We start from the raw sequence: 57671 nt of genomic DNA on the forward strand, positions 1-57671 counted from the left end.
AAAGATGTTACTGACATCTCTTATCCCTTTTACTGTTTAAAGGTCAGTTCCTTAAATAAAACTTTTCAGAACTTTCAAGGTTGTTTCACTGTTCAGTTATCAAGGTACTCATATCACCGGTCAGGCTTACTTGTTTAATGAAGTCTGCCTTTTCATCGGCGACTTGGCTATAATAACACCGGAGAATAGGGATGTCAACACCTTTTCTTATTTTTTTATGGTTTTTATGTTTTGCTGTCACTTCTGAGTGCATCCAGGAAGCGGGAAGGCTTCTGTACCTTGTTGAATCGCTCCCTGACGTACAGGATATGGAGTTTTTTTCTGGCACGCGTCATCCCTACATAAAATAGCCTTCGCTCCTCTTCAATCTCCGCCTCCAGAGATGCCTTCTTATAAGGAATCATCCCTTCATTGACATCCAGCAGGTAGACCTCCTGAAACTCCAGCCCCTTGGCAGAGTGAAAGGTTGACAACGTCACGGCATCCTGCCGTATGTCATTCATCTGGTTTCCCTGGTCCTGCAGTTCCTGCATCTGCCTCCTGTAAGCTTCAATATGCGCTTCCCAGGCTTCTCCGGTTGAAAAGGGCTTTGAATTCTCCTGTATTTCATTCTCAGTCTCCGTCAGTTCCTCCAGGTTCAGCTTCCGCTTCTCCGCATATTCTTTCAGAAAGCGATCATAGCCGATTCCAAGGCGAATATAGTTGAGGGCTGCATAGACCTTCATACCTGAAATTCTTGCCAGATCCCGTTCCAATGCATCAAGCCGGTCTGTCATCCATGGCTTATCTGAATAATACGCCCTCAGCGCATCAAATGACAGGAGGGCCCTTCCGTTCGTCCGTCTGGACGCGGCCTCTGCTGCCTCACGGCTGATATATCGGTTGGGACGGTTGCAGACTCTCAGAAATGTGCCAAGCTCCCTGTCTCCTCCTGCAAGCCGAAGATAGGCGAGGAAATCAAAGGCTGTAAAATGATCATACAGCAGCGGCATGTGGTCGCGAAGGTTAACCGGTATCGTAAATTCCATCAGCTTCTCTGCCGGTCCTCTTGCCTGAAGATTTGTACGGGTCAGGACCGCGATCTCTCCGGGACGGATTCCCTCTTTCATGTCCGCTCTGATCGCCGAGACCAGATAAAGATACTCCTCTCCCGGATCTCTGCATTCCAGCACTTCCACAGGGGCTCCCTTTTCCGATACACTCCTGAGATCCTTTTGAAATCGATGCCTGTTCTGCCTGATCACCGAGAGCGATGCATCTACAATGCATTGGGTCGACCTGTAATTTTCCTGGAGTGTGATGATCCGGGCATCCGGATAATCCTTCGGAAAATGCAGCATGATCTCCGGTTTCGATCCCCTGAATCTGTAGATCGACTGATCATCATCCCCGACAATGAACAGATTGTTCTCCGGCGCTGCCAGCTCCCGCACAATTTCGTACTGCAGTCCATTGATGTCCTGAAACTCATCCACGAGAATATAGGCAAACCGCTTCTGCCAGTTTGCCAGAATATCAGGCCGTGCATGGAATAAATCTGCTGTATAACAGCACATATCATCAAAATCGATCTTCCGGAGAACCTGCTTCTGCTTTTCATAATTCCTGCAAATTGTCCGAAAAACCTCTTCCGGGCAGGTTGCCGAGTAATAATAATCCAGATTGATGCGTTCTGTTTTCACCTGGGAAATCTCGGCAGACACATCCTGTACCCAGGTTTTGAGATCTTCCATGTCAAGATGAAGGCTTTCTGCCATTCCTGACAGGAGACGGAACCGTTCCTCCTCACGAAGAATGTTTTCTGATGTATAGTGGTAGGCATATTTCAGAATCTGAAAGAATACAGAATGGAAGGTACCGAATGTAACATGCCGGCCCCTTTCCGGTGAGAGCTGTTCGAACCGCGTCCGCATCTGCTGCGCGGCAGCTCTCGTAAATGTGATGACTAGAATCTGTTCCGGCCGTACTCCGGTCTCGATCAGCTGTCTGATCCGGTGGGTAATCACCATGGTTTTCCCCGCCCCCGGCCCTGCGAGAATCATCGCAGGGCCGTCCTTCAGATGAACAGCTTTTTTCTGTGACAGACTTAAAGACATATCGTGTTAGAAATCTGACAGATATCTGTCAAGTGCCACATGGATTCTGAGAAGAGATTCGTCCTTCCCGAGAACCTCCATGATCTCCGTTGCTCCTGCAGGCGTCACCTGCTTTCCGGAAACCGCAATCCGGACCGGCCAGATTGTAAAGCCCGGCTTCACTTCCTCACGCTGAGAATAGGCTTTCAATACCTCATAGAGCGCATCGTTTGACCAGTCCTGCTGCGTTTCAAGAAGCGGAAGAAGGTCTGAGAGAACTTTCTTCGCTTTCTCAGGCGTCACCTTCCATTTTTTATTCTGAAACAGAGAGACATCGTACTCCGGCAGAGATTCAAAAAATCCGACCATATCGTCTATATCCGGAAAAACTTCAATTCTGGTCTTAACCATGTCCGCGATCTTCTTCAGATCCAGGTCCTTTTTGACGACCTTGCGGATTTCCGGAAGTGCGCGCTTATAGAAGGGTTCCGGATCCATCGCCTTGATGTACTCGCCGTTCATCCACCTCATCTTCTTCATGTCGAAGACCGCCGGCGACTTGCTGATTCTGTGATAGTCAAAGTTCTCAACCAGTTCCTGCAGGGAGAAAATTTCCCGGTCATCTTCCGGAGACCATCCCAGGAGCGCCACATAATTGACAATCGCCTCACTGACGAAGCCCGCGTCAAGCAGATCCTCAAAGGATGAATGGCCGCTTCTCTTGGAAAGCTTGTGATGTTCCTCATCGGTAATCAGCGGGCAGTGGACGTACGTCGGCACCTCCCAGCCAAATGCCTTGTAAAGCCTGTTGTATTTGGGTGCGGAGGAGAGGTACTCGTTGCCTCTGACAACATGTGTAATCCCCATCAGATGATCATCCACAACATTGGCAAAGTTATAAGTCGGGTACCCGTCAGACTTGATCAGAACCATGTCATCAAGTTCCTCATTCGGGACCTCAATGGTTCCGTATATTTCGTCCTCAAATTTCGTAGTACCCTCATTGGGTACATTTTGTCTGATGACATATGGCTTTCCCGCTTTCAGATTGGCTTCAATCTCCTCTTTTGACAGATGCAGGCAGTGTTTGTCATACATCATGATTTCCTTGCCGTCCACTTCCCTGCGAAGAGAATCCAGACGTTCCTGCGTACAGAAGCAGTAATATGCCTCCCCTTTCTCAATCAGCATCTTCGCATATTTCATGTAGATGCCTGCCTTGACGCGCTCGCTCTGAACATACGGGCCGACGGTGCCGGGATTATCCGGTCCTTCATCCGGGATGAGTCCCGTCTCCAGCATCGTCCGTTTGATGATGTCAACTGCGCCTTCCATTTCTCTGTTCTGATCCGTGTCCTCGATCCGGAGCATGAATGTTCCTCCGGCGTGTTTTGCGATCAGGTAGGAATAAAGCGCCGTTCTCAGGTTGCCAACATGCATCCTTCCGGTCGGGCTGGGTGCGAATCTTGTCTTCACGTTACTCATGATTGCTGCCTTTCTTCAATAGTTTACGATTTTTTCCGTTCGATAATCTGGCCGGATATATTCAGGGCAATCCCCATTTCCGCTATCAGGAACCAGAGCGAAGTACCGCCCGCGCTGACGAAGGGGAGGGTGATGCCGGTTGTCGGGATGATACTCAGCACGACCGCAATATTCAGCACAACCTGAATCGCCACGTGTGAAAAAATACCGACCACGATCAGAGCGCCCAGACGGTCCGGTGCGTTCAGCGCGATGAAAAACAACCTGTAAAGCAGGTAAATAAACAGCCCTGTCAGGATGAATGCCCCGACAAGCCCGAGTTCCTCACAGACAATTGCAAAGATCATGTCATTCTCCGCTTCCGGGAGAACGCCAAGCTTCTGCGCACTGTTTCCAAGACCCTTTCCGAAAAGTCCGCCGGAACCGATCGCATACAGTCCCTGCATCACCTGATAGCCGCCTTCCTTCTGATATTTCTCAGGATTGAGCCATGTCAGAATACGCCTGTATCGGAAACTTGTCGACGAGGCCGTCTGAAAAACACGTTTCAGAACCAGATAGACCGGGTACACGGCTGCAAGAGCTGCAAAGAACAATGCCACAAGTCCCCTTGGATGCGGATGCGCGACAATCACCATCACGAAACAGATTCCAAAGATAATGATGGCTGTGGACAAATTATCCGTAAATTTGTAGACAAGGAATGCGGTCAGAAGTCCGATTCCAAGTATTCTTGCCGGCGCCCGCTTGTACTTTCCAAAGTTTACTCCCATCATGGTAATCAGCAAAGGGATATACAAGATTACTGCCAGCTTCGCCACCTCAGATGGCTGAAACTGAATAAAGCCAAGGTCAATCCATCTGGTCGCACCATTCACGTTCTTTCCGATGAATCTTGTCGCTATGACAAGCAGGATCGATCCGGCAAACAATATGCCAGATCCTTTTGCAAGTCCATGATAATCAATCCTGCTGGCTGCAATCAGAATCACCATACCGCCGGCACAAATCAGGATCTGCTTCATAAAGGGGTGCCCCTTGACCTGCAGCATGCTGTACGCGGTCACAGAATACTGCATGACAAGGCCGAAGGCTGTCAGAAGAATGACAACAGCCAGCAGGTTGTAGTCAAAATAATCCGCTCCTGCCGCCTCATCTTTCCGGCTGCCTCCCAGCAGGCGAAACCGCCCCCGGACTGCCCTCACACCTTCTTGTCTATATGTCATTCTTCCTCCCGGGCAGCTGAATCTGCCGCACGCATTCGCTCATGGTGCTTCCTCAGTTTTCCCGCTCTTTCAGTCCCTGGCATTCATGTACGGGATCAGTCCGCCTGCTTCGATGATTTTCTGCATGAAAGGAGGAAACGCCTCTCCCTTCCAGGTCTCGTTTTTCGTATGATCCGTAATGGTGCCTTTGTCAAAGTCGACCGTCACATCATCTCCTGCCTCGATCGCCTTTGCCGCTTCCGGGCATTCCATGATCGGAAGGCCGATGTTGATCGCATTGCGGTAGAATATTCTTGCAAATGTCTCGGCAATGACACAGGAAACCCCTGCTGCCTTGATCGCGATCGGCGCATGCTCCCTTGAGGATCCGCAGCCAAAGTTCTTGTTTGCAACGATGATGTCCCCCGGCCTGACGCGGCTGACAAATGTTTTGTCAATATCCTCCATGCAATGTGCCGCAAGTTCCTTTGGATCCGACGAATTCAGGTACCGAGCCGGAATGATGACATCGGTATCGACATTATCTCCATATTTAAATACTCTGCCTTCTGCCTTCATCCTTCCACCTCCTCAGGAGAACTGATCTTCCCTGTCAGTGCACTCGCTGCCGCTACCGCAGGGCTCGCCAGATAGATTTCCGAATCCACAGCTCCCATCCTGCCGACAAAGTTCCGGTTTGTCGTCGATATGCAGCGCTCCCTTGCGGCCAGTATCCCCATATAGCCTCCGAGGCACGGTCCGCAGGTCGGTGTCGACACAACTGCCCCTGCCTCAATAAAGGTCTCGATCAGCCCTTCTCTCAGCGCATCCAGGTAAATCTGCTGCGTAGCAGGAATCACGATGCACCGCACATGGTCAGCAACCTTTTTCCCCTTCATGATCGATGCCGCAGCCCTCAAATCTGACAGCCTGCCATTTGTACATGAGCCGATGACAGACTGGTCGATCCGGACCTCCCCGACCTCGTCGATGGTCTTTGTGTTGGATGGCAGATGCGGGAAAGACACCGTCGGCCGGAGTGATGACAGATCAATCGTGTATTCCTCGTCATACACTGCATCCGGATCCGCCTCGTACACCTTCCAGGGCTTTCTGGAATGTTCTTTGATATATGCAAGCGTCTTGTCATCAACCGGGAAGATACCGTTCTTTCCGCCTGCCTCGATGGCCATGTTGCAGATCGTAAAGCGGTCATCCATCGTGAGGTTTGCAACACCGTCTCCGACAAACTCCATCGACTTGTAGCGTGCTCCGTCGACACCGATCATTCCGATAATGTGCAGAATGACATCTTTCCCGGACACATACTTCGGAAGCTTCCCAGTCAGATTGAACCGAAGCGCAGACGGAACCTTGAACCAGGCCTTTCCGGATGCCATGCCGGCTGCCATGTCTGTCGACCCTACGCCTGTCGAAAATGCGCCAAGCGCGCCGTACGTGCAGGTATGGGAATCCGCTCCGATCACAACATCTCCTGCTGTGACAAGTCCCTGCTCCGGCAGGAGCGCATGCTCGATTCCCATCTTACCAACATCATAATAATGACTGATCTCATGTCTGATGGCAAACTCCCGGACACACTTGCAGTGCTCTGCAGATTTTATATCCTTGTTGGGAATAAAGTGGTCCATGACAAGCGCAATTTTGTCCTTGTCAAATACGCGGTCATCCTTCAGACGGTCCATCTCTCCGATCGCAACCGGAGACGTAATATCATTGCCAAGTACAAGATCGAGCTTTGCCTCGATCAGCTGTCCCGCGTGGACTTCCGGAAGACCGGCTGCCTGCGCAAGTATCTTCTGAGTCATTGTCATTCCCATATTGATCCTCCATATGGCTGCTATACGAATTGCCCGAAGAACATTCCCATTTTAATCAAATCGTGGCAAGAATACAAGCCGCTCCATGCCCGCAGCATCTTCATAAAAAAACGGGGATCTCCCGTCCGGATACCCGGACAGGAAAATCTCCGTTTTCATCATCCTCATGCTGTCAGTGAACTGGTCCCGGCTTCTGATCAGTTGTTGATCAGCTTGTCCTCGTCCTTCCAGCTGTAAAGCTTGCGGATCTCCTCACCGACCTTTTCGCACTCCAGCTCCTGGTGATGTTTGCGGAGCGCCTTGAAGTGTACCTGACTGCCGGCTTCACTCATATCAAGCAGGAAGTCCTTCGCAAAGGAACCATCCTGGATACTCTTCAGAACATCCTTCATGGCCTTCTTCGTCTCGTCCGTCACGATCTTCGGGCCAACCATGTACCCGCCGTACTCAGCCGTATTGGAGACTGAATACCACATGCCGCCGAATCCGGACTGATAGATCAGATCGACGATGAGCTTCATCTCATGGATGCACTCAAAGTATGCGTTCCTCGGGTCATACCCTGCTTCCACAAGTGTTTCGAATCCTGCCTGCATCAGGGCCGTGACACCGCCGCACAGGACAGCCTGCTCGCCGAACAGGTCGGTTTCTGTCTCCGTCTTGAAGGTTGTCTCAAGAAGACCGGCTCTTGCTCCGCCGATTGCAAGACCATAGGCAAGTGCCAGATCCTGTGCCTTTCCGGTATAATCCTGCTGGACAGCGATCAGGCAGGGGGTTCCTCTTCCGGCCTGATATTCAGACCGGACCGTGTGTCCGGGAGCCTTCGGTGCGATCATCGTCACATCGACGTTCGCCGGCGGAACGATACAGCCATAGTGAATATTGAACCCGTGAGCAAACATCAGCATGTCGCCTTCCTTCAGGTTCGGTGCGATGTCCTTCTTGTACATAGCCGCCTGTTTCTCATCATTGATCAGGATCATGATGATATCTGCCCGCTTTGCTGCCTCAGCAGTCGTGTAGACCTCAAATCCCTGCTCCTCTGCCTTCTTCCAGGACTTGGAACCCTCATAAAGCCCGATGATGACCTTGCATCCGGAATCTCTCAGGTTCAATGCATGTGCATGTCCCTGGCTTCCATAACCGATAATTGCAATTGTCTTCCCGTCAAGCAGGGACAGATTGCAGTCTTCCTGATAGAAAATCTTCGCTCTTTCTGCCATGATAATTGCTCCTTTTTTCCTCGTTAGATACCTTCCGGTTTGCCCGGAAGATGGATATATATTTCAAGACAGCTGCCTGTCATGAAACCGCATGAAATGGCCGGTCAGAAAAACCTGACATCATCCGACCCTCTGGAAAGGCCGGTAAATCCGGTCCTTGCCAGCTCCAGAATCTCATATCCGCTCAGAAGCCGCAGAAACGCTTCCAGCTTGTCATGATTCCCTGTCAGCTCGACAATCAGAGAGTCCTGTCCGACATCGACAATCTTCCCCCTGAATACGTCAGACAGTGTAACAACACTCTGGCGCTGCTCCGGGCTGACCCGAATCTTCACAAGTACAAGTTCCCGTGTTACAGAATTGTCCGGATCCAGCACCTTCAGGTCAACGACATCGACCAGTTTTCTGAGCTGCTTGGTAATCTGCTCCAGGACATCATCGTCCCCCTCGGCCACGACTGTAATTCTTGAATACCTTGGATCTGCCGTCTCTCCGCCTGTGATGCTCTCTATGTTGTAGCCTCTCCTTGAAAATAGCCCTGAGACGCGCTGCGTGACGCCAGCTGTGTTGTCCACAAGAAGGGAAATGACCCTTTTCTTCACTTCTGTCATCCTCCTGAATTCTGACAATTTTCTGCATGATAACAAGTTCCATCCAGGTTGTCAATGCAGAAGCGGCGGATAAAAGAAGAAACTTCACAAAAAATCTGCAGATTCGCAGATTCTTTGTGAAGTTCCGTAATGACTCGAAATTATTTTCGGTGTCAGCCGAGCTGACTGACAATCGCCTGACTCACGGCCTGCGCCATATCATCACAGCGCCGGCTATAGAATGCCATGTCATCCTTGTCATCGATGAAGCAGGTCTCAAGCAGCCCGTAACTGATGCCCATCTCCTGAAACACCCTTGCATTCAGAAGGCCGGACGACCGCCAGACTGCCGGTCCGCAGACCGGAAGGCCAAGACCGTTCAGGGCTCCGATGATGCTGGAATCAATGGAAGTTGCGCTCTTCCTCGAATTGACGTACATGAAGGTGCCCTTCATATTTCCGTCTCCGTTGTAATCCTTTCCGGATGCTGCCGAAGCGTCAAAATGGACTTCCAGTACATAGTCATACTGCAGAAGGTCCGGCAGCCTTCCGTTGCTGCGGAGCGCATTGTACGCCTGGGCTCCATAGGTTCCCTTTCCTTCGATCCGGGACTGAAGAGTCTTCCCGCCTACTATCACTGCATTGAGAGTGTTCTTGACCTGCGTATAGCCGTCCAGGCTGGTATCCAGTATATCTACCTTCACTCTGCCGCTTGCCGACAGTGCTCTGTGGATTCTCGATCCGAAGTCTCGCGTAAAGGCCTGCTCCTGAATCCAGCTGCCTCCCCACTTTCCAAGCGCGCCGGAATCTCCCTGCCCATGACCGCAGATGATCAGAACGCTCGCTCTGCCTGTCGATGCCTTCGTTCCGGCTTTCCGCAGGTTCGATACAGAGGTGGAAGTACTGCCGGCCGCTCCCGCGATCTCCCCTGCACTCGCCCTCTTTGTCCGTACGCCGCGCGCGTTCACCTTCCAGCCGTCCGGCGTCACCGTGCTTCTGTACATATTGCCATCGGCGCCGAAGAAATAATACTTTTTCTTATACTTCACCCATCTGTTAACTGCCATCTTCCCGTTTTTCAGCAGATAGATATGCCTTCCATCTGCCGTATCGGCAAAGGTCCGCTTCAGCATCAGGCCGCTGACGCCGGCCTTTCTGGAGGTCGAAAAATAATACCAGCTGTCTCCTACCTGGCAGAGACCGCTCATCACGGAGCCGTCTGCTGAGAACCCGTACAGCCCGGCCTTCAGGACCTTCCTTAAACCAGCTGTATACATACGGCCTCTCACGCCGACTTTCCCTGTCGTCCGGAAATAGTGGTATTTACCATGGATCCGGATCCACCCGGTCCTGAGATATCCGCTTTTGTTGAAGTAATACGTATGTCCGTTGATCTGGGTCAATCCTGAAGCTCTGACTTTCTGACCAGTCTCCGCCTGTTCGGACGTATACCAGATTCTGCTGCCCCTCCGGTGCCAACCGTCAGCCGCAAGTGCACTGAACGTCATTAAAAAAGTCAGCAGCAGGACAAGTATCGCTGCCGCCGGCAGCCTTCTGAAACGGACCCTTTTCATAATCTCCTCCGGGAATTGTCTGATTCTCCGTTCCCCATGATGCCAAATGGATGGAACTTTGAAACTATTTCATTACAAATTATGACAAAACTGTTACAGCCATTATATGCACCTGTCACGGTTCCGTCAAGTCTGTAACGATTCCTCCCCGCTGCTGCCGGCCTCCTCTCATTCATCTGTCAGCTTCTCAACAAGCTGACGCAGCCAGTGTTTCATCTTTTCCTCCTCCGGCGGGCACCCCGGAAGACTCTTTTCGAAGCCGGATGTACAGCTGCCGATTCCGAGGCGCCCTCCTTTTCCCCGGAATCCTTGTCCGATGCAGATTCCCCTGAGCCGGTCGACAGGCACTCCTTCATCCTCCAGTTCTCTTAAAACGGGTACAAGTCTGCCATAGCAGGCCGAACAAGAGTCTACCTCATGGACAAGCTCGCTGACGCGAATCAGCCCTGCGGTCTTTGCCTCTGTCTGATTGTGTGCCGGGCCCTCCGGAGGACACTCCGCCTTCTCATAATAGCATGCCTCTCCTCTCTCTCCCCTCTTCTCTGTCAGAATCCGGACAGACGCCCGGGAAAGATCTGCCGTTCCCACCCCGCACTGTTCCGCAATCCGGATGTATGGGACTTCCGTCTCGTCCAAATGCATCAGCTGCAGACAATATGCATCATTGAGCACTGGATCTGCCGCTGCAAAAATACGGTTCTGAACAACAGGATTTCCGCCATCCTCGAATGTCAGGTCAGAACAGATACTGTCCGTCAGAATGAAATCCTGGTGTAAGCCTGCAGAGAGATGTCCGATTGGCTCAAACAGCCCGATCTGGTGGAACCGCCGTTTTTCCGGGTTCGGTATACATCCCTTCATGTTTTTGAGTGCACAGGTCATCCTTGTCTGACAGTGTCCCTTCATGACCGGAAGGTTGATCAGAAAGTCCGCAGAGAGCGGCTCTTCGCAGATCCGGATATTCATTCCGGCACAGTCCACAAGCCTGCTTTTGTCTTTCTGAAGGTCAACGAATGGAACTCCCAGACGTTTCAGCATCGTATCATACCCGCAGACAAGAAGTGCGTCGTCCGTTCTGTCCCCGACCCAGGAACCCTCGCAGACAGAAAGATTCCTGAATCCTGCCTCCTGAAGATAACGGATCACACCCTCCACAATCTCCGGATGAGTCGTCGCCCCCTCGCTGGCAGGGACCGGACCCAGAAGATTGGGCTTGAGGACAATTCTGGCCTCAAAAGACGCGCACTTTCCAAGAATCATGTCCTTCAGACCTGCCTGCATACAGATCTCGTATGCCATATTCCGGATCTGTTTGCCGTAGATGACGATGATGTCATGGTCTCTCATGAATACACGCTTTCCTTGATTACTTTTTCTTTCGGTGGATCAGATAGCTGACTGCAATGTAGATGACCAGGAGAATCGCCAGCACATACCCCACAAATCCGAGCGCCGGGATTCCAAACAGCTTCGGTTTCATATCCGTCGTGCACAGGATGCTGGAAGAGACCAGCAGCGCCATCACCCAGATTCCCAGATTAAAATGGCGTGACAGCCGTCCCAGAAGCTCCGTCAGCTCCTCAGATGTATGCAGATCCAGATTGATCCGGGTCTGTCCGCTCGAGTACTCCCTCAGAAGTTTTCCGAGCAGGGTCGGAAAATCCGCGAGGTTCTTTGCGGATTTGTAGAGATTCACAGAACTGTTGCGCAGCTCTTCCTTCCAGTTGATATGATCAAACACCTCCTGACGGAGCCTTGCCTGCGCAATCTTCACCATATTGACATCCGGACTCACCTGTGAAAGGACCCCTTCGATGTTGTTCAGCCCTCTTGCAAGCAGTGTCAGGCCATGCGGCATCTGAACCCCGTTCTGCTTCATGACATCCATCATGTCCCCCAGAAAGGATACAATGTTGATGTCCCCCAGGCCTTTTCTGCCGTAGGAACGCATCAGGCTGGATATCCCTGTATGAAGCTTCTGCTTGTCCGTCTTGCCCGAAAACTTTCCAATGGACAGCACTGCATCTTCAATCTTTCCATTGTCGTCTTCCGCAATCCCCTCGATGGCGAGTTGGATTGCCGTGCGGTCGTGCTCCGTCAGGCGGCCCATGAGCCCCATATCAATCCATACAATTTTCCCGTCCCTGATCAGAATGTTGCCTGGATGCGGATCGGCGTGAAAAAAGCCGTCCACCATGACCTGCCGGATCCAGTTGTCGATCAGCTTCTCCCCGATCTCATTCAGATCATACCCCAGAGCCTCCAGGGTGTTCTTATCCGTAATATCGCAGCCTTGGATGTACTCCATGACGAGAACCCGTTCCGTCGTATACTCGCGGTAGAGCTTCGGGACGGCAACAAACCGGACATCCTCGTTCAGACGGGCAAACTCCTCCATATTGGAAGCCTCTGCCTGGAAATCCATTTCCTCCTGTGTGACCTTCCACAGCTCATCCAGGACATCGTCCAGATCGACCGTTCCCTTCACGATGACATTCGGGACAAACTTCACGGCACGATGAAGGAGTCCGATATCCCGCTTCATCGTACTGTATATCCCCTCCCGCTGTACCTTGACGACAACATCTCCGCCCGTTGCGAGCACCGCCCGGTGAACCTGCGCTATGGATGCAGCGCCCAGCGGAACCTTCTCAACTTCTTTGAAATCTTCCCCGACAGGACGGCCATACGATTCCTCGATCACGCGGATCACTTCATCAAACGGCATCGCCGGCACATCCGATGTGAGCTTCATCAGCTCATCACAATATTCCCGGGGCAGGATATCCGAGCGCATGCTCATCAGCTGTCCGAGCTTGATGAAGGTCGGTCCCAGGTCTTCCAGAATCTCCCTCAGCTTGACCGGTGTCACGCCCCTGGAAATGCTGTGCGCATGAAGGACCCTTGTGATCTCCCGGAGCCTGCCCGCGTAGCTCTCACTGCCCGAGTCAGACTGCGGATTTTTCCCGATTGCATCTTCATTGATACTCCCGTCGGCATACACCGTCCTGTGGCGCTCTGATTCCTTCTCCTGGTAGGACGCAATCCGTTCTGTATGAAACTGCTGCTGTTTTTTCTCTGGCCCTGCACTCACTGGTTTTCTCCTGTATCCGCCACATCACCCGAAAAACGAAACCCCGTCAGACAGCTGACGGGGCAGTATTCTTACAGATTCTCATCCTGCTGCTTGTCATCGGCATCTACCTCGGCAAGCCTCTTTTTCAACTCTTTCAGGTCATCTTCTGAAAGGTTCTTCAGGATGGAGGAAACATCCGCGCCGGCATCCTTCTGTTCCTTCTGGTGAAGCCTTTGATCCAGATTATGCTTCAGCTCCTCATTGAGTGTCTTCCCCTGTTCCACAGTAATTTCACCCTTTTTGATCATGTCTTTCAGCAGCTGGTCCGCTTTCTCGGTTCCCTCCGCCGCCGCTCCGACACCTGCAAGAAATGCTTTTTTCATCAGATCAACAATATCCGCCATTCTGTACTCCTTTCCGGGTTTCCCCTCAGTGCAGCACGCCAATCCATCTCAGTCCTTTCGGCAGAAATATGACAAGTCCCGCCGCCGCCGCACAGATCGCAGCAGTCAGAACCGCTCCGGCTGCCGTATCCTTTGCCTTTTTTGCCAGAGGCTTCCGCTCCTCCGTCACCAGATCAACGACAGCCTCCACAGCCGTGTTGACCAGCTCCAGAGCAAGCACGAGGCCGAAGAGCGCCAGGCATATGCACCACTCCAGCGGGCTGATTTTCAAGAACACGCCGAAGAAAATGACCAGTCCTGTGATGGTCAGATGGATCTTGATATTCCTCTCCTCCCGGATACAGGTTCCAATCCCCTGAAATGCATATCCGAAGCTCCTGGCCAGCGAGCTTCTGTTCACCTTCGACATTCTCAGCCTCCATCCACCCTTCTGCGTCCGGCAGCCTAGTCCAGATATTCCCGCATCGGACGGTTTTTCTGCTTCAGCTTTCTGAGCGCCTTTGCCTCAATCTGACGGATCCGCTCTCTTGTAACATTCATCTTTTTTCCGACTTCCTCAAGCGTGCAGGGATGATCCCCCTTGAGTCCGTACCGATATTCCAGCACCTCCTGTTCGCGGGGTGACAGCTCCGCCAGAATCTTCCGGATCTGTTCATTCATCATCGACTGGGCGGCTTCATCCGCCGGCACAGGGGTGGAATCATCCCTGATGAAATCCCCCAGGCTGGAATCGTCCTCGTCGCCGACCGGCGACTCCATGGAGACCGGCTCACGCGAAATTTTCTGGATCTCGCGCACCCTGTCCGGTGTCATATGGATCTCCTCCGCGATTTCGTCTGTCGTCGGATCTCTCCCCAGTTTCTGGACCAGTTCCCTGGATGCCCGGTTCACCTTATTGATGTTCTCCACCATATGCACCGGAATCCGGATGGTTCTTCCCTGATCCGCGATGGCTCTTGAAATCGACTGTCTGATCCACCAGGTCGCATAGGTGGAGAACCGGAAGCCCTTGCGATAATCGTACTTCTCAACTGCCCGGATCAGTCCCAGGTTGCCCTCCTGGATCAGATCCATAAGGGACATCCCATGTCCGGTATAGTGCTTGGCAATCGAAACAACAAGCCTCAGGTTTGCTTCCTCAAGTTCCCTTTTTGCGGACTCATCTCCCTGCTCTACCCTTTTGGCAAGTTCTGTCTCCTGGTCCGGACTCAGGAGCGGGACCTTCCCGATTTCCTTCAGATACATGTGAATCGGGTCGGACACGCCGGAGCCCGAAGCCTCCGGCGAAACGTCGGGATCTCCTTCCGCCCCGTCTGAAGGAAACTCATCTTCACCATCTGCATCCACCGTCCCGTCTTCATCATCAAACGAATCAATTTCGTCTGTCGTCGGAAGAAGGACGTCAACTCCTTTTCCGGACAGATATTCCACGACGGCTGATAGTTCCACTTCAGACGGCTTGAGATCTGAGAAAAAATTCTGTACCTCCGTATACTCCAGCGCGTCATCTTCATTCTTTGCTGCGGAGATCAGCTCCTTTGCTCTTTTGCGAAGAGTCTCCTTCCTCTTTTCAACAGACGGGTCTTTCTGTTTTCTGACTTCCCCCATACCTGATTTCTCCTGCACTGTGTCTATATGACATCCGGTTTGAGATACGCCTCTCTCATATAATTCACAAGAACATGTTTCAATATGCTTCCAATCTTATCAGATATGCACAATCAGTTCAATATATTTTCTCCGTCTGTGTGCCTGGGTCTTCTCAGATATAGTACATGTCGTCCGCATTGACATGATGCTCACTGTAATAGGCAATCAGGTCTGCCAGGGTCTCCTCTTCCAGAATATTGTCAAATGCCTCATTCAGTCTTTCAATCACACAGACCTGGACCGTCTGCGCAATCCCGTCATCCAGCGACTTCTCCGGCTCAATGTGGTACGCGCCGTCAAGCGCATGTAATATCTCCGCAACTGTAATTTCAGATGGATCCTTTGCAAGATAATATCCGCCCTGTGATCCCTTGACGCTCTGGATGATCCCGGCTCTTCTGAGGCTTGCGAATATCTGTTCCAGATACTGTGAGGAAATCCGGTTTCTCTCAGCGATGCTGGAAAGCGATATCCGTCCATTCTCAGAATTCATGCCCAGGTCGATCAGTGCCCTGAGTCCGTATCTGCTTTTCCTGGATAAAATCACGTTTCTGCCCTCATAGTCAAACAAAAGTCCCTGCTCATAGTATACGCCATGATCAGGGACTTATAAACAACGATTATCAGATTACTTATCAATCACTGCTGAAAGAGCGGAGTTGAATAATAGCGGTCTCCGGAATCCGGAAGAAGTGCTACGATCGTCTTGCCCTTGTTCTCCGGGCGCTGCGCAATCCTGATGGCTGCATCCAGTGCTGCGCCGGAAGAAATGCCGACCAGAACGCCTTCCTTTCTTGCGACAAGCTTGCTGCGCTCAAATGCCGCGTCATTCTCGACTGTCAGAATTTCGTCATAGATCTTCGTGTTCAGCGTATCCGGTACAAAACCAGCTCCGATTCCCTGGATTTTGTGCGGTCCGCCCTTTCCCTGAGAAAGGACCGGGGACCCTGCCGGCTCCACAGCGATCACCTTGACGTCAGGATTCTGGCTCTTGAGATACTCGCCGACACCTGTCAGGGTTCCGCCTGTTCCGATTCCTGCCACAAAGAAGTCGACCTTTCCATCCGCGTCATTCCAGATCTCCGGACCAGTTGTTGCTCTGTGCGCAGCCGGGTTTGCCGGGTTTGTGAACTGCCCCGGGATGTAGCTTCCCGGAATCTCCTTTGCCAGCTCATCCGCCTTCGCAATGGCACCCTTCATTCCTTTTGATCCTTCTGTCAGGACAATTTCTGCGCCATATGCCTTCAGAATATTTCTTCTCTCAACACTCATCGTCTCCGGCATGGTAAGGATGATTCTGTATCCCTTTGCCGCTGCGATCGAAGCCAGTCCGATTCCGGTATTGCCCGAAGTCGGCTCGATGATGACAGAGCCCTTCTTCAACAGTCCCTTCTTCTCAGCATCCTCAATCATCGCCTTTGCAATACGATCCTTGACTGAGCCAGCCGGGTTAAAATATTCAAGTTTCGCCAGAATCTTTGCCTCAAGGCCAAGTTCCTTCTCGATATTGACAAACTCCACAAGCGGTGTGTTTCCGATCAGTTCCAGTGTTCCCTGATAAACCTTTCCCATCTCTGATGCCTCCATATTTGCTGCAAGTCTATGTTATCTGCTGGTTTTCTGTTTCATTGACCGCATTATATATCGGATAATATATATATGTCAAGTATGTTTTATTGATTTTGTCGGAATTCCTCCAGAAAAGAATGTCTGACGCCATTTCTGTCCTTGTAGCCAATCACTGCATTCAGGCTGACATTCTCAACGCTTCTGAAAAGATTCGCCTCGATCACAGGATCCTGCCGGGCCAGGTCTGCAATCAGCTGTTTGACATCATCCCGCTTGGATCCGCGCGCGCCGCCGCAGCTCAGGCAGTTTTCCGTGAAGCGGCAGGCACACTGAATGAAGTTCAGTTCATTTGCATCCCTCCAGGCTTTGATATCCTTTTCTCTGATCAGATAAAGCGGACGAATCAGCTCCATTCCTTCAAAATGCTGACTTTTCAGCCTTGGCATCATCGTCTCGACTTTTCCGGCGTACAGCATACCCATCAGGATTGTCTCAATGACGTCATCGTAATGATGTCCAAGCGCAATCTTGTTGCAGCCAAGCTCCTTTGCATGGCTGTAGAGGTATCCGCGTCTCATTCTCGCGCAGAGATAACAAGGGTTCCGGTCAATTTCCGCGACGGTATCGAAAATCTCCGTATTGAAAACGGTCAGGTCAACGCCCAGTATTTTCGCATTGTCTTTAATAATCTGCCAGTTATCTTCATTGTAGCCAGGATTCATGCACAGAAACACCAGGTCAAACCGGACAGGCCCATGCCTCTGCAGTTCCTGGAGCAGCTTCGCCATCAGGAAGGAATCCTTCCCCCCGGATATACAGCAGGCAATCCGGTCTCCTTCCTGTATCAGCTGGTAGTCTTTGACAGCCTTTGTAAAGGGTGACCACACCGTTTTTCTGAATCTCTTGATGATGCTTCTCTCGATTGCGGCCGTCTTCTCCGAGCGCTTCTCGGCCTGATCCTCCTCCATGAACCGCTGAAGGCTCAGTCGAAGATAAGCTCTCCAGCCGCCATCCAGGTTTGCCGCATCGATGCCATGATCCTGAAGCAGACTGACAATATCTCTGCTGTGGTCACCCGTATGGCACATAACCAGATAGCTCTTTTCTCTCTCAAGTCTCGATATACTGCCCTCCGGATCCGATTCAAACTGCCTCTGCGGAATCGAGACCGCTCCCGGATAGCTGCTCCGAAGAAACTCCTCCTCGCTCCGCACGTCCAGCATCACCCATTTCCCGCCCGGGGTGATCAGCTTCTCTGCCTGTTCGATTGTGAATGACTTCATATTTCCTGCTCTGCCCTTCTTTTCTTTTATCTGTCTACCCTGCTCAGCCTTCTGATTATTTGTACTTTCTGTACTTCGCCACCGAGCCAAAGTAGGCTCCATGAATAAAAATCAGGCGGAGAACCTCTTTGTCCCCGCCTGATGTATACTGCCCTCAGCCCTGAATACACTATATCCCCGGCTGGATGATCCCCTCGGCATATCGGCTCCTGTCTGATCTCAGGCTCCGCTTCAGGTTTCCTGCTGACTGTCCGTGTCAGGAGTCAGCTGGCCGGCCTCAATCCCGGCAGCTTTGCCCCTTACTGCATCTGCAGACAACCCAGACTCGCTGACCGGTGTGTTCCTGGCATCCTCCGGCAGCTTGATGGAAACCGGAGTATCAAAGTCGTAATCCGCCGATGCCTTCAATGTATTCACTGCAACAGAAAGCTGTGGCGGCTCTGATGTGGAACCTGTGTATCCCGCATTGATGAGAGACTCTATCCAGCTGACCAGCCCGGAAAAATCGCTCCCGCTCAGATCCATCTCCATATGGACCGGAAGGAAAGTCTCTGTATTGTAGTCCTCCTTCGTGACGACAGACAGCGACTTCAGGATGGTCTCCGAAATCTGACGCTTCTGGCCGTCCAGGTCATCACCGGATGCATGTGAAAGGTCGGAATTCATTACATCCGAAAACATCCCGGATAAGAGGCTGCCGCTGATCGTGGACGTCATCTCGTAGCACTCCTGGTTATCGACCGTCGCCGCCTCAGGGGCCAGCGTTGTCACTCTCTCGACCTCATCGATGAGTGCCTGCGCATCCAGGCCCTGTTCCTTGAGCTTGCTGTAATCGCCTGATTTCGATGCCGTCAGTGCCTCCTGAATCATCTGCATCTGATTCTTGTCAACTCTCGATGCCTCCCAGCTTCCGCCGTTCCCGGTATCGAGATTCGCATAGATCACTCCACTTCCGTCATCGTCCGTCACAAAATACTGTGACAACTTTGCGTCGACAGTATTTCCCAGTGCAGTCCCCTTCACATTCCCTTCCATCTCCATCTGGAAAGGTTCCATTGTATATGAAATCGTCAGATCTGCGCTGCCGTTTAAGGATGCCTTTGTGGCAGTTGAAGAATCCGCCCCAATCTGAAGGGCAGCATCTGCTTCCATCTGCATCGCGATCACCGCACTGTTTTTCGCTGCCTGCGCCTCCCGGCTTCTCGTGTGCAGTTCCTGCACGGTCATGGCAGAGTCAAATCCGGAAAGCATCATGGCCGCAGCCGCCGTTCCGGAAATAAATCCTAATACAATATGCTTCCTCATGTTATTCTCCAAATGAAATCTACCGTGAATTACGTCCCTCTTTCTATCACATATGAGCAACCTTGTCAAAAACATCCGTGATGGCCTGATCCGGCGCAGGGGTCAGAAGACTGACTACCACATTGACAAGGCAGGAAATCAAAAATGCCGGAAGAAGCTCGTAGATGTCAAATCCGCCGCCCAGCGGACGTACGAAGAATTTCCAGACAAAAACCATGGCTCCTCCTGCTGCCATCCCGCAGATCGCGCCCTGCTTGTTGGACCGCCTCCAGTACAGGGACAGCAGCACAGCAGGTCCGAATGCTGCACCGAATCCCGCCCAGGCAAAACTGACAATCCTGAATACAGAATTGTTTGGATTCCATGCCAGCACAATTCCAATCGCGGCGATGATGCCAAGCGTCAGTCTCGCAATCAGCATCTCACTCTTTGCGTTCATCCTCCGGTTCAAAAACCCGCTGACGATATCCTTCGATACAGAGGAGGAAGCTGCCAGAAGCTGCGAATCCGAGGTAGACATGGTCGATGCGATGATCCCGGATAAAATCACACCTGCAACGAGCGCCGGTCCGAATCCAAATTCACTGAGCCTGTGAGCAATCCGTACAATGACGGTCTCCGCCGCACTTGAATCCGAAAGAATCTCGATTTTGCCTGTTCTGCTCATCCCAAGACCGATGATTCCAATCAGGATCGCTGCCCCCATCGCAATGACAACCCACACACTTGCGATTCTTCGCGACAGCTTCAGCTTTTTCTCATCTCTGATGGCCATAAACCGCAGAAGGATATGCGGCATTCCAAAATATCCAAGTCCCCATGCCAGCGTGGAAACGATCGTAAGGACAGAGTATGAACCAGATGTTCCCGGTGCCCAGAAGTTCCTGGCATCCGGAATATGACTTCGAAGGAGGGAAAGATGTCCGCTCAGCTGTTCTGCGTTGGATACAACTGCAGCCCATCCTCCTGCCTGACTGATTCCAAATACAAGAACGACGATCAGTGCAATGGTCATAATGATGCTCTGCACGAGATCCGTCAGGCTGGCTGCCAGAAAGCCGCCTGTCATCGTATATCCGATGACAATCAGAGCACCAATCATCATGCTGGCATGGTAATCAACTGAAAACAGGGAAGCAAACAGTTTCCCGATCGCAGCAAACCCGGATGCCGTGTATGGAATAAAGAAGATCACGATGATGAGAGCAGATATCAGCGTCAGAATCTTCTTTCTGTCCCCATACCGGTTGGAAAAGTATTCCGGCACGGTGATCGCATCCCCTGCTTCAACTGTATAGTTGCGAAATCTCCTTGCAACAAACAGCCAGTTCAGATAGGTACCTGCAGCAAGGCCAATCGCAGTCCAGAAGGGTTCCGCCAAACCCGATAGATAGGCAAGTCCCGGAAGACCCATCAGCAGCCAGCTTGACATATCCGACGCTTCTGCACTCATTGCCGTCACCAGCGGGCCAAGCTGTCTTCCGCCCAGATAAAAATCCCCGACGCTGCTATTTTTTTTCGAGGTGATAAACCCGATCAGCAGCATCCCAACCAGGTATGCGATGATTGCAATGATGATTCCAGCCTGTGATGATAATGAACTCATGCTTCCCCTCTCCTTGCCGGCTATTCAGCCCTCTGTATGCACAGGCTCATACGCTTTCTTATGCTGCTGCTTTATCAAGTTATCACAGCAAAATATGAGCCCCGGTATTGAGCGGATTATAGCACACCAGCTGTCTTTTTCAAATATGTATTGTAAATGCAGGAATATGAAAGAACATTTTTCGAGCAGATTGATATTTTGAAAATATTTTTGAAAGAAAAACCGCCGCATCTCTGCGGCGGTCTGTTTCCTGAATGACTGAAAAATCTGATCAGCAGGAGGTCTCTCTCACTTTGCATAATCCACAACACGGGATTCACGAATAAGACTGACCTTCACCTGTCCCGGATACTCCAATTCGGATTCGATCTGCTTTGCTATGTCCCTGGCAAGGAACGTCATATCTGCATCGCTGACCTGATCCGGAACAACCATGATACGAATTTCTCTTCCGGCCTGAATGGCAAATGACTTCTCAACTCCCTTGAAGCTGTTCGCAATATCTTCCAGTTGCTTTAGTCTGTTGGTGTATGTTTCGAGGGTTTCCCTTCTTGCCCCTGGGCGCGCTGCAGAAATTGTATCTGCAGCCTGCACAATACAGGCAATCAGAGATTCCGGTTCTACGTCGCCATGGTGAGACTCCACAGCGTTGATGACGATCTGATTCTCCTTGTACTTCCGGCAGAGATCAGCACCGATCTGCACATGTGTTCCTTCCACCTCGTGATCGATGGACTTTCCAATATCATGCAGCAGCCCGGCTCTCTTTGCAAGCCGGACATCGACCCCAATCTCAGAAGCGAGCAGCCCTGAAAGATGCGCCACCTCAATGGAATGTTTCAGCGCATTCTGGCCGTAGCTGGTTCTGAACTTCATCCTTCCAAGCAGCTTTACCAGCTCCGGATGGATTCCGTGTACACCCACCTCGAGGCAGGCCTCATCGCCGGCTTCACGGATTTCGTTCTCTACTTCCTTCTTTGCCTTCTCAACTGTCTCCTCGATCCTGGCCGGATGAATCCGTCCGTCCACGATCAGTTTTTCGAGCGCAATCCTTGCCACCTCACGGCGGATCGGGTCAAAACTCGAGAGGACAACAGCCTCCGGAGTATCGTCAATAATCAGGTCCACACCGGTCAACGTCTCAATTGCCCGGATATTGCGGCCTTCCCGGCCGATAATACGGCCCTTCATCTCATCGTTCGGCAGCTGTACAACTGAAATAGCTGCCTCCGCGACCGTGTCTGCTGCACAGCGCTGAATCGCCTGGACGACATACTCCTTGGCCTTTCTGGCCGCGTCCTCTTTCGTCTGGTTGATCAGCTCTTTGTAAAGCTTTGCAGCGTCCGTCTTTGCTTCGTCTTCAACAGATTTTAAAAGATATTCTTTTGCCTGGTCGGAGGTCAAACCCGAAATTCGCTCGAGTTCCTGCTGTCTCTGCCCGAGCAGCTTGTCTGCTGCGGACTGCTTCTTCTTCAGCTCTTCCTCTCTTGCTGCCACACTGCTTTCGCGACGCTCCAGAGCTTCTGTCTTCTTGTCAGCGGCCTCATCTTTCGCCATGACCCGCTTTTCAAGACGCTGCACCTCGGCGCGGCGATCTCTTGCTTCTCTCTCGGACTCATTCTTAATCCGGAGAGACTCTTCCTTCGCTTCGACAAGGGCTTCACGTTTCTTCGTCTCTGAGAGCTTCAGCGCATCATCAACAATCTTTCTTGCCTTCTCTTCCGCATTGCCAATGGTCGCCTTGTCTGCTTCCTCGCGACGACGGATTACGGTTTTTGAAGTCAGAGGGACTGCGATTGCCAGTGTGATTGCAACAGCGATTAAAACAGCTAACGCAATCGGCACAGGAGCACCTCCTTACAATATTTAGTTGTCATGTAACTACAACTTTTATTATTGTACTTTTTTTCACAGGCTGTGTCAAGCTGGCGGAAATTCCCGGTCTGGGCTTCTGCGCAGTCAGTAATCCTGCACAAATCACGACTCCGTACAAGCCTTCTGATTACTCAGATTGCCTCCTGCCAGGATCAATCCTGCTCCTGAAGCTCCCGCAGCACACGTCTGATGTCCGCAGCTTCAAATCCCTTCCGCATCAGGCAGCCTGTCAGTTTCTGCTGCTCCTCCCAGGATGCATGTGCCGCATCATATCCCCTTTTCTGAACGAGCTTTCGAATCGCCTCAAGGTCTGCTGATTCCCCCAGAAACGGGTCACCCTCCTGATTCTCCTGTCCGACAGCAGAATATGCCTCACGGATCACATCTGAGTCCACCCCTCTTTTCTCGAGCTCCAGTATGATCACTTTTCTGCTTTTTCTTCCTGACTGCTGGCGAATGAAATTTTCTGCATACCGTCTGTCATCTGTATAGTGGTAGGAAGCCACGTATTCAAGCGCTTTTTCTGCGATCTCCTCCGGGTATCCGTCATGTCTGAGCCTGTCACGGAGCTGTCGGACCGTTCTGTCAGAGGTTTTCAGAAGATTCATGCACCTGAGCTTTGCTCTTCTGACCAGCACATCGTCATGGATCTCTGCCAGAACTTCTTCCGGAATCTCCTCTCCCTCACGGATATGGTATTTTCTGAGCTCGCCTGCGTAGAGTACAAACGAGCTTCCGTCCTCAAGCACAATCTTTCTTTTTCGATCTGTCACCCTGAGGATTTCCGCCGCAATCATCCGCCTTCTCCGCTCCCCGTACACTTCTCCCTGATCTCCGGCTCATCCCATTCATGATGGTATCTCTCCGGAAATGTTCCGTTTCTCACTCGCTGTCAGATGATCCCTCTTCCATCCGGAACGCGTCCGGCTCTTCTGAAGGCGCCGGAGTTTGTGCATCACTCTGTGTCTTCTGTTCACCCTGATCGCCTCCGTCCGGATCGATCCCATAATGGACACGGACCTTATGGGAGATCTCTTCCATCAGCTCCGGATGATCTGCAAGGAACTGCTTTGCGTTCTCGCGTCCCTGTCCGATTTTGTTTCCTTCATAGGCATACCAGGCGCCGCTCTTAGCCACAATCCCGACATTCGCGGCAAGGTCCAGAACATCTCCCTCTCTGGATATGCCCTTTCCAAACATGATATCAAACTCCGCTTCCTTGAACGGCGGAGCAATCTTGTTTTTCACAACCTTGATCCTGGTACGGTTTCCAATCACATCCCCCTGCTGACGAATCGCCTCGATCCGTCTGACGTCCAGCCGTATGGAAGAGTAGAACTTCAGTGCCCGGCCGCCTGTCGTTGTTTCCGGGTTCCCGAACATCACGCCAACCTTCTCCCGGAGCTGGTTGATAAAGATCACAATGCAGTTGGACTTGCTGATCACACCTGTCAGCTTGCGAAGCGCCTGGCTCATCAGCCTGGCCTGAAGCCCGACATGGGAGTCCCCCATATCCCCATCGATCTCCGCCTTCGGAACCAGTGCCGCAACCGAGTCAACAATAATAATGTCGACGGCTCCGCTGCGGACCATTGTCTCGCAGATCTCAAGTGCCTGCTCCCCGTTGTCCGGCTGAGAAATATACAGATTATCAATATCCACTCCGATGTTCTTCGCATAGACCGGATCCAGCGCATGTTCGGCATCAATAAAGCCGGCAATGCCGCCTCTCTTCTGCACTTCTGCCACCATATGAAGCGCGACTGTCGTCTTTCCGGATGACTCCGGACCGTAGATCTCAACAATTCTTCCTCTCGGAATTCCGCCATGCCCCAGCGCAATATCCAGGCTGAGGGATCCCGTCGGGACGGTTTCAACATTCATATTCGTGCCGCTGTCCCCAAGCCGCATGACGGAACCCTTTCCGTATGCCTTCTCGATCTGGGACAGAGCTGCGTCCAGCGCTTTCATCTTCTCCGCATTCACACCGCCTGCTTCAGCTGCCGATGCGGTATTTTTCAATGCCTTTGCCATATCTTTCTCCTGTACTCAGTCAGTCTTTGTTTTTCGAACTAATGTTCGGTCTTAATATTACAGAGAAACGTCACCCCTGTCAAGTCGTAATATCAGTGTCCTGGAGTTTCCATGAATTCTGAAGTCGATTGATTTGAAAGAATCGTATACAGAGCTGCAAAAAAGAAACGGAGATAACAGAACTGTCATCTCCGTTTATATCGGATATTGCGAGGCATGTCAATCTCAAAAAGATCAGTCTTCACCGTCATCAGACGGGCTTCCCTCTTCAGACGTCACTGTCTGATTGCCGGAACCTGTTCCAACTGGTTCTGCGGCAGCTTCTGCGCCTGTCTCCTGCCCGGCAGCGGCCGCCTGGATCTGCGCTTCCAGAGATGAAAGTGCTGCCTCCCTTGCCGGCTGATACTGGGCATCTTCCTGTTCCCAGACCGTATAAGCCTCATCCCCGCGGTGATCCGTAAACTGATAGTGCTGCGTCAGATAGTCCAGCAGATAATCCGTGTACTTCACAGCCCCAAGCAGATTGGTATGATGCGCATCATAATAATCCGTAGAAAAATCAATTCCGAGCTTTTCCTGATCCTTATTTGCATTCAGGAACGGAACATTGTACTCCTGCGCGATTGCTGTAACTGCATTCAGTTCTCCCATATCATCCTGCGTATAGACGTACGGTGACGCAACAAGTACAACCTCCTGCCCAATCTTTCTGCAATAGCTGAGCAGTTCCCGGAGCGCATTCTCTCCCCCTTGTGCCAGTTTTGTCTGATAGTGCTCGTCATACGGGATCGCACTCTGAGGCACAACCCGGTCCTTTATCGCATACCCCATAAACTGACTTGCATCGATAGCGGAAAAATCTCTCTTGCCACCCTTGATCACCCGCTTCCAGTTAGAGGTGTCAAATAGCCGCCAGTAATTCTCATGATTCATGATCAATGTCAGATAATACGGCAGCTGATCAGATGAAAAGCGTATTCCTGTCATCTTATTATAATGATTCAGGATTTCCCATCTCTTGAACGGACTCGCATAGTTCTTGATATAACGATACATGTCGGTTGTCATGCCGTTCATGGACCGCGAGCCAAGAAACCCTCTCACCTCGATCAGGACAACCTCCGGTTTCTGATGTTTTAGCAGATCCTTCAGCGAGAAAATGGTATTTTCCCCCACAGCCCCGGCAATTCCATATGCATAGGAAGAGATTCCGTGCTTTTCCCATGCTTCCATAGGATTATAATAGCGGTATACCGTGCTTGCACCGATCACAACCGCGTCAACCGTATTCTCCGGAAGGGTTTCGTACTCATACAGCCGGTAGGACTTCGGACGGTCATAAAGCAGAGTCAGAAACTGAAAGATCAGAGCCGTCACAACCAGAAAAACAACAATCTTCACCAGCTGCGGCGCCGTGACCGGTTTTCTTCTGTTTTGTGTCACTTCTTTCATTCTCAAATGACCTTATCTCCCTCAAGCAGTTCTGCCGCGAGCTTCTTCCTCTGAAGCTTTCCGTTGAATGACCGCGGTATCTGATGGCAGACGACAATCTTCTGGGGAATCTTGTCCGGATCCACACGTCTGCGCAGATACTGCATCATCGCCTTGTGGTCGAATGTTTCCTCATCCGTATCCACGACCAGAATCGGAACCTCTCCTGAAACCTTGTCCGGCTTTGCAATGCAGGCACAGTCCAGAATCCCCGGGTAGTCTGCTGCCACCTCCTCTATTTCGTCAGGCGCAATCTTGATCCCCCGGAAATTGATGACATCGTCAGCTCTTCCGAGGACATAGACATATCCCTTGTCATCGATATATCCCTCGTCCTTTGAGAAGATATACCCATCCTTCATAACGCTTTCTGTCAGTTCCTTCTGCTTCCAGTAGCCCTTCATATTCATGGCGCCTCTGGTCGCAATCAGTCCTGTGTGCTTTTCATCAGAATGAATGATTTCGTGGTTTGCATTCGTCACGAAGAACTGCGCGTTCACAGCCGGTTTGCCGATGCAATGCTTCCTGTCTTCATTCCCGGAAAAATCCAGAAAACAGCTTCTCCCGGACTCTGTAGAGCCATAACAATTGTAAAGTCGTGTCCCTGGAAATGTTGCTCTCAAATTTTCCTTGATCTCGTCATTCAGGTAAGCAGTCCCGACCTGCACATAGTCCAGCTGGCCGGCAAACTCCGAGAATCTTCCTCTTGAAAGCTTGAGGAGTACCGATGCCGCAGTTGGTGAAAGATCAATCGCCGTCGCATGATAATCCCTCATCAGTTCATAGATTCTGCGCACCTGTGTCACACCGCGGACAAGAAGCGCTGCTCCATGTTTGGAATAAATCGCATAGAGTGTACGAATCGCATGGGCATGGCTGAGCGGCAGGGGGATCAGCTCCCTGTTTCCATCGCGCATATGAACCCCTTCCGCAACATTCTGTGCAAGCGCAACATCATTCGCATGAGTCAGTTCCACACCCTTTGACTTTCCAGTCGTCCCGGTTGTGAAAAGAATCTCGGCAGTTTCTTCTCCGGTCGGCACATGGTACACAGCGTCCCTTACCGGTTCACCTTCTGACAGTTCCTCATAAGAGGCCGTTATTCTGTTCAGGTCCTCCGAAGCAGGCTTTCGGTCTGATACAAACAATACCGGATCCGTCTCCTGATAGATACTGAGAATCCGCTCATCTGCTGCATCATCCTCTACAGGAACAAAAATTGCACCGATCAGCCAGCAGGCGATTTCAAGTGACAGGTAATGTGCCTTTCCATCATACGAAGCAATGACGCATCTTCCGAGATCTGCTCCTTTTGCGCGAAGGAACGCCGCTGCTCCCTCTGCATCTCTCATCATCTGCCCATAGGTATGCTCTCCGTCTGCATCAACAATGCAGAGTGCATCCGAAGAATTCTTCGCAGCTTCCCTGAAAATCGACAACACTGAAGTAAACACCGTACACCTCCATCCGTTACTTGCTTAAAAGCCCATATAAATAAAGGACGCTGCATTGTATCCCGGGCCGTACTTTCCACACAGAATGACAAAGAAAAAGAGGAAAAGATAGATGCTCCACCGGAAAACAAGATTCCTTCCGGCCAGATGCGCCCTGATCTGCCATCCCCGCTCCTTCATTACCGAAGTCAGGAACAGAAGAAAAAGCCCTGCAAAACCGATCAAAAACTCCATTTTCCCCAGCCCATAAGTGAAGACTGTATGCCGAAACACACCAAGACCAGGACTCGTCAGCATTTTTTTCAAAATCACCGCAGCCGCCCCAAGAGAAGGCGCCTTCACAAACGTTCTCGGAATAATCCCACACAGGAGGAATGTTCTGAGAATCCGGAAAACATGAAACTCAGGGGAATCCGGATCAAAGTGAAGCACCTTCAGCATCTTCGGATACACTGGCTTCAGAATGACACTCAGAATGATGATCCCGCCCTGCCAGGCTCCCCAGAGCATGTAATTCCAGCCCGTCCCATGCCAGAGCCCCGTTGCAATCCAGACGAGGATCAATGCGCAGACCGTCGTCGTATTCTGTCCTGCAACAGCGCCAAATTTTTTCCGCATGGCTCTCGAAAACTTCTTCACGAATCCGGAGATCGATACAGGCATATACAGATAATCGCGAAACCAGGCGCCGAGTGTAATATGCCATCTTCTCCAGAAATCATCAACGCTCGTTGCAAAGTAGGGCTGCCGGAAATTCTGTTCAATCTCAATTCCGAAGATCTGCGACATTCCTCTGGCAATGTCAACACAGCCAGAAAAATCTGTATACAACTGCACCGCATACAGGAACATCGTAAAAAGCAGCAGGCTGCCTGACGCATTCTGATAATTTGCCAGAACATTCGTCACGAACGGGCCGAACCGGTCCGCAATCACGAGCTTCTGAAAGACTCCCCATAAGGCGAGCTGTACGCCAAAGCACACTCTCCTGTAATCGAAGTAGTGAAGCTCTCTGAACTGAAAGCCCAGCCTGTCATACCGGGCAATCGGTCCCTGAAGAATATGCGGAAAATAGCAGACATACAGAAGATAGCGGAAGAAGTTCTTCTCAGCCGGATATCTCTTCCAATATACATCCAGGACATACCCGATCGTGGAAAATGTATAATAGGAAATTCCAAGCGGAATGATGACCGTCAGTGCAGGGCTTCCACCCGAAGCAGCAGCGAAGAACAGCGCCGCCACTTTCCGTGCAAATTTTGTATATATGAGATATGCAAGAACCACCGCGACAACGATCCACATGACTTTTCTGGCTGAACGCTTCTCTTTCCTGCGGATCGCCTTTTTCTCGTCTTTTCTTTCTTCAGAAGCCAGTGCAAGCGCTGCTCTTTCATGAATGCCTGAGATCATCCGTGCACCGACGTAAGTAATGGCTGCCGTGCCCATCATAAAAGGCAGGTATGACAGGCCTGCCTTTGCATAAAATATAAGACTCGCTGCCAGAAGAACAACCCATCGTGCCTTCGCCGGTACAATAAAGTAAACAACCGCGACAGCTGTCAAAAATACCAGAAAATAAAACGATATGAAAGTCATCTCATCTCTCTCACTGCTCGTCCTGAAGTCTTTCAACCAGTTCTGTCATCGCATCGACCGAGTTGAAATTTTCCGGTACAATATCGTCCATATCGATTTCAATGTTGAACTCGCTTTCCAGCTCCGAGATGAGCGCAGTCAGCGTCAGGGAATCGATTACCTTGTCGTCGATCAGGTTTGTCTCGGATGCATAGTCAACAGAATCATCCATGCTCTTCAGAATGTTCAGTATCCTGTCTTTCATCTTTTTTCTCCTCCATTCAATACCTTTTTCACTAGTTTCGAAACAACACTGTTATAGACCTGATAGCCCTTACTGCTTGGGTGAAGCCTGTCGGATGCAAAATAGGATGCCTTCGGTTTTCCATTTTTATCCAGGAACTTCGACGCAAGATCGATGTAAAACACATTATCCGTCTCACTGCAGTACTTTTTGATCAGTCTGTTGGCTGTTTTTTCCTGCGGCCAGGCTTTCTTACGGCTCGGCGTAACCGGGATGGATATGTAAAAGACCGGAACATGATCTCCCAGATCCTGTCTGATAGAAGCAATCAGAGTCTGAACCCTCTCAGCACATGTTTCCCCACGAATCCTTCCGGTACTGCCAATATCATTGCTGCCAACAAGAAGAATCACCGCATCAGGATGATAGGGTATGATCAGCTTCTTGTATAAGGTCATCCATTCCTGTGCCGTTGTGCCCCCAATCGCGTTGTTCACTACATTAAAACCCGAAAACGCCTGGGGAACGGACCGCCACCGATCTGCGGAAGAACTCCCGGCAAGCAGGATTGTTTTCTTCCTCCTGGAAGAAGACACCTGGTTTCTCTGACTTCCGGCATTCTTGATGTTCTTCGCAGAAATGATCCTGGATTTCACACTGGCATCCAGAGTCCCCCTGGAAGGAATCACATAAACCACCATATGACAGGTCTTTTTTTCCCAGGCAGCCGTGATGACGGTGTAACCGCGCTTACAGGTTGACAGCACGCCCTTTTTACTGACACGCGCCACCTTCGGCTTGGATGACTTATAAGTCACGCCTGCTGCCTCTTTGTTTATTGTCAGTTGAACGGACCTGTTGCGGACTACCTGGAGAAAAGGCGACGCAAAGTAGAGCGTCTTTCCCTTTTCCTTCGCGTATTTTCTGACCAGCCTCTTCACCTTGGATGGGATCTTCACGTTTTCTGCCATCACGGTACCCATATCCGTGTTAACATCCGTATCCTGAGCAGCCGGGAATTCTGCCTGCGATTGCTGCAGACTCGGCCATGTGGGATCATCCGCCGCCATAGCCGGAAATGTACCTGAAACTGCCATGATTCCCACGATCAGAAAACAGACCATTCTGTTTATGAATGAACGCATGAAGCTCCCTCCGAAAAATCAGACAAGCGTAGCAAATACCAATCATTATAATAGGCGATTGACTTTCTTAAATCAACCGTAATTTTTCTTAATTATCCTGTAACATTTCAAATCGTTAATCCAGATGTCATTAATACTTCTCTCTTGTCTCATTCCGATAGCGCTCCGGGATCTCTGTATCCAGGCCGGGAATCCTGGTCTTGATCGCCGCGATCAATTCGTCAGCCTCCTTTTCCCGGTTCGGAATGAGCTTCAGGATTCCGCCATTTCCATATGCGATAACAACGCCCCGTGAAGGATAGGTTCCTGCGCAGCTGCATCCTCCCTTGATCTGAAAATCGTGCGGGTAAGCTCTTACGATGGATGATAACGGAAGATATTTTGTAAAAAACAAACCATTCGTCTGAAACAGCGCCCTTTCTCCAATCCTCCACTTTTCAATTTTCTGTGCACGTTCAAAATCTGCTTCCAGCTCATGAGCCGGAAGCTCCTTTTCAATAGCAGTATACTTCATCGTTTTGAAACCTCCGTTGGTTCAGCAATTTGATCCGTCTTTTGGTTTTATTCTATGAAAATCATGAAATCTGTCCGGTCGTCTGCTTTCTAGTCACTTTCATCTGGAAGAATCTCCAGATCCTCCGGCAGACCGTAAAAGCTCTTATATCCCTTCACATTCTCTGTCTATTCTGTAAATCGATTCCTCCTTACCTCAGCCGGTGCCGATCGTCCCCGATGCAGCAGTTGTCTCCCAGGTAAAAATTCTAACAAAAAGTTAGATCCGGCGTTTGAAAAAATATAGAAAAATCGCATTCAATGGTATGGGTTGTATAAATATAATCATATCATCATGATTCGCATTTTTATACAATTGTGAACAAAATGTGTCTAAAATTTTTGCGGCAAACTGTGCGGCAAAATTATTTTCAGGGTGCCTTACAGAAACCAGAAAAGGCTGCATGTGCAACATAAACACTTGCACACGCAGCCTCTCACTTTAAGCCGGAACCCGGGCTTGAACCGGGGACCTACGCATTACGAATGCGTCGCTCTACCAACTGAGCTAATCCGGCTCACTATAAATCGTTACTTCGGAACAGAAAGGATCAAACTTCGTTCTGACTCCCCAGCAACGTTGCCATTATATCGGCTCTCCCAGGAATTTGCAAGTACTTTTTTTCACTCCTTTCTCAGATAAATCAGGCAAATCTTTCGTGCCTCCCGATCCGCTTTACAGATCATCCTCAATCGCGGCCGACTTAGCGTACGCTGACGACCTTGCTTCAAAGAAATCTGTCTTGACCTGGTTGGCATCTGCGTAGGAAGATACCCATTTCATGTTCTCCGGTTCATCCTCACAATCGGGATACAGGATTCCCAGATCAAGGGAGGAATATCGGAGATTTCCAAGATACCGGATGTAGTCTTCGACCATCTGACCATTGAGACCCTCTATTTCGTCTCCGATGACATACTTTCCCCAGTCAATCTCCTGCTGAACACCCTCCCGGATCATGTCGGCGATCTGCTGGGCATGTGCTTTATTAAAAAGTTCCGGTTCCTCCTTCTCCAGTTCCAGGAGAATACTGCGAAACAGCCACAGATGTGTGTTTTCGTCCCGGTTGATGTAACGGATTTCCTGTACGCTTCCCGGCATACGGCCGTTTCTACCAAGATTGTAGAAGAACATGAATCCCGAATAAAAGTAAATGCCCTCCAGAATATAGTTGGCAACGAGCACCTGAAAAAAATGCTCCTTGTCCGGGTGTTCCACAAATCCATTATACAGGTTGCCGATGAATTCGTTACGCCGCAGCAGATGTCTGTCCGTCTTCCATTGATACAGAATCTCATTGCGCTCTGTCGGATTGCAGATCGTGTCCAGCATATAAGAATAACTCTGAGAATGGATGCATTCCTGAAATGTCTGGATGTTCAGGCAGAGGCTCACTTCATTGGCGGTCACATACTGGCTGATGATGGGCAGATTCGCAGACTGCAGAGAGTCCAGGTAGACCAGAAAGGACAGGATTTTATCGTAAGCAATGCGTTCTGCCTTTGGCAGGTTCGGATAATCTGACTTGTCCTGGTTCAGATTGATCTCCTCCGGGATCCAGAAATTGTTCATCGCCTGGCGGTACCAGTCTGAGACCCACTCATATTTCATATTGTTAAAGTCATTGATATTGGTTGTATTGAAATTGATCAGGCGCCGTCTCTGAACATCCGTGTCTCCCATCGGATTAAAGAGCGGCTTATGCCTCAGTACCCTGTCATCTGTCAAGGTTGCATCTCCTCCATAACATTCAGCCTGCTCAGGATGAGCAGGATTCACAGTCCTTCGGATTCAGGGACTTAGACCGCACATAGTAGACGGTCTTGACACCTTCCTCCCAGGCGAGAATATAAAGATGCAGCAGCTGGCTCATCTTATACTCATTCGTAATCCAGAAATTCACGGACTGTGCCTGGTCAATATGCCGTTGGCGGACGCCCGCCGCCCGAACGGACCATGTCTGATCGATCGTATGCGCTGCCTTGTAATACCAGTAGGTCTCCATCGAAAGTTCCGGTGCCACACGTGGCAGAATGGCTCCCTTCTTTTCCTCCAGATAAAATCGATTCATCACCGGATCAAGGCCGGCTGTCGTTCCGATCAGAATCGAAGTCGATGCTGTCGGCGCCGCAGCCAGAAGATAGCCGTTCCTGATTCCGCCTGCAGCTTCCTTTCTCAGTGCTTCCCACCGCTCAGAATGATAATTCCGCCTGTCAAAATATTCGCCAGTCTGCCATTCAGAGCCTGCAAATGCAGCATATGATCCCCGCTCTCTTGCTAGCGCCACGGACGCCTTGACAGCCGCGAAGTGAATGTCCTCGAAGACTTTATCCGCAAATTTCAGATGTTTTTCTGACTCCCAGGTAATTCTGTGCTTTGCAAGCATATGGTGGTAGCCGGACACGCCAAGGCCAACAGCCCTGTATCGCCGGCTCGTCAGAGCCGCCTCAGGAACCGGGTAGAAATTCAGGTCGATCACATTGTCGAGCGCCCGGACGACCGTCGCCGTGATTTCTTCGATCTCTTCGGGATCATCCACATGGATATTACCCAGGCACAGAGAAGCCAGATTGCAGACAACGAAATCACCCGGGACAGTCGTCGTCAGGATGACCTGTTCACCATCCTGGATTGTCACTGTCCGGGAAGCCTGACTTGCCGCAGACATATTCTGTGCAATTTCCGTGCAGAGATTCGAGCAGTAGATCATGCCCTTGTGCTTGTTCGGATTCATCCGGTTGACGGTATCTCTGTAAAATGCAAAAGGCGTTCCGGTCTCAACTGCTGATCGGAGAATCAGGCGGACCAGCTCCTTGAGCCGGACCACCCGTTTGGAGATGCCCGGATCATGTACACACTCGAAATACTTTCTCTCCCACTCCTCCCCGTAGCAGTCCTCCAGCGCATAACCCTTTGTCATCAGGATATCGTGGGGATCCATCAGGTACCAGTCCTGATCCAGATTCTGCTTTGCCATTCGCCAGAACAGATCCGGGTAACAGACAGCCGGAAAGACATCATGCGCCTTCATCCGGTCATCCCCGTTGTTGGTCCGCAGCTGTAGAAACTCCGGCAGATCCTTGTGCCAGGCATCCAGATAGACTGCAACCGCCCCCTGTCGGATGCCAAGCTGATCCACCGCGACAGCTGTGTCATTTACAACCTTGATCCATCGGATGACGCCGCCTGAGGCTCCCTCAAACCCGCGGATGGAGCCGCCGCGCGACCGCACCTTGCCAAAGTACATGCCCATGCCGCCTCCAAACTTGGAAACATCCGCAAACCGCGAGATTGAATTGTAGATTCCATCCAGGCTGTCCGGAACGGTGTCAATGAAACAGCTTGAGAGCTGGTGGTAGGGCTTTCGGGCATTGGCCATTGTCGGTGTCGCCATCGTCACCTGATGGAGACTCATCATATCGTAGAATTTTCTGACCCAGAGAATCCTGTCCTTCTTTTCATTCATGGCAAGATGAAGCGCAATCCCCGCGTACATCTCCTGCGGAGATTCAAGCCGAACCCCCTTGTGATCATGGACCAGATAGCGGGAAATCAGCAGATCAAGACCGGAATATGTAAACAGACGATTTCTGGATTCGTCCAAAAATGCTTCAACCGCCCTGATTTCTTCCTGCGAATAATGCTCGAGAATGTAGCTTCCATACAGCCCCTCCTTTGTCAGATAAGAAAGCTTGCTGTAAAAGTCCGAAAGCCCCAGTTTTTTCTCCGTCTCATCAAGCTGACACCTGAAGCTGTAAAACAGCAGACGCCCGGCAACGCTTTCCCACTGCGGTTCCTCCTTGGACGTCAGCTCGGCAGCCGCTCTCGTCAGAAGACTCAGCCCCTCTTCCGCCGTCATCTGCTGCCTGGACATTGCCTGGTACCTGTCTGCAAGACGTGACAGGTCCACCTGCGGGAAGTCTCTCTGCAAGTTCTGGATGAAAGCCGGAAGCTCTTTCCGTAGCTTCTCATCGCCATTGGAACAGAGTGCCTTCATGGCGGCGGCGATTCTGCCGGTCTCGTTAGGCGCATCTTTCCTGTTCGTTCTGATCATTGTGCTCATATATCCTCACACTACAAGATATTGTATCGAAAATCAGCTGCTGGACAGTATATCATGTGCCGGCGTACAGCTCAAGCGGAATCTTCCTGCCAGGCTATGAGTCAGGTCCTAAAGTCCTTCCAAAAACGAAAGGGGCTTCCTGCTGCGCAGGAAGCCCCTTCGTACTACTCAAATTGTATGGATGTTCTGATTCAGATTTTTCCAAGTTTTCTGAGAATCTTCTCCGGTGTCATCGGCCAGCTGTCCATCCAGACGCCGCAGGCGTCATGGATTGCAATCCCGATGGCCGGTGCCGCACCGTTGCAGGCGATCTCTGAGATGGACTTCGCGCCGAACGGCCCGTATTCATCATTCACATCGATCAGCACTGCCTTGAAATCATCCGGCTGCTCCCAGACCATCGGCACACCGTAATCCGTCATATTGGCATTCAGACAGACACCATCCTTGTCAAGGATCATCCCCTCATAGAGCGTATGGCCGATCGACTTGAGCGCTGCGCCGTACATCTGGCAGAGCGCCAGTTCCGGATTGATCGGTGTTCCGGCATCCTGAAGCGCATAGAACTTCCGAACCCTGATCTCTCCGGTACGGATATTGACAGCCACCTCCGCAAAGTGAGCGCCGTACGGCACGGAGGATGCCGTTGTCACGTATGAGCCATGCGCAACAACCATCCCTCTGCCGCTTCCGCTGCAGGCTGTATGGGAGAGCTCCCCATAGCTGAGCACGGCTCCGGTCTTCCTCGAGAACACCTCGCCCGGCATCCGGAGATCAAGGTCGGTCTCCTCCTCCCCGAGCTGAAGTGCTGCTTCTCTCAGCACCCCCTCCCTCAGCTTCTTTGCCGCATCCAGTGCCGCATTTCCGCTGAAGAACGTACCGGAGGACGCATAGGATCCGGTGTCAAATGCTGCTGCGTCCGTGTCCCCTGACAGAACGGTCACATGCTCCATCGGCATGCACATGACCTCGCTGACAATCTTGGCGCAGACAGTATCCAGCCCTGTCCCGATATCGGCGCACCCGCTGTTAAGAATCACCGTCCCGTCTGTCTCCATCTTGGCGATCGCCTCGGCATGGTCCAGCCCCGGCAGACCGCTGCCCTGCATGATCATGGCAAAGCCTTTTCCAATCCTGACATCCGGATCGTCAGACTGCTCCCTGACACCCCAGCGGATCATATCGCAGCCTTTGAGAATTGCCTCCCTGAGGCCGCAGGAACCGACCGGCACAACATTCCCCTCGCGGCCCTCTCCAAGTCCCTTCAGAATATCCAGCCGGTACCCTGTCTCGACATGATTCTTCAGGACCATCTCCTTGTAATCGCAGCCAAGCTTGTCTGCCAGTTCTGCCATCGCCATCATCAGCGCATAGTTGCCCTTCGGTGTTCCATAGCCCTGATAGGCACCGGCAGGCGGTGTGTTGGTGTAGTAGACCTTCAGGTCATATGCCATGTTCGGACACTTGAACAGCGGTAGCGTCTTCGAGCAGCTGTTCATCGGGACGGTCAGACAATGGTTGCCGTAAGGCCCGGTGTTGGCGCGCACTTCCATGAAAATACCGGTGATCCGCCCGTCCTTCATGCCGGCCATCTTCACGCGCATCCGCATCGGATGACGGGTCGAGCAGGCAATGAATTCCTCCTCCCTGGTATTTCTGTAGTAAACCGGCCGCCCGGTCACATAGGCTGCGTACGCGGTCAGATCCTCGACCAGAATATCCTGCTTCGAGCCGTAGCCGCCGCCGACTCTGGTCTTGACGACATGAATCCGGTTCTCCGGCAGACCTGTGACCCATCCCACAATCCTTCGCACATGATACGGCACCTGTGTGGACGCATAGACGGTCAGACGGCCGCCCTCCATCCTTGCGAAGCAGACATGCGGTTCCAGCGGCGTATGCTGAATCTGGCTGGTCTGGTAGGTGCGCTCCACAACAGCATCCGCCTCTGCGAACGCTTTCTCCACATCCCCGATGCCGCCCTTGTTGGACGCTGCGATGTTGTGATGAATATCTGCACCGAGCGGGAACTGATAGACCACCTTGCCTTCCCGTGGATCCTTGGATGCCTGCTCGTTGTAAGCCTCCAGATCCGCCGGTGCGCCGGCACGATATTCCACCGGACCATTGTGTACGGCCGGCGCGCCTTCCGCCATGGCTTCCTCAACGGTCAGCACCGGCCTCAGCACTTCATACTCAACATGAATCAGCTTCTTTGCCTGCTCAGCGGCTTCTCTCGTCTCCGCAACAATCCCAGCGACCCGGTCGCCAACATGGCGGACCTTCCAGTTAAACAGTCTCCTGTCATGAGGAGACGGCTCCGGGTTGCCCTGCCCTGCCTGCATATAGTAGATGTCCGGACAATTGGCCGCCGTGATAATCTTCACAACGCCCGGGACCTTTTCCGCCTCGGCTGTGTCAATCGATTTGATATAGGCACTGGCATAAGGAGACCGCAGGACAACCAGAACACAGGCATCATTCGAAACATAGTCCTCGACGAACGCCCGCTGACCGCTGACAAGCGCAGGACCGTCCACCTTGCCGTCCGGCGTCCCGATCTCTCTGAGCTGCTCGCGGAATACCGGCGCTGTCTTGGTCTTATAGTGGCCAAACTTCCTTCTCTCCCGTACCAGCTGAACTGCAAGGAAGTAATGCTCGTAAGACGCATCCCGGATAAAGATCCCGGAAAGTGCATCCTTGATCTCTTCCTTTGTCGGATCCGGGTTGTTTTCCAGCAGCCATGTCAGGAGCAGGGCTGCCGCCGGCGCATTGTAGGCACTCTGCACAACCCCTGCATCAATCATCGCCTGCTGTACATCCGACAGATGACCGGCGTCACCCAGCCCGTCCGGTGTCAGAATGTCGCAGCCATCAGCCTCCCCCGCAAGATACAGATTCGAATAGACAGGTGTCCCGTCAACCAGAACCGTATCACTCCCGCAGAACCCCTCGGAGTCGTCCGAGTCGCGGACGCAGACATGCCCTGCAGAAACCAGCAGCTCCCGCAGGCTCATCATCGGATCTACATCAAAGGTTCTCGGTACATGGTTAATCACACAGGATATCTTCATGTTTCCGTCTCCCCCTTTCTACCATCCGTCCTTTGCCCGGATGAAATTCTCTCTTTCAGAGATCGGTACAGGTTCTCAAGGGTTACCCCAAGCAGATACCGCTTGTAAGCCGTGCTCCCGTACAGATCATCCGGAATGTCCAGCCCCGTCCAGCTTTTTGCAAAGCGCGCAAATGTCTCTGCATTCTCATCCTCTCCAAGGCTGTCAGAGAATTCCTTCGGGAAGAATACCCCAGCATTCTTTACAGAGACGCCCACTCTGAAACGACCGTCCACATATCCCATCGATGCCGTCAGATAAGAGTGGCTCTCTGCTGTGTTTGCATACCGCTTCGAGACAACGCAGATATCTGTTCTGACGATAATCGCCGTGATCAGGTCTTTCTGGTATTCCTCCCGGTTCTGCAGATAGCGCCGGATGCAGACAGCCTCCCGTACAGGCTGGTCACCTCTGACCTGTGAAGCCTCCTCCAGATCCTGTCTGTTCTTGTCAGGACATCCGGACCGATCCTGTGCAGATTCATCGGAACCCGGCTTTGCCCTGCGCAAGAGCTCCAGCTTCGCATGCGCGGCGATCAGCGTTGCCGCCAGATAAGAGTCATCCCGCATGAGCGCCACATTGCCGCCGATGGTTGCCATGTCCCGCTTTGTTCTGGACGCCATATACCTCAGAGCTTCCTTCAGATACGCCGGCACCAGGTCCGATCCCAAAGCCTCCTGGAATGTTGTCATGCTCCCGATGCGGACAGCCTCTGGTGTCTCTCCAGAGACTCCCTTCAGCTCCGGGATGTTTTTCAGCATGATCAGCCGGTCTGCGCTTCGCTCTGTTCCGGAGCGCAGAAGCTCTGTGCCACCGGCCAGATATGCGGATGAGGCATCCCTCATGATGACCGCCTCAGAAGCTGAAGCAGCTGCGCACAGTTCTCTGCTCATGTTCATTTCCTCCTCTCAAGGATTAAAGTTCTGAAGCCATCATAACACAAGATGAGTCGGACTTGAAGAGGACTTGTTTAACCAATATTTCTGTGCATGGCTTCCGTCATTTTCAGCCGTGGAAATATCCGGAAAACAGTAGTAGAATCTTTGATGTTTGAAATTCATAGAAACGGAGTTCAGCTATGTTAACCCACACCATGAAAAGAACCTGGCACCTGCTGGTGCTGTTCAGTTTTCTGTTTCTACTATCCTTCCCATTGCATGCAAATGCGATGAGCGTCCCCCGAATCTGTGTCGTTGATACCCGGCGCAGCGGCGACGCAGCCTCCCTTATGTCGTCCATCAGGAAAAACGGCGGAAACCCAGTGCTTGTCACCACGAAAAAGAAGATTCGCGCAGCCTCCTATGACGGGCTTGCGCTTCCTGGCGGCGGTGATGTCAATCCTGCTTTGTACCATGAAAAAAAAAGAGGATCGAGAAATATCTCTTCTGCCCGCGATCGCCTTCAGCTTTATGCCATCGGCCAGTTTGTCCGAGCACAAAAACCCATTCTGGGTGTCTGCCGGGGGCTTCAGATTCTCAACGTCTACTTCGGAGGTTCTCTGTATCAGGATATCGGAAGAAGCCACCGAATGAAACAGATGAAGGTCTCGGTGACCCCTGCCAGCGCGCTTTACCATACGCTCGGTCCCACTGCTACACTGCTCCATGCGCATCATCAGGCGATCAAGCGGCTTGGCAATGGTTTGATCGCCACACAGTTCTCAACTGACAAAAAAAGATGTATTGAAGCCATCCAGCACGAAACCCTTCCGATCTATGCCTTTCAGTATCATCCGGAGCACGGCAGCAAAAAGGGTGCCGGAAAAAAGATCATCCGATGGTTTATCGCTCAGTGCCGATAACCGAAAAATCAGCCATCCGTGGAGGTATCAGCGAATATGAAAAAACTTGCAATTATCGGAGCTTCCTATCTTCAGGAGCCTCTGATTGAAAAAGCCAGCGCGCTTGGCTGCCAGACCCATGTATTTGCATGGAAGACCGGTGACATCGGCGAAAGAACAGCTGATTTCTTTTATCCGCTTTCAATTGTCGAAAAAGACAAGATTCTGGAAAAATGCAGAGAGATCGGGATCGACGGCATCTGTACGATTGCATCTGACCTTGCGGTCGTTACAGTAAACTATGTTGCTGAAAAAATGGGGCTGCCAGGTAACTCCATGGAATCAACGGAGCTTTCCACAAACAAACATCTGATGCGGAAAGCCTTCGAAACGAATGGGGATCCTTCTCCCAGAAGTATCCTCGTCTCTTCCATATCCGACCTGGAGGGCATAAAGCTCTGCTATCCAGTCATCGTCAAGCCAACCGACCGTTCCGGAAGCCGTGGAATCACGGAGCTCTTTTCAGCGCAGGGACTGGAAAGCGCAATCGAAGAGGCAAAAGCGGAGAGTTTTGAAAAAAAGGCGCTGGTCGAGGAGTTTGTGACAGGGCAGGAGTACAGCGTCGAATTTCTGTCCTTCCGAGGAAACCATCACTTTCTTGCGATGACCCAGAAGTACACGACAGGCGCGCCGCACTTCATCGAAACCGGACATCTGGAACCGGCTTTTGTGGACCCGGAGACAGAAAAACGGGTGATTCAAATTGTCACGCACGCACTGAATTCTCTGAAGATTCAGAATGGCGCCTCCCACAGTGAACTGAAAATCAATGCGGACGGTGTGATCCGGCTGATTGAGATCGGCGGAAGGATGGGCGGAGATTTCATCGGAAGTTCGCTTGTCAATATCTCAACAGGGATCGACTTTATAGAACAGGTGATCCGGATTGCGCTGGGAGAAGAACCGAAGCTTGTGTCTTCCAGAAAGAAGGAAGCCGCCGCGGTCCGCTTCATCTTCACCCAGAAGGATGTAGAGGTATTCGAACAGCTTAGAAAAGAGCACCCGGAGTATGTCGTGGCATATGAGATTCATCCTGTGACATCAGAGGCTGTGACAGACAGTGCCTCCCGGTTTGGCTATTTCCTGTTCAAGGCCGAAGACAGGGAAGCACTCCTTCCCTATCTCCCGAAGCCCGATGTCCAGTGAGCTTCTTCACCTTGCTTTTTCAGTCTGAAGTCCGCCCTTTCTGGCCGTCTGTCTGCAAGGTCTGACGTTCCCTCTTTTCTGCGCCGCCTGTGTTCAGCTCATCCCTGACGACATAGAGCGGCGAATGATTTTCTGTCATAATGATCTTTCCGATATAGCTTCCGATAATCCCGAGCATCAGGAACAGGAAGCCGCCCGTAATCAGGATCACGACCATCAGAGATGGCCATCCGATCTGAAGATCCTGGTTCATCAGCTTCTGAACCAGAATAACAATCGCCCAGATAAAACCTGTCATCGAAAACAGAGCGCCGAGCCAGGTCGCCAGGTGAAGCGGAATGACAGAAAAGCTCATGAACGTCATGAACAGCTTCATTTCTTTTCTGAAGGTGTAGTTGGAGCTTCCGACCTCCCGCGCGTAGTGGTCGACCTCCACATCCGCCATTCGTCTGGTTGTCCTGGCAAACAGAAGCTGGATGAAGGCGTCCGTTCCCCGGTACTTTCTCACTTCATCGATGACATATCTTCTGGCTGCCCAGAAAGCGCTCATCTCGACCCCCTTGGGGCGGTCTGTCAGGCGGAACAGCAGCCACTGGCTGATCTTTCCGGTCAGATTCTTGAACCATCCAAACTGCCTTTTCCTGTACTTCCCGAAGACGACATCACAGCCATCCCCTTCCAGGAGCTTGTCGAGCAGCTGATGGATCTGTGCCGGATGGCTCTGCAGGTCATCATCAATCCCACAGACCACATCCCCTGTCACATACTGGAACGCACACATCAGTGCGCCATGCTGGCCGAAGTTCTTTGCAAGGTTGATACCCTTGACATTCGGGTACTTCTCACAGATCCCCTGTATGGCATTGAACGTCCCGTCCCTCGAAAAATCATTGACGAGAACCATCTCAAGCTCCCAGCCGTCTTTATTGTTGAACTCCTGCATACACAGATCCACAAGCTTTCCAATTGTATGCTCGGAGTTATAGCATGGGACAACGATCGATAGCTTCATAATTATCCTTACTCCCTATACTCAAGATGAATCTGGCCCAGCACTTCTCTTTCCAGCTTTCTGCAGGCTTCGACACTTTCCCCTCTCACAATCAGCTGGCCGATCCTGTCCCTTCCGTTTGTGACCTTCTGCACATGGCTTCCCTCTGAGATGTTAAAGGAAAGATCCACGACACCATCCGGCAGCTTGCCGTGTGCCGGCGCATCGATACGGCTCACAACTCCCTCCCTGTCCGCAAACAGCAGCCGGCTCAGATTCGGTGTATACTGCTTTGAAGGAGTCTGGAACATCTCAGAGACATCGATCCCCATCGCAGCCTTGACGATCGCCTCATAATAATCAATTCCGTAATAGATGCCGACTGTGTCCGTGATGCAGGTGGCACCGGCCCGTGCTGTGGCCTCGATCACATAGACCTCCCCATCCTTATACATGCAGTCCAGATCCATCGCGCAGTTGTCGAAATGAAGTGCTTCTGCAACTGCTCTCACGAGATCCTCTATCTTTCCTCGGATCGCTTCCCCCTGTGCCCAGGGGACATAGTGCCCGATCGGGAACGGCGGATTGCCATCCAGAAGATCATTGCCAAGCGGCAGAACATAAGCCAGCTTTCCGTTCGACATCATGGCCTCCACGCCGAACATCGTTCCCTCCAGGAACTCCTCGAGAATGCAGAAATTCTCCTTCGTCGCCGCCATCGCATATTCATATGCTAAAGTTGCTTCTGCTTCGTTGTCCGCCCTCCGGATTCCGCGGCTCCCCATCTGGTCTGCTGCCTTCAGGATAACCGGATACTGCATGACCGTGAGTGCCTTTTTCAATTCTTCCTGAGAATGTACAAAGCAAAAAGATGCCGTCGGAACACCGTGCTCCCGGTATGCCTGCTTCTCAACTGCCTTGTTCCTGGCTGCTCTTGCGGCAAATATTCCCGGACCGGAAAGATGCAGACGCTCATTCACAACCCCCATCGCCTCAACGCCGAGATCCATGCAGCAGGTTGTCACGCCGTCGATCTGTTTTTCCTCCGCCGCTTTCAGCACTTCCTCCGGATTTGTGATATCTGCGTATACCACGTCGTCCGCATAACCAAATCCCCGGTAAGGACCTTTGATCGAGACTGCCGTCACATGCAGGCCAAGCCTTCTGGCTGCCTTCATCAGCGGAATCTGTGAGTAACTGGCTCCCAGTACCATCAGTTTTTTCTGGCTCTTCATCATAATCCGAGTCGCTCCAATCATTCTGTCTGTATTCTTGCATGCCTGTGAAACAGTATAATACCAGCGGCGCCCCTCCGCAACAAAAGCGCCAGGCATGCCGCCTGGCGCTTGTATATAAAAAACTGTATGGACTGTTTATTTTGCGCCGCCCAGATAAGCACTCTTCACGGCCGGGTCGTTCGCGAGGTCAGAAGCCTTTCCTTCCATCGTGATGTTTCCGGTTTCAAGAACATATCCTCTGTCGGCAATGTTCAGTGCCATCTTGGCGTTCTGCTCCACCAGAAGAACCGTAACGCCCTGATCCTTGTTGATCGTCTCAATAATCCGGAAGATCTCCTTTACCAGAAGCGGTGACAGTCCCATGGAAGGCTCATCGAGCAGCAGCATCTTCGGCTTTCCCATCAAGGCGCGGGCGATTGCCAGCATCTGCTGCTCGCCGCCTGACAGAGTCCCCGCCGGCTGATGCTTCCGCTCTTTCAGCCTTGGGAACAAGCCGTAGACCATGTCAAAGTCCTTTGCGATGGCATCCTTTCCATCTTTTCTTGTATACGCCCCCATCTCCAGGTTCTCAGACACGCTCAGCCCGGAGAAGACACGCCGCCCCTCCGGACACTGTGCAAGTCCCAGGGACACGATCTTATGCGGCTCCATCTTCGATATGGTTTTTCCATCGTAGACAATCTTCCCGGTCTCCGACCGCAGAAGCCCGGAGATCGTATGCATCGTCGTCGTCTTGCCGGCTCCATTTGCCCCGATCATCGTGACGATCTCGCCCTCATCCACATGGAAGGAGACATCCTTGATGGCGTGGATGGACCCGTAGTATACGTTGATATCTTCTACCTTCAGCAGTTCACCCATCAGTCTTCGTCATCTCCTCCCAGATAAGCCGCGATCACTTCCGGATCATTGGATACCGTCTGCGGATCGCCGTGGGCAATCGTCTTGCCATACTCCAGTACCGTGATCTCCTCGCAGATTCCCATGACAAACTTCATATCATGCTCAATCAGAAGAATGGCGATACCGAAGTCGTCACGGACCTTCCGGACCGTCTCCATCAGTTCCTGTGTCTCGTTCGGGTTCATGCCGGCGGCCGGCTCATCAAGAAGCAGCAGCTTCGGATCCGATGCGAGGGCACGGCAGATCTCAAGCTTTCTCTGCTGTCCGTAAGGCAGCTGGGACGCCGCATAGTCCGCCTTGTCTCCGATCCCGAAGACGTCCAGAAGCTTGCGCGCCTTCTGATTCATCTCCGCTTCCCTGTCCCTGTACTTCTTCGTACGCAGCACACCGTCGAGCATACTGTATGTGACCCGGTTGTGCATACCGACCTTGACATTGTCCAGAACAGACATGGCATTGAACAGCCTGATATTCTGGAAGGTTCTCGCAATGCCGGCCTTCGAGATGTATTCCGGTCCCCTTCCGGTTATATTGACACCGTCAAAGGTGATGATCCCTTCGGTCGGCGTATACATGCCGGTCAGCATATTGAAGGCGGTTGTCTTTCCAGCACCGTTCGGACCGATCAGTCCGTACAGATGACCGCTTTCTATGCTCATGTTCAGTCCCTGGACAGCCTGAAGGCCGCCGAAGGAGATACCGAGATTCTTTACTTCAAGCAATGCCATCCCCGATCACCCCTTCTTCTTTCCGGCATCTTCCGTCCCTGAGCCTGCTTTCCCGGAGCGGAGCTTCAGCGCCAGTCTCTGCCTCCACATCACAAAGGCAGGTGCACGGTTGAAGAGCATCATGACAATCAGCACAATCGAATAAATGAACATCCTGTACTGGCTGAAGCCTCTCAGAAGCTCCGGCAGTACCGTCAGCACAACTGCCGCAATGATGGCTCCGGGAATGCTTCCCATCCCGCCGAGGACAACCATGACCAGGATGTTGATGGAAAGGTTGTAGTCGAACTTCTTCGCGACAAGAGACGCAAAATTCAGCGCGTAGAGAACACCGGCAAACCCTGCAATCACTGCGGAGGAGACAAACGCCATCAGCTTGTACTTTGTCAGATTGATTCCGATTGACCTTGCCGCGATGTCATCGTCGCGGATCGCGGTGATCGCCCGGCCGGCTCTCGAGTTCATCAGATTCAGGACAAAAAGAAGCGTCAGCGCAATCAGAAGAATCCCGACCGAGAAAACGGAGAACTTCCTGATCCCCGTAATACCCATCGCACCTTTCATCAGCACCTTTCCGGTCGGCTCCATGTTCAGAGAAAACTGATCCTTCAGCGAAAAATGAAGCCCGGCGCTGTCTGACCCGATATAAAGAGAATTCAGGACGTTCTTCAGAATCTCGCCGAATGCCAGCGTCACGATGGCCAGATAGTCTCCTGAAAGCCTCAGAACAGGCACACCGACGATCACGCCGAATATTCCGGCTGCAAGTCCGCCGATCAGGAAAGCCAGCACGATCGCCACCCCTTCCGGCATTCCCGCCCCGACTGTATTGTAGAAGAACACGCCTGCAAATGCCCCTGCACTCATGAATGCGGCATGCCCCAGGGACAGCTCCCCGAGGAAGCCGACCACCAGGTTCAGAGAAATTGCCATCATGATATACGCGCAGACCGGAATCAGCAGTCCGGCTGCCTTCGATGAAAGATTGCCTGAAAGCCTTACAACCTCAATTGCACCCCAGAATACCCCGATCAGAATGAACGATGTGAGATATGTTCTGGCTGACTTGCTCATTTTTTTCTGTTTCGCCATATGCTCACCTCACACTTTCACAGTTGCTTTCTTCCCGAGAAGTCCGGAAGGCTTGACAAGAAGGACAACGATCAGAACCAGGAACACAATTGCATCGGACAGCTGCGTCGAAATATAAGCCTTGGAAAGATTCTCGATGATACCGAGAAGGATTCCGCCGACAAACGCTCCCGGGATCGATCCGATTCCCCCGAATACAGCTGCGACAAACGCCTTGATGCCAGGCATTGCGCCGGTTGTCGGAACAAGCGTCGGATACGAGGAGAGAAGAAGCGCTCCCGCAATGGCTGCAAGTCCGGACCCGATTGCAAAGGTCAGGGAGATGATGGCGTTGACATTGATTCCCATCAGCTGGGCCGCTCCTCTGTCCTCGGAAACCGCCTGCATCGCGTGACCCGGGCGGGTATTGTTGACAAACCAGATCAGAACAAACATGATCACAAGGGATGTCACAATTGTCACGATGGTTTCCGCCGAGATCTGCAGGCTGCCGCCGAACAGATTCAGGGCCGGAAGACTGACGATGGAAGTGAAGGACTTCGGCTCAGACGACCACAGAAGCATCGCTCCATTCTCCAGGAAGTAGCTCACGCCGATGGCCGTGATCAGCACAGCCAGAGATGCCGCTCCTCTCAGCGGCCTGTAGGCAATCCGCTCAATCGTAATGCCCAGAAGGGTACAGACGACGATCGCAAGAATCATAGAAAGCCAGGGATTCATACCACCCTGGCAAAACGTGAAGAACACAACATATCCACCGACCATGATGATATCGCCATGGGCAAAATTCAGCATCTTGGCGATGCCGTACACCATCGTGTACCCCAGGGCGATCAGCGCGTACACGCTTCCCAGTGATATGCCTCTGACCAGATAAGATAAAAACTGCATCTCAATCCTCCTGCGGCTCAATTGTCATTCATCAGGCAGGAAGAAGGGGGCTGCATACCACCAGCCCCCTTCCCTGGAAAGCCAATCGATTACTCTGACTCTGTCTCAGCTTCGGTGGAAGCGCTGACGCTCTCACCGTCGATCGGCTGATATTCACCATTCTCGATGATCATGCCCTTCGGCTCTTTGCTGACAGCGCCGGAAGCATCCCAGGTCATCCCGGTACCGGTCAGGCCGTCATAGGTGAAGCTCGGATCCGTGATCGTTGCCTTCAGTGCATCGCAGACATCGGAAGCGCTCATATCAGCTGTGATACCTGCCTTCTCCCCAGCCTTTGCAAGAACCTTGATGACATCATAGGCATCTGCTGCGAACTGGTTCGGCGTATCGCCCTTTGCAACTTCCTTGTACTTTGCGACGAAGTCCTGTGTCGCCTTGTCCGCGGATGTTGCGACGAACGGGGTCAGCAACATGACGCCCTCAGCAAGGGAAGTATCGAAGCCCTCGACACCGAGGATTCCGTCCAGGCCGTCGCATCCGAAGAACTTCGGCTTGTAGCCCATGTCGTTTGCAGCCTTCAGAATCTGGCTGGCCGGTGTGTAGTAAATCGGAAGGAAGACAAGATCTGCACCGGCATCCTTGCAGGCCTGAACCTGAGTGGTCAGGTCGGTGGAGTTATCATCCGTGAAGGCCTCATTCGCGACAATCTGAAGGCCGACCTTGGATGCCTCAGCCTGGAAGTTCGTGTTGATTCCGCTTGAGTACGCATCGGAAGAATTGTAGATGACACCGATCTTTGTTCCGAGCTTCTTGCTGGAGATATAGTCTGCGGAAGCAGTTCCCTGGTTCGGGTCCGTGAAGCAAATCTGGAAGATATTGTCACCTGTATCGATGACATCCTGTGAAGAAGCGGACGGTGTCATCATGAACATGTTGTCATTGACCGCTTCTGCGCCGACTGCCAGGCACGGGTTCGTGGTGACGGTTCCTGCCAGAATCTGCATGCCCCAGTCCTTCAGGCTGTTGTAGGCATTGACAGAGGTCTCGGCATCATGTGTGTCATCCTCGAACTTCCAGTCAAACTGGACAGCCCCTCCTGCCTTGTTCACCTCATCCACGGCGATCTGCTCACCATACATGGCAGCCGTTCCGTAGATGGCAGCCGGTCCGGTCGTAGGCCCGATTCCGCCGACCTTTATCTTATCAGCAGCAGATGCGCTGACTGCGAAGGACGCAGCCAGTACGCCAGACATCGCAACACATAAAAATTTTTTCATAATCGTGTCCTCCTTTATGAATTGAGCGTATTGTATCACCGCTGTCGCACTGCTTTCAAGGGTACAATGTGCTGTTTTTGAAAAATATTTCGATTTCTTTTAGGTAAGAATGCACAACAATAATTTGTATCTTTAAATTATTGTTCCAATTATTTTTCGTGTTCCTATTTTTTAGGGAAATAATTGCACGTTCGCATCACAAATCGGCCCTCACCCGCCAACCCGGGAAGCAGATGAAATTCGATATTTTTACCAGATTATCGAAAAATTGTCTGAAGGTCATGGAACACCAGCAGGAGAGCCAGTCCCATCAGTACCATGAATCCGGCATAATTGACTGCCTGCTCGAACCTTCTGTCAGGCTTCCGCCTGGTCACCGCTTCCGCCACCAGAAACAGAAGTCTCCCGCCGTCCAGCGCCGGGAGCGGCAGCAGATTCATGACACCGAGGTTCGCCGACAGCAGGATCGCAATCTGGAGGACATTCAGCCACACGTACAGCATCCCGTCCTCCCGCGATTCCTCCACCGTGTCACTGATTGTCTTGACAATCCGGACCGGTCCGGAGACGTCGTCAGCGGAAACCTGGCCTCTCAGCAGCATGCCAAGGCTGTCGAAGGTGATCCGAATCCAGTATCCTGTCTCCAGGAAGCTGTAGCGGACCGTCGTCAGAATCCCGCCATGAAGCCGGTACTGGGAGGAGGTAGAGATGCCAAGCAAATGCCGCCCGTCAGCGCTCTCCTCCGGAACGATCTGAGCCGACCTTTCTTCTCCCTCATGTGTCCAGCAGACGGTAACCGGCTGCCCGGATGAAAACGACGTGCTGTGCAGCATGGTATAGACCGAAATGTCTCTCTGGAGGGAGATCGCGGACCGTCCGATCTTTGTGATCCAGTCGCCCGCCTCGATGCCAGCCTGCGCAGCCGGCGATCCGGACTCGACCTCAAGAACAACCGGCGGATCATATCCTGCCTGCCCGATCAGAAAAAGCGAAAAGAGAAACGCCAGAAGGAAATTGAAGACCGGACCTGCCGCCACAATCAGCATCCGCTGCCAGACCCGTCTGCTCTCAAACGAGCCGCCGCTGCCGCCTCCTGCCTCTCTTCCGCCCGCTTCTCCCTCCATTTCGTCTTCCTTCTCGTCTTCCTTCCCATCCTCCTCTGAAAACTCCCCCTGCATCTCACAGCTCCCGCCAAACGGAAGTGCTTTCAGAGAATACCTTGTCCCGGACCTATGTGATACATGCGAAAGAAGGCGGGGACCCATCCCGAGCGAAAACTCGATGACACGAACCCTGCAGAGTCTTGCCAGGAGAAAATGTCCGAATTCGTGAAACAGGATCAGGACACTGAATACAATGATCGCAATGAGGATATTCATCCGGCTCTCTCAATCCCTCCTCAGTCCTTGTCCCATTCAGCTTTGATATGCTCGATCACACTCTTCTGCACATCCAGGATCTCCTGTACCGTCGGATTCGGAATCACCTGATGCATGCTGCAGCATTCCTCGATGATTTCATAAATCTGAAGGAAGGAAATCCTTCTATCCAGGAACCGTGCGACAGCCGCCTCATTGGCCGCATTGAAAACTGCCGGCATCGAGCCGCCCTTCTTCATCGCGTCATATGCAAGCGGAAGCCCTCTGAAGGTTTCCATGTCCGGACGGGCAAAGCTGATGCTCCCGATTTGAAACAGCTCCAGACGCTCTGTCTCCATCGGCCGCCTGTCCGGATAAAACATCGCATACTGTATCGGAAGGCGCATGTCCGGCATCCCCATCTGCGCGATTACCGCTCCGTCCGCAAACTGAACGGCTGAATGGACGATGCTCTGCCTCTGGATCACCACCTCGACCTGATCTGCCGTGACGGAGAACAGCCAGCCTGCCTCCATGACCTCGAGTCCTTTGTTTACCAGCGTGGCAGAGTCAATCGTGATCTTCCTTCCCATATTCCAGTTCGGATTCTTCAAGGCATCCGAAACGGTAACCCTTTCGAGCGCTTCCCGGCTGTATCCGTAGAACGGCCCTCCCGAGCAGGTCAGAAGAATCTTCTCGATCCGCCCGGGATTTTCGCCGTTCAGACACTGAAAGATGGCGGAATGTTCCGAATCGACCGGATAAAGATGCACATGGTACTGCCGAATCAGAGGCATGATCAGATGACCGGCACAGACCAGTGTCTCCTTGTTTGCGAGGGCAATGTCCTTTCCCTCCCGGATTGCCGCGATGGTCGGGATTATTCCGATCATGCCGACGATCGCACCAAACACAAGGTCTGCTTCCTGAACCGTCGCGGCCTCAATCAGACCTTCCATCCCGGAGACAATCCGGACGGATGTATCCGCAACTTTCTGTCTCAGCTCGCGCGCGTCCGCCTCGTCCCAGACCGCTGCGATACGCGGCTCAAACTCCCGGATCTGTTCCTCCAGTTTCCGGATGTTCCTTCCCGCTGCCAGCGCCGCCACCTTCACATCCTTCTGATGTCTGACCACATCCAGCGTCTGTGTTCCGATGGAGCCCGTACTCCCAAGTATCGATATCGTTTTCATCTCTCTTCCTCCAAAAACCGGATCCTCCGCGGATACCCCTGTCCTGCTCGATTCGGCGGCTCCGACATGATCTCGCGCTCCGCACTCGATGATGAACGGTCACCCTTACAAAAACAGCCCGGAAGAGTCTTCCGGGCTGTCAGTCTTCCACCTTCTGCTCTGGAATCTCAGATTCCCGGATCAGAACCGCAGGACGCTGCAGAGAAAATAAATGATCGGTGCCGTAATGATCACAGAGTCAAAGCGATCCAGAATTCCGCCGTGTCCCGGAATCAGATGACCGTAATCTTTGATCTCCATGTTGCGCTTGATCGCCGAAGCCGCCAGATCACCAACCATGGAAATCAGCGCGCCGATGGCGCACACCACTATATACACAAGAACGACATTGATATCCGCGCTAACCTTCCCTCTGATGCAGGCCCCATAGATTCCGCCGAAAAGCGCCGCACCGATGACACCTCCGACTGCGCCCTCGACCGATTTCTTCGGACTGAGCACCGGTGCCATCTTATGTCTGCCAAACAGCCGGCCAACGCAGTAAGCCGACGTATCGCATCCCCAGGAGCACAGCAGGATCAGCCATACATGCCATCTTCCATCCGGAAGCTCCCTCGTCTGATAGATGAAGCTCAGGCAGACAGCCACATACACGATGCCGAAGAACGCAGCCATCACCTGATCTGCATGATACTTCGGATAGGTAAATACATATACAAAGAGCAGAATGATCAATCCCGCTGCCAGAAAGGAAACGTAAAAATGGTCAAAGCGTTCACCATACACATGTCCGAGCCATACTGCCACATACCAGAGCACCGCCCCGGCATAGGCTGCGGTGGTCAGGCTGTTCGTCCCCTTCTCTCTGATCTTTACCGTGCGGAATAATTCAAACATCCCGATCAGCGAGATAGCAAGCATCGTCAGGAGAAGCAGAGGTCCTCCCACATGATTCACCAGAAGCGCAATCGCAACCAGCACAATTCCGCTTATGAGCCGTGTCACAAACATCTTTCTTCTCCTTTTCAGCCTCTATGAAGCCTTGCTTCCTGCGGGCTGTCCTCTTCTCCTGCGTTGAGGCCTCCAAAACGGCGGGTTCTCTGCTGATAAACCTCCACTGCCTTCTCTAGATCCTTTCTGGAAAAGTCCGGCCAGGGCACATCGGTAAAGTAAAGCTCGGCATAGGCCAGCTGCCACAGCAGATAGTTGCTAAGCCGCTGTTCCCCCGCTGTCCGGATCAGAAGATCCGGATCCGGAATATCGGCCGTATCGAGCATCGCCGAAAACGAATCCTCCGTAATCTCGTCCAGAGAGCAGATGGAACCGTCCCTGTATGCCTGCGCCGTACGTCGCACAGCCCGCACGATCTCATCCCTGCTGCCATAGTTGAGCGCCAGCTGGAAATTCAGTCCCGTGTTGTTTTTGGATGACTCGACCAGTTCCCTCAGACTTGCCTGAAGCTGTGCGTCAAGCGCCGTCGGATCCCCGATCACCCGGCATCTCATGTTGTTTTCCCTTGCCTGCCGGATACAGGTCCGTGTGTAGCTGTGAAACAGCTTCATCAGAGACGTGACCTCCTCAGGATTCCGCCTCCAGTTCTCCGTTGAAAACAGGTAGACGGTCAGATACTGAATTCCCATGTCATCTGCCGCGCGACAGATGGTCTCGACATTCGCCGCTCCGCGGACATGTCCGTAATTCCTTGGCATTCTTCTGGACTTTGCCCAGCGTCCGTTTCCATCGAGGATGATTGCTACATGACGCGGTACATCCATGCTGATTCCTCCCTGCATCCGATGTCAGGGCCATTCTCCAACAGTCCCGGCATCCATTCAGCCGCCTGAACGGTGACCTTTTCCTGACAGCTCTTCCAGTCCGCAGTCAGTCCGTGCGGTCCTGCGCGATCAGGCTGCGCGATCAGGCTGTGCGATTCTGCCTGGTCAGACGGTCATGACTTCCTTCGTCTTTGCCTCGATCGCCTTGTCGATCTCCTTGATCTTCTTGTCCGTCTCTTTCTGAAGATCATCCTGCAGATCCGCCAGCTCATCCTCCGAGATCTCATCCTTCAGCTTCTTGAAAGCCTTGTCGGCATCCCTGCGGATGTTCCGGATGGCAACCTTCGCCGCCTCGCCCTTTTTCTTGACCTCCTTGGAAAGCTCTTTTCTTCTCTCCTCTGTAAGCTCCGGGAAGATCAGGCGGATCACCTTTCCATCCGTCGTCGGGTTGATTCCGATATCGGACATGTTGATGGCCTTGATGATGGCCTTTACCATAGACGGCTCCCAGGGTGCGATCTGAAGAATCCGTGCCTCCGGCACCGTAATATTTCCCACCTGAGAAACCGGAACCTCAGAGCCGTAGTACTCGACACGGACACGGCTCAGAACGGCCGGATTCGCGCGTCCGGCACGCACGGTCTTGAAATCCTCCTCCATTGACTCATAGGTCTTTCTCATCTTCTCTGCGAAAGGCTGTATTCTGCTGTCCATACCTGTTTCCTCCTTCATGCGGCGCCTCCTGAGGCGCTCATAGCTCGTTGTATTTCCCTCTTTTGTCCCGGCGCCGTTTTTTCAGACTGTGACATAGGTTCCGTCAGACTGCCCTCTGGCCGCCTTCAGGATACTTTCCTCCTCATTCAGCCCGAACACCAGCATCGGCATATGATTCTCTCTTGCCAGAATCGAGGCCGTCATATCCACGACACCCAGGTCCTTTCTGATCACCTCATCGATTGAAATTTCCCGATATTTTCTGGCCTCCGGATTCTCCTTCGGATCGGAGTCATAAACGCCGTCAACCGACTTCGCCAGGAGGATCATGTCCGCCTCGATCTCGATCGCGCGCAGCAGCGTCCCCGTATCTGTCGAGAAGTACGGATGTCCGATTCCGCCTGCAAAGAAGACAATCTCTCCCTTTTCCAGCGCCGACACGGCTGCATCCTTCGAAAACAGCTCCGTGAATGCACCGACCTGGAAGGGTGTCATCACATGCGTCTGAAGCCCCTCAGACCGGAAAATTTCCGATACGTAAAGACAGTTCATGACCGTTGCCAGCATGCCGATCTCATCCGCCTTCGTCCGATCCATATGTTCGCTGGATCTTCCTCTCCAGAAGTTTCCACCGCCGGTCACGATTCCGATCTGTATGCCCTCGTCATGCAGCGTTTTCACCTGCCTGGCAATGCCTGCGACCGTCTCCTCGTCAAACCCTGTTTTTCTGCTGCCTGCGAGTGCCTCCCCGCTCAGCTTTAAAAGTACCCGTTTCATGTTCTTGCCTCCGACTTTTGCTTATTAGCACAAGTTTACCATAGAGACAGCTCTGATGTCATCCATTCATCGGCCGCCCACATTTTCATCTGAGCGGAGCTCTACACCTCGCAGACAATCATCCGGAGCTTCCCGTTCTTGTCCGGCGGAATGACCTTCATCCATTCGAACTCAAACCGGAACGGCTTCTTGAAGATCTGGTTCAGATTCGTCTCAAGGTACGTCTCAAGCTCCTTCTCCGTCATCCTGGCCTTCTCGTCCCGGACGATCTGCACATGGATCAGGTCGTAGCTTTTCTGGATGAACCGGATCTGGAGGATATCCGCACAGTGTGCGATAACCGGTGTTACCTCGAAGAAGCTGGTCACCCGGCCATCCTCGTAGCGGAAATAATCATTCAGCCGGCCCTCAACCTCTGTGATGAAATGAACGCCTCCCTTTACCTTCATGACCGCCCGGTCTCCGACCTCGTAGTTGATCAGCGGCAGATCGGTCTTGTACAGCGGCGTAATGACAACCCTTCCCCGCTGGCAGAGCTTCCCCGCATCGTCGACCACATTCACGACAAACGAATCGTTGTGAACCACGTAATAATCCTTGTCAGGCAGCCGGATCATCGCTGCCCCGGTCTCCGCCGTTCCGTAGGAATCGATGATCCCCGGGCCCAGCACTTCCTTGAACAGCTTCCGGTCATTTTCCGTCACCTTCTCCGAGATGGCGTCATAGAACTTCGGATGCCAGACCTTCTTCCCCGTCCGGTGCGCGTACAGAACGAAGCGCATCATTTCCGTCTTGTTCATGTACAGCCAGTCCGGTCTGTACGCATTGATGGCATCTATGATCTCCTGTTCGGAGGCATACTGATTGACAAACCTGTGTCTGAAGACACCAAACCGTTGAAGAAAGGTGTCTCTTCCGCCTGCATTCTCATCGTGAGCATTGATCCGGCTCATCGTCTTTCCGGTCAGCGGGTTATAGCCCGCCACCAGCATGACCCGGTACCAGTTTGCCTTCATGTAGGCCTTCTCTTTTGGGGAAAACAGAACCGAGACCGGCTTCCCGGTCGATCCGGAGGTTGTATCACAGATCCAGTCCTTGTACTGCGGCTGATCCTTCAGGCCGCCCATCCATGTTCTGAGCTCATCCTTCGTCAGAACCGGAAGCTTCGTCAGATCGTCCCCGGTCCGGATATCCTCTGGACTGAGTCCTGCCCGGTCAAACCGTTCCTTATAAAACGGAATCTCATATGCCCGCCTTGCAAGCGCCTGCACCCGTTCGTTCTGAAGCTTCATCACATGGGTGAAGTCCTTCGGTATCCGATGTGCCATCTTCGGCAGATCGGAGAACAGGTACAGATTCATCCATTTCTTCTCTCCTGCTGCGTCCATCAGCTGACCCCTATCTCAATATGCTCCAGTGCCTTGTCAAGAGCGGCTGTCGCCTCCGCGAGCGTGCCGCCCTTTGTAATCACATGGCCGATGCGGTTCGGACCGACATGGAATTTTTTCACAGTGTCGCCGACCGTATAGTCAAACTTGACCTCGACGATATGCTCACTGTCTTTCGGGTTTCGGTTCGCCAGCGAGAAGATCGTGCCGTCTCGGTCGCTCATCAAAAGCTTCGACGCGTTCGGAACCGCCTTGTCCGTTGGGAAATCCGGCTTCTGACCCAGCGCGACCTGGATGATCTTTCGGTAATAATCATAGCCATAGTAGATCGAGACGAGCTCTGCCAGACAGGTCGCACCTGATCTCCCCCCAATCTCCAGAACGTACGTCCTGCCGTCCCTCATGATGAAGTCGCAGTTCACCGCACAGTTGTCGAGCTTCATCGCGCGGATCGCTTTCTCCGTCGTCTCGATGCAATCCCGCTCACCCTCCTCGGAAAGCGCGTACGGTGCGAAATGTCCGGCCGGCACCCCTGTGCTCCCAAGGAAGATATAGTCGCCGTGCGGAAGGACAAACTGTACCTTTCCGTCCATCACAAAGGCCTGGGCGCCAAACTCCCGGCCAATGATGAACTCCTCCACAATGTAGTAATCCTTTCTTGTGAAGGACTGCGCATTCAGGATCGCCGCCTGCAGTCTGTCCGGGCTGTCGACTCTCGTGATCCCGCGGCTTCCGGAGGAATCCACGATCTTCACAATCAGCGGATATTCCAGCCCTTTGATTTTCTCATTGACGTCCTCGTTGAAATAGACCTTGCGGTACTTTGCCGTCCGGACACCATTTGCCTCATAGGCCTGCTTCATCAAAACCTTGTCGCAGGCAATCTTCGCCGCCTCGTAGGAAATGCCCGAAAGGCCCAGGGCATCGTTGACGCGTCCGATTGTCATCACAGCGACATCGGTTCCGGCTGTGCAGATCCCGTCGATCTGACGCTCCTGTGCCGCCTTCAGGACTGCCTCAGAGTCAACCGTGTTGATATGGAGCACCTCGTCGGCATATCCGAATCCCGGGTAATTCCCCGGAATAGAGACGGCAATCGTGTAAATCCCCATCTCCCTGGCTGCCTTGATCAGCGGAACCTGATAGATTCCTGCACCCATGACCATCAGCTTTTTCACTATGTCTCACGCTCCTTTCTCCAATCCACACCCTTTTTCAACTCAAACTGCTGCCCGTCTTCATTGACCAGATAGGGCCTTTTCCCCCGTTCATCAATCTGCCGGACAACATACTGCGGATTATTACATAAACCAAGGAAGATACGGCCGATATACTCGCCGATCAGCCCCATAAACATCAGAATCAGTCCGGAGAAGAAGAAGATCGATACCATAATCGAGGGCCATCCGATTGCTGTCACCGGTCTGACCAGCTTCCGGACAATCACGGCAATGATGCCGACCAGCCCCACTGCCGCAAAGATATTCCCAAGCACCGTCGCCATCCGGAGGGGTACGATTGAAAATCCGATGATATTGCTCCAGAGCTGCACAAGTTTTCTGAAGGTATAGCCTGACTGCCCCTCCCGCCTCCGGAAATGCTCAACCGGAATGCAGCTGATGTTCCGCGTCACCCTCAGAAATACACCCTGAAGGTGCGTGTATGCACTCCTATACTGCACTGCATAGTCCCTGACAAACCGTCGAATGATCCAGAATGAGCTGGTCTTCATGTTTTTGGGCTTGTCCAGGAGGACACGTGTCGTCCACTGATTGAAGCGGCTTCCCCAGTTACGGAATTTGGAATGCTGCTTGTGTGGGTAATAACCGTATACGATGTCATATCCCTTTTTGATCTCTGCCAAAAGCTTCGGCAGCTGCGTCGGACTGGTCTGTCCATCGTCATCCATGGATATGATAAAATC

The 57671-nt window shown here is 52.2% G+C and carries 49 protein-coding genes and 1 tRNA gene (1 of these 50 running past the window's edge); 2 read left to right on the forward strand and 48 right to left on the reverse strand.

Translation table 11 applies throughout. The annotated features are described in order from the left end of the window. Nucleotides 1–224: 224 nt before the first annotated feature. The 32 genes from ACTQ1N_RS06795 to ACTQ1N_RS06950 all read right to left on the reverse strand — a co-directional run bounded on the left by ACTQ1N_RS06795 (nucleotide 225) and on the right by ACTQ1N_RS06950 (nucleotide 39329). On the reverse strand, nucleotides 225–2096 hold the full coding sequence (locus tag ACTQ1N_RS06795; protein ID WP_441955878.1) for an ATP-dependent helicase: 1872 nt from the start codon (nucleotides 2094–2096) through the stop codon (nucleotides 225–227). Nucleotides 2097–2102: 6 nt separating this feature from the next. Beyond that, entirely contained in the window at nucleotides 2103–3560 is a 1458-nt protein-coding gene (gene gltX / locus ACTQ1N_RS06800) for a glutamate--tRNA ligase (protein WP_441955880.1), read from the reverse strand. A 23-nt stretch (nucleotides 3561–3583) separates the two neighbouring features. Further along, the gene (locus tag ACTQ1N_RS06805) at nucleotides 3584–4786 is read right to left on the reverse strand and encodes an FtsW/RodA/SpoVE family cell cycle protein (RefSeq protein ID WP_441955882.1); all 1203 of its coding nucleotides are present in this window, start codon (nucleotides 4784–4786) and stop codon (nucleotides 3584–3586) included. A 69-nt stretch (nucleotides 4787–4855) separates the two neighbouring features. Continuing rightward, complete coding sequence (gene leuD, locus ACTQ1N_RS06810; protein WP_441955884.1) at nucleotides 4856–5344, reverse strand: 3-isopropylmalate dehydratase small subunit; 489 nt, start codon at nucleotides 5342–5344, stop codon at nucleotides 4856–4858. Continuing rightward, complete coding sequence (leuC, locus tag ACTQ1N_RS06815) at nucleotides 5341–6606, reverse strand: 3-isopropylmalate dehydratase large subunit (RefSeq protein ID WP_441955886.1); 1266 nt, start codon at nucleotides 6604–6606, stop codon at nucleotides 5341–5343. Before leuC ends, leuD begins: the two co-directional genes overlap by 4 nt. A 197-nt stretch (nucleotides 6607–6803) precedes the next feature. Further along, nucleotides 6804–7829, reverse strand: a complete 1026-nt coding sequence (gene ilvC, locus ACTQ1N_RS06820; protein ID WP_441955888.1) for a ketol-acid reductoisomerase — start codon at nucleotides 7827–7829, stop codon at nucleotides 6804–6806. Between the two features lie 104 nt (nucleotides 7830–7933). Then, nucleotides 7934–8431, reverse strand: coding sequence for an acetolactate synthase small subunit (gene ilvN / locus ACTQ1N_RS06825; protein WP_277067121.1), 498 nt, complete (start codon nucleotides 8429–8431; stop codon nucleotides 7934–7936). Nucleotides 8432–8592: 161 nt separating this feature from the next. Continuing rightward, complete coding sequence (locus ACTQ1N_RS06830; RefSeq protein WP_441955891.1) at nucleotides 8593–9993, reverse strand: N-acetylmuramoyl-L-alanine amidase; 1401 nt, start codon at nucleotides 9991–9993, stop codon at nucleotides 8593–8595. Between the two features lie 168 nt (nucleotides 9994–10161). Continuing rightward, the gene (locus ACTQ1N_RS06835) at nucleotides 10162–11340 is read right to left on the reverse strand and encodes a DUF362 domain-containing protein (RefSeq protein ID WP_441955893.1); all 1179 of its coding nucleotides are present in this window, start codon (nucleotides 11338–11340) and stop codon (nucleotides 10162–10164) included. Between the two features lie 19 nt (nucleotides 11341–11359). Then, the gene (locus ACTQ1N_RS06840; RefSeq protein ID WP_441956017.1) at nucleotides 11360–12964 is read right to left on the reverse strand and encodes an ABC1 kinase family protein; all 1605 of its coding nucleotides are present in this window, start codon (nucleotides 12962–12964) and stop codon (nucleotides 11360–11362) included. A gap of 194 nt (nucleotides 12965–13158) precedes the next feature. Further along, nucleotides 13159–13473 (reverse strand): phasin family protein, encoded by a 315-nt coding sequence (locus ACTQ1N_RS06845; RefSeq protein ID WP_441955895.1) that lies wholly within the window; start codon nucleotides 13471–13473, stop codon nucleotides 13159–13161. A gap of 25 nt (nucleotides 13474–13498) precedes the next feature. After that, nucleotides 13499–13882 (reverse strand): diacylglycerol kinase family protein, encoded by a 384-nt coding sequence (locus ACTQ1N_RS06850; RefSeq protein ID WP_441955897.1) that lies wholly within the window; start codon nucleotides 13880–13882, stop codon nucleotides 13499–13501. 35 nt (nucleotides 13883–13917) lie between these two features. Beyond that, the gene (gene rpoD, locus ACTQ1N_RS06855) at nucleotides 13918–15081 is read right to left on the reverse strand and encodes an RNA polymerase sigma factor RpoD (protein ID WP_441955899.1); all 1164 of its coding nucleotides are present in this window, start codon (nucleotides 15079–15081) and stop codon (nucleotides 13918–13920) included. A 154-nt stretch (nucleotides 15082–15235) separates the two neighbouring features. After that, a complete protein-coding gene (locus tag ACTQ1N_RS06860; protein ID WP_441955901.1) occupies nucleotides 15236–15694 on the reverse strand; it encodes an RrF2 family transcriptional regulator in 459 nt (152 codons plus the stop codon). A 68-nt stretch (nucleotides 15695–15762) separates the two neighbouring features. Further along, the gene (cysK, locus tag ACTQ1N_RS06865) at nucleotides 15763–16695 is read right to left on the reverse strand and encodes a cysteine synthase A (protein ID WP_441955903.1); all 933 of its coding nucleotides are present in this window, start codon (nucleotides 16693–16695) and stop codon (nucleotides 15763–15765) included. Between the two features lie 101 nt (nucleotides 16696–16796). Next, nucleotides 16797–17975, reverse strand: a complete 1179-nt coding sequence (locus ACTQ1N_RS06870; RefSeq protein WP_441955905.1) for an ATP-binding protein — start codon at nucleotides 17973–17975, stop codon at nucleotides 16797–16799. Nucleotides 17976–18206: 231 nt separating this feature from the next. Next, complete coding sequence (locus ACTQ1N_RS06875; RefSeq protein WP_441955907.1) at nucleotides 18207–19280, reverse strand: hypothetical protein; 1074 nt, start codon at nucleotides 19278–19280, stop codon at nucleotides 18207–18209. Nucleotides 19281–19326: 46 nt separating this feature from the next. After that, complete coding sequence (locus ACTQ1N_RS06880) at nucleotides 19327–20886, reverse strand: sodium/proline symporter (protein WP_441955909.1); 1560 nt, start codon at nucleotides 20884–20886, stop codon at nucleotides 19327–19329. 288 nt (nucleotides 20887–21174) lie between these two features. Continuing rightward, nucleotides 21175–22731: a ribonuclease Y gene (gene rny / locus ACTQ1N_RS06885; protein ID WP_441955911.1), complete on the reverse strand. Its 1557-nt coding sequence runs from the start codon at nucleotides 22729–22731 to the stop codon at nucleotides 21175–21177. A gap of 182 nt (nucleotides 22732–22913) precedes the next feature. Beyond that, the gene (locus tag ACTQ1N_RS06890; RefSeq protein ID WP_441955913.1) at nucleotides 22914–23558 is read right to left on the reverse strand and encodes a regulatory protein RecX; all 645 of its coding nucleotides are present in this window, start codon (nucleotides 23556–23558) and stop codon (nucleotides 22914–22916) included. Nucleotides 23559–23643: 85 nt separating this feature from the next. Next, the gene (gene recA / locus ACTQ1N_RS06895) at nucleotides 23644–24795 is read right to left on the reverse strand and encodes a recombinase RecA (protein WP_441955915.1); all 1152 of its coding nucleotides are present in this window, start codon (nucleotides 24793–24795) and stop codon (nucleotides 23644–23646) included. 234 nt (nucleotides 24796–25029) lie between these two features. Then, a complete protein-coding gene (locus ACTQ1N_RS06900) occupies nucleotides 25030–26253 on the reverse strand; it encodes a hypothetical protein (RefSeq protein WP_441955917.1) in 1224 nt (407 codons plus the stop codon). Then, a complete protein-coding gene (locus tag ACTQ1N_RS06905) occupies nucleotides 26250–27740 on the reverse strand; it encodes a class I adenylate-forming enzyme family protein (protein WP_441955919.1) in 1491 nt (496 codons plus the stop codon). Before ACTQ1N_RS06905 ends, ACTQ1N_RS06900 begins: the two co-directional genes overlap by 4 nt. Before the next feature lie 24 nt (nucleotides 27741–27764). Further along, nucleotides 27765–29339, reverse strand: a complete 1575-nt coding sequence (locus tag ACTQ1N_RS06910) for an MBOAT family O-acyltransferase (protein WP_441955921.1) — start codon at nucleotides 29337–29339, stop codon at nucleotides 27765–27767. Nucleotides 29340–29349: 10 nt separating this feature from the next. Beyond that, on the reverse strand, nucleotides 29350–29583 hold the full coding sequence (locus ACTQ1N_RS06915) for an acyl carrier protein (protein ID WP_441955923.1): 234 nt from the start codon (nucleotides 29581–29583) through the stop codon (nucleotides 29350–29352). After that, entirely contained in the window at nucleotides 29580–30707 is a 1128-nt protein-coding gene (locus ACTQ1N_RS06920; RefSeq protein ID WP_441955925.1) for a GDSL-type esterase/lipase family protein, read from the reverse strand. Before ACTQ1N_RS06920 ends, ACTQ1N_RS06915 begins: the two co-directional genes overlap by 4 nt. A 130-nt stretch (nucleotides 30708–30837) precedes the next feature. After that, nucleotides 30838–31221 (reverse strand): hypothetical protein, encoded by a 384-nt coding sequence (locus ACTQ1N_RS06925; protein ID WP_441955927.1) that lies wholly within the window; start codon nucleotides 31219–31221, stop codon nucleotides 30838–30840. 483 nt (nucleotides 31222–31704) lie between these two features. After that, nucleotides 31705–31777: transfer RNA gene (locus ACTQ1N_RS06930), tRNA-Thr, on the reverse strand. A gap of 158 nt (nucleotides 31778–31935) precedes the next feature. Further along, nucleotides 31936–32988 carry a ribonucleotide-diphosphate reductase subunit beta gene (locus tag ACTQ1N_RS06935; protein WP_441955929.1) on the reverse strand — a complete coding sequence of 351 codons (1053 nt, stop codon included), beginning with the start codon at nucleotides 32986–32988 and terminating at the stop codon, nucleotides 31936–31938. 31 nt (nucleotides 32989–33019) lie between these two features. Then, complete coding sequence (locus ACTQ1N_RS06940; RefSeq protein ID WP_441956019.1) at nucleotides 33020–35257, reverse strand: ribonucleoside-diphosphate reductase subunit alpha; 2238 nt, start codon at nucleotides 35255–35257, stop codon at nucleotides 33020–33022. 257 nt (nucleotides 35258–35514) lie between these two features. Next, nucleotides 35515–38397 carry a molybdopterin-dependent oxidoreductase Mo/Fe-S-binding subunit gene (locus tag ACTQ1N_RS06945; protein ID WP_441955931.1) on the reverse strand — a complete coding sequence of 961 codons (2883 nt, stop codon included), beginning with the start codon at nucleotides 38395–38397 and terminating at the stop codon, nucleotides 35515–35517. Then, the gene (locus tag ACTQ1N_RS06950) at nucleotides 38394–39329 is read right to left on the reverse strand and encodes an FAD binding domain-containing protein (protein ID WP_441955933.1); all 936 of its coding nucleotides are present in this window, start codon (nucleotides 39327–39329) and stop codon (nucleotides 38394–38396) included. Before ACTQ1N_RS06950 ends, ACTQ1N_RS06945 begins: the two co-directional genes overlap by 4 nt. Nucleotides 39330–39514: 185 nt before the next feature. Here ACTQ1N_RS06950 and ACTQ1N_RS06955 point away from each other — a divergent pair, with 185 nt between their 5' ends. Continuing rightward, complete coding sequence (locus ACTQ1N_RS06955; RefSeq protein ID WP_441955935.1) at nucleotides 39515–40237, forward strand: gamma-glutamyl-gamma-aminobutyrate hydrolase family protein; 723 nt, start codon at nucleotides 39515–39517, stop codon at nucleotides 40235–40237. A gap of 36 nt (nucleotides 40238–40273) precedes the next feature. After that, nucleotides 40274–41422: an ATP-grasp domain-containing protein gene (locus ACTQ1N_RS06960; RefSeq protein WP_441955937.1), complete on the forward strand. Its 1149-nt coding sequence runs from the start codon at nucleotides 40274–40276 to the stop codon at nucleotides 41420–41422. 19 nt (nucleotides 41423–41441) lie between these two features. On the opposite strand, the gene ACTQ1N_RS06965 is transcribed toward ACTQ1N_RS06960, so the two are convergent. The 16 genes from ACTQ1N_RS06965 to ACTQ1N_RS07040 form a co-directional block, all read right to left on the reverse strand. Continuing rightward, nucleotides 41442–42434, reverse strand: a complete 993-nt coding sequence (locus ACTQ1N_RS06965) for a glycosyltransferase family 2 protein (RefSeq protein WP_441955939.1) — start codon at nucleotides 42432–42434, stop codon at nucleotides 41442–41444. Nucleotides 42435–42442: 8 nt separating this feature from the next. Beyond that, nucleotides 42443–43651 (reverse strand): ATP-grasp domain-containing protein, encoded by a 1209-nt coding sequence (locus ACTQ1N_RS06970; RefSeq protein WP_441955941.1) that lies wholly within the window; start codon nucleotides 43649–43651, stop codon nucleotides 42443–42445. A 135-nt stretch (nucleotides 43652–43786) separates the two neighbouring features. After that, the gene (locus tag ACTQ1N_RS06975; RefSeq protein WP_441955943.1) at nucleotides 43787–44512 is read right to left on the reverse strand and encodes an ABC transporter ATP-binding protein; all 726 of its coding nucleotides are present in this window, start codon (nucleotides 44510–44512) and stop codon (nucleotides 43787–43789) included. Beyond that, complete coding sequence (locus ACTQ1N_RS06980; protein ID WP_441955945.1) at nucleotides 44512–45282, reverse strand: ABC transporter ATP-binding protein; 771 nt, start codon at nucleotides 45280–45282, stop codon at nucleotides 44512–44514. Before ACTQ1N_RS06980 ends, ACTQ1N_RS06975 begins: the two co-directional genes overlap by 1 nt. A 6-nt stretch (nucleotides 45283–45288) precedes the next feature. After that, the gene (locus ACTQ1N_RS06985) at nucleotides 45289–46374 is read right to left on the reverse strand and encodes a branched-chain amino acid ABC transporter permease (RefSeq protein ID WP_441955947.1); all 1086 of its coding nucleotides are present in this window, start codon (nucleotides 46372–46374) and stop codon (nucleotides 45289–45291) included. 9 nt (nucleotides 46375–46383) lie between these two features. Further along, complete coding sequence (locus ACTQ1N_RS06990; protein ID WP_154526451.1) at nucleotides 46384–47265, reverse strand: branched-chain amino acid ABC transporter permease; 882 nt, start codon at nucleotides 47263–47265, stop codon at nucleotides 46384–46386. 89 nt (nucleotides 47266–47354) lie between these two features. Then, nucleotides 47355–48542 (reverse strand): ABC transporter substrate-binding protein, encoded by a 1188-nt coding sequence (locus ACTQ1N_RS06995; protein WP_441955950.1) that lies wholly within the window; start codon nucleotides 48540–48542, stop codon nucleotides 47355–47357. Nucleotides 48543–48799: 257 nt separating this feature from the next. Continuing rightward, nucleotides 48800–49921 carry a M50 family metallopeptidase gene (locus ACTQ1N_RS07000; protein ID WP_441955952.1) on the reverse strand — a complete coding sequence of 374 codons (1122 nt, stop codon included), beginning with the start codon at nucleotides 49919–49921 and terminating at the stop codon, nucleotides 48800–48802. A 20-nt stretch (nucleotides 49922–49941) separates the two neighbouring features. Further along, a complete protein-coding gene (locus ACTQ1N_RS07005) occupies nucleotides 49942–51093 on the reverse strand; it encodes a 1-deoxy-D-xylulose-5-phosphate reductoisomerase (RefSeq protein WP_441955954.1) in 1152 nt (383 codons plus the stop codon). Nucleotides 51094–51273: 180 nt separating this feature from the next. After that, nucleotides 51274–52104 (reverse strand): phosphatidate cytidylyltransferase, encoded by an 831-nt coding sequence (locus ACTQ1N_RS07010; RefSeq protein ID WP_441955956.1) that lies wholly within the window; start codon nucleotides 52102–52104, stop codon nucleotides 51274–51276. A 14-nt stretch (nucleotides 52105–52118) separates the two neighbouring features. Beyond that, entirely contained in the window at nucleotides 52119–52868 is a 750-nt protein-coding gene (gene uppS / locus ACTQ1N_RS07015) for a polyprenyl diphosphate synthase (protein ID WP_441955958.1), read from the reverse strand. 165 nt (nucleotides 52869–53033) lie between these two features. Further along, the gene (gene frr, locus ACTQ1N_RS07020) at nucleotides 53034–53582 is read right to left on the reverse strand and encodes a ribosome recycling factor (RefSeq protein WP_154526441.1); all 549 of its coding nucleotides are present in this window, start codon (nucleotides 53580–53582) and stop codon (nucleotides 53034–53036) included. A gap of 81 nt (nucleotides 53583–53663) precedes the next feature. After that, nucleotides 53664–54359 carry a UMP kinase gene (gene pyrH, locus ACTQ1N_RS07025; RefSeq protein ID WP_441955960.1) on the reverse strand — a complete coding sequence of 232 codons (696 nt, stop codon included), beginning with the start codon at nucleotides 54357–54359 and terminating at the stop codon, nucleotides 53664–53666. Nucleotides 54360–54460: 101 nt separating this feature from the next. Next, nucleotides 54461–55747, reverse strand: a complete 1287-nt coding sequence (locus tag ACTQ1N_RS07030; RefSeq protein WP_441955962.1) for a phenylacetate--CoA ligase family protein — start codon at nucleotides 55745–55747, stop codon at nucleotides 54461–54463. Further along, complete coding sequence (locus ACTQ1N_RS07035; RefSeq protein ID WP_277067099.1) at nucleotides 55747–56925, reverse strand: ATP-grasp domain-containing protein; 1179 nt, start codon at nucleotides 56923–56925, stop codon at nucleotides 55747–55749. Before ACTQ1N_RS07035 ends, ACTQ1N_RS07030 begins: the two co-directional genes overlap by 1 nt. Next, nucleotides 56925–57671: the 3' portion of a glycosyltransferase family 2 protein gene (locus tag ACTQ1N_RS07040; RefSeq protein WP_441955965.1), read on the reverse strand. The gene runs 264 nt beyond the window's last position; the window shows 747 of its 1011 coding nt (coding positions 265–1011); its start codon lies off the right edge, out of view — the gene reads right to left on this strand; it ends in the stop codon at nucleotides 56925–56927. The genes ACTQ1N_RS07035 and ACTQ1N_RS07040 overlap by 1 nt, the downstream gene beginning before the upstream one ends.

Origin of the sequence: Porcincola sp. LCP21S3_C12 (assembly GCF_052118625.1) — a bacterium.
GTDB lineage: Bacteria > Bacillota > Clostridia > Lachnospirales > Lachnospiraceae > Porcincola.

Bases quoted from the DNA above. Each gene is read 5' to 3' on its own strand.
- ACTQ1N_RS06975 (WP_441955943.1), bottom strand. From the start codon at position 44,512: ATGGGTGAACTGCTGAAGGTAGAAGATATCAACGTATACTACGGGTCC.
- uppS (WP_441955958.1), bottom strand. From the start codon at position 52,868: ATGGATGTACCGCGTCATGTAGCAATCATCCTCGATGGAAACGGACGC.
- ACTQ1N_RS06950 (WP_441955933.1), bottom strand. From the start codon at position 39,329: ATGAGCAGAGAACTGTGCGCAGCTGCTTCAGCTTCTGAGGCGGTCATC.
- recA (WP_441955915.1), bottom strand. From the start codon at position 24,795: ATGGCAAAGGCATTGAAAAATACCGCATCGGCAGCTGAAGCAGGCGGT.
- ACTQ1N_RS06870 (WP_441955905.1), bottom strand. From the start codon at position 17,975: ATGAAGTCATTCACAATCGAACAGGCAGAGAAGCTGATCACCCCGGGC.
- ACTQ1N_RS06960 (WP_441955937.1), top strand. From the start codon at position 40,274: ATGAAAAAACTTGCAATTATCGGAGCTTCCTATCTTCAGGAGCCTCTG.
- ACTQ1N_RS06795 (WP_441955878.1), bottom strand. From the start codon at position 2,096: ATGTCTTTAAGTCTGTCACAGAAAAAAGCTGTTCATCTGAAGGACGGC.
- frr (WP_154526441.1), bottom strand. From the start codon at position 53,582: ATGGACAGCAGAATACAGCCTTTCGCAGAGAAGATGAGAAAGACCTAT.
- ACTQ1N_RS06995 (WP_441955950.1), bottom strand. From the start codon at position 48,542: ATGAAAAAATTTTTATGTGTTGCGATGTCTGGCGTACTGGCTGCGTCC.
- ACTQ1N_RS06915 (WP_441955923.1), bottom strand. From the start codon at position 29,583: ATGAAAGACAGGATACTGAACATTCTGAAGAGCATGGATGATTCTGTT.
- ACTQ1N_RS06830 (WP_441955891.1), bottom strand. From the start codon at position 9,993: ATGAAAAGGGTCCGTTTCAGAAGGCTGCCGGCGGCAGCGATACTTGTC.
- ACTQ1N_RS06890 (WP_441955913.1), bottom strand. From the start codon at position 23,558: ATGATTGCGGCGGAAATCCTCAGGGTGACAGATCGAAAAAGAAAGATT.
- ACTQ1N_RS06805 (WP_441955882.1), bottom strand. From the start codon at position 4,786: ATGACATATAGACAAGAAGGTGTGAGGGCAGTCCGGGGGCGGTTTCGC.
- ACTQ1N_RS06835 (WP_441955893.1), bottom strand. From the start codon at position 11,340: ATGAGAGACCATGACATCATCGTCATCTACGGCAAACAGATCCGGAAT.
- ACTQ1N_RS06875 (WP_441955907.1), bottom strand. From the start codon at position 19,280: ATGAGGAAGCATATTGTATTAGGATTTATTTCCGGAACGGCGGCTGCG.
- ACTQ1N_RS06940 (WP_441956019.1), bottom strand. From the start codon at position 35,257: ATGAAGGCACTCTGTTCCAATGGCGATGAGAAGCTACGGAAAGAGCTT.
- ACTQ1N_RS06955 (WP_441955935.1), top strand. From the start codon at position 39,515: ATGTTAACCCACACCATGAAAAGAACCTGGCACCTGCTGGTGCTGTTC.
- ACTQ1N_RS06990 (WP_154526451.1), bottom strand. From the start codon at position 47,265: ATGCAGTTTTTATCTTATCTGGTCAGAGGCATATCACTGGGAAGCGTG.
- ACTQ1N_RS06925 (WP_441955927.1), bottom strand. From the start codon at position 31,221: ATGAAGTATACTGCTATTGAAAAGGAGCTTCCGGCTCATGAGCTGGAA.
- leuD (WP_441955884.1), bottom strand. From the start codon at position 5,344: ATGAAGGCAGAAGGCAGAGTATTTAAATATGGAGATAATGTCGATACC.
- ACTQ1N_RS06850 (WP_441955897.1), bottom strand. From the start codon at position 13,882: ATGTCGAAGGTGAACAGAAGCTCGCTGGCCAGGAGCTTCGGATATGCA.
- ACTQ1N_RS06845 (WP_441955895.1), bottom strand. From the start codon at position 13,473: ATGGCGGATATTGTTGATCTGATGAAAAAAGCATTTCTTGCAGGTGTC.
- ACTQ1N_RS06980 (WP_441955945.1), bottom strand. From the start codon at position 45,282: ATGGCATTGCTTGAAGTAAAGAATCTCGGTATCTCCTTCGGCGGCCTT.
- ACTQ1N_RS07005 (WP_441955954.1), bottom strand. From the start codon at position 51,093: ATGAAAACGATATCGATACTTGGGAGTACGGGCTCCATCGGAACACAG.
- cysK (WP_441955903.1), bottom strand. From the start codon at position 16,695: ATGGGAAAGGTTTATCAGGGAACACTGGAACTGATCGGAAACACACCG.
- ACTQ1N_RS07030 (WP_441955962.1), bottom strand. From the start codon at position 55,747: ATGGACGCAGCAGGAGAGAAGAAATGGATGAATCTGTACCTGTTCTCC.
- ACTQ1N_RS06970 (WP_441955941.1), bottom strand. From the start codon at position 43,651: ATGATGAAGAGCCAGAAAAAACTGATGGTACTGGGAGCCAGTTACTCA.
- ACTQ1N_RS07010 (WP_441955956.1), bottom strand. From the start codon at position 52,104: ATGTTTGTGACACGGCTCATAAGCGGAATTGTGCTGGTTGCGATTGCG.
- ACTQ1N_RS07000 (WP_441955952.1), bottom strand. From the start codon at position 49,921: ATGAATATCCTCATTGCGATCATTGTATTCAGTGTCCTGATCCTGTTT.
- ACTQ1N_RS06880 (WP_441955909.1), bottom strand. From the start codon at position 20,886: ATGAGTTCATTATCATCACAGGCTGGAATCATCATTGCAATCATCGCA.
- leuC (WP_441955886.1), bottom strand. From the start codon at position 6,606: ATGGGAATGACAATGACTCAGAAGATACTTGCGCAGGCAGCCGGTCTT.
- pyrH (WP_441955960.1), bottom strand. From the start codon at position 54,359: ATGAAACGGGTACTTTTAAAGCTGAGCGGGGAGGCACTCGCAGGCAGC.
- ilvC (WP_441955888.1), bottom strand. From the start codon at position 7,829: ATGGCAGAAAGAGCGAAGATTTTCTATCAGGAAGACTGCAATCTGTCC.
- ACTQ1N_RS06985 (WP_441955947.1), bottom strand. From the start codon at position 46,374: ATGGCGAAACAGAAAAAAATGAGCAAGTCAGCCAGAACATATCTCACA.
- ACTQ1N_RS06965 (WP_441955939.1), bottom strand. From the start codon at position 42,434: ATGAAGCTATCGATCGTTGTCCCATGCTATAACTCCGAGCATACAATT.
- ACTQ1N_RS06920 (WP_441955925.1), bottom strand. From the start codon at position 30,707: ATGCGTTCATTCATAAACAGAATGGTCTGTTTTCTGATCGTGGGAATC.
- gltX (WP_441955880.1), bottom strand. From the start codon at position 3,560: ATGAGTAACGTGAAGACAAGATTCGCACCCAGCCCGACCGGAAGGATG.
- ACTQ1N_RS06910 (WP_441955921.1), bottom strand. From the start codon at position 29,339: ATGACTTTCATATCGTTTTATTTTCTGGTATTTTTGACAGCTGTCGCG.
- rpoD (WP_441955899.1), bottom strand. From the start codon at position 15,081: ATGGGGGAAGTCAGAAAACAGAAAGACCCGTCTGTTGAAAAGAGGAAG.
- ACTQ1N_RS06945 (WP_441955931.1), bottom strand. From the start codon at position 38,397: ATGAAGATATCCTGTGTGATTAACCATGTACCGAGAACCTTTGATGTA.